This is a genomic window from Chromohalobacter sp. (assembly GCF_039830575.1).
GTDB lineage: Bacteria > Pseudomonadota > Gammaproteobacteria > Pseudomonadales > Halomonadaceae > Chromohalobacter > Chromohalobacter israelensis.
On record NZ_JBDOOX010000006.1, the window covers coordinates 1 to 55,219 of the forward strand.

Below are 55,219 nucleotides of genomic sequence, written 5' to 3' on the forward strand. Positions count from 1 at the left end.
CGAGCGGGTCCCACCTGACCCCATGCCGAACTCAGCAGTGAAACCGCTCAGCGCCGATGGTAGTGTGGGGCCTCCCCATGCGAGAGTAGGTCATCGTCAGGCATTTATCCCGGAAACCCCCGTTGGCTCAGGCCAGCGGGGGTTTTTTCGTGGGCGAATGGCGCGGGGTGTCGGCCAAGGAAGCGAAAACTTTAGCGCTTCGAACTCAAGAGAATGATGCTTGAGATGCGTCTTTCTTCTTCCTCGGCACATGAGTGATTTGCTAGGGTGAGGCACAGACATCAGCAGACGTATGCTTGCGATGACACGCACCTGACAAGGGAAGAGGTGGTATGGCTTCCATCGCGTCACTGGGTGTTGGTTCAGGACTTGATCTCAATGGCCTGCTGGACCAGCTCCAAGAAGCCGAGCAACAGAAGCTCGTGCCCATCCGACAGCAGCAGGCCGATCAAGATGCAAAGATCTCCGCCTATGGTCAGCTGCAGGGAGCGCTGTCGAAGGTCCAGTCTTCGGCCAGCAATCTCAACGATCCTGAACTCTTCAACAGTGTGACCAGCGATGTCGAGGGCGACAGCGTAAGTGCCGCCGCGACGCCCGATGCGCCGCCTGGGCGCTATGACGTGGACGTCACACAGTTGGCCACGGCATCGAGCATTGCCACCCAGGGCGTCGATGAAGAAGCGGTGCTCAATGCGGGCGCCGAGGCGAGCCTCGATGTCACGCTGAATGACGGGACGGCGCAGAACATTACGGTCGAGGCGGATAGCACACTAAGTGATGTGCGCGATGCCATCAACGCAAGCGATTCAGGGGTCTCGGCCTCGATCGTGTTCGATGGGTCGCAGAGCCGGCTGGCAATAGCTTCCGAGTCAACGGGGGCGGAAGCCGGTATCAATAGCGTCACCTTCAATGGTCTCGATGGCTTGGCGCTGGATACCGCGACGGAAATCCAGGGACAGGATGCCAAGCTGGACGTCAACGGCATCGCCATCACGAGTGACAGCAATCAGGTCGAAGAGGCCATCCAGGGCACCACGCTGAGCCTGTCGGAAACCGGGCAGTCCACGGTCACGGTGGAACGTGACGACGGTGCCATCCGCGATGCCATCACAGGGTTCGTCGACAGCTATAACAGCATGAAATCCACGGCGGATGACTTGACCAGCTTCGATGCCGAAAGCGGCGATGCCGGAGAGTTGCTGGGCGATGGGACGACCCGCATGGCGGAAACGCAGTTGCGGAGTACCTTGGCCTCGAGCGTCGAGGGCGACGGCCTGAACACCCTGAGCGACATCGGCATTTCGATGAATGTCGACGGTGAGCTGGAAGTCGACGACGAGAAACTCGACGATGTGATGGCGAACCAGCCTGGCGAGTTGCAGGCCTTGTTCACGGGAACCGGCGACACGGTGGGCATTGCAGGACGGGCCGAGGAAGAGCTGGACACCATGCTTGGTGACAACGGGATGGTAGAGAATGCCGTGACCGGTGCCGAGGAGCAGATGGCTCGTCTCGACGAGCGTTATTCCTCGATGCAAGACAGTATCTCGAGCACGGTGGATCGTTATCGTACCCAGTTCCAGGAGCTCGATAGCATGGTGGCCGAGATGAATCAGACCAGCAGTTACCTCACCCAGCAGTTGTCTGCCCTGGGCTAGACGCTAGCCTGATGTCAGCAATGTAACCGGCCCGGCGCCCGCCTCAGTGCGGGCGCCTTGGTTTGTGCGGGATGCTCCGCCCGATAGCTGCCAAGGCCTTGTCGGCTTAGCGGCACACCGCTTCCAGTGCCTCGATGAGGCTGTCCATCTCGTCTTCCGTTCCGATACTGATACGCAGGAAGTCGCTCAGCGCTTCCTTGTCGAAATGCCGCACCAGGATGCCGCGTTCGCGCAGTTCACCGAAGATTGCGCGGCCCTCGTAAGTCTCATGGCGTACGAACAGAAAATTGCTCTGCGACGGCATCACCTCGAAACCCAGCGACTCGAGACGTTGGCGAGTACGCTCCCGCGTGGTGATGACGCGCTCGCGACAGGCCTCGAAGTAGGCTCGATCATGCAGGGCGGCGATCCCGGCATCGATGGTGATGCGGTCGATGGGAAAAGAGTTGAAGGAGTCCTTGACCCTTTCCAGCCCCTCGATCAGCTCGCGCGAGCCGATGGCATAACCCAGACGCAATCCCGCCAGGCTGCGTGACTTGGAGAACGTGCCCGTGACCAGCAGGTTCGGGAAACGTTCGACCAGAGGGACCGCGCTTTCGCCGCCGAAATCCACATAGGCTTCGTCGACCAGCACGACACTCTCGGTGTTGCGTTCGAGCAGGGCCGCGATGGCATCCCGCGAGTGGCCGTGTCCGGTCGGTGCATTGGGGTTGGCGAAGACGATGCCGCCGTTGTCGGTGTCGAAGGCCGTCAATGGCACGCGCCACTGATCGTCGAGCGCAACGCTGCGGTACGCCACGTCATAGAGCTTGCAGTAGACCGGATAAAAGCTGTACGAGATGGCGGGCATCAGCAAGGGGCGCGACTGACGAAAGAAGGCCTGGAAGGCCAGTGCCAGCACCTCGTCGGATCCATTGCCGACGAACACCTGTTCGGTCGCGACGTCGTAGGTTTCCGCCAAGGCCTCGCGCAGCGCGGTCGCGCTCGGGTCGGGGTACAGGCGCAGGTGATCGGCGGGAAACTCGCGCAGCACCTGCTCCACGCCGGGCGCCGGTGGGTAAGGGTTCTCGTTGGTGTTCAACTTGATCAGACGTTCGCGCGGTTGCTCCCCCGGCACATAGGGAGTGAGCTCACGCACGGCAGGGCTCCAGAACTTGCTCATGAGGGCTCGCACAGGCAGTGAAGAGGTAGGTCACCATGGTGACGCGACGCCCGGGCAGGCGCAAGGTGCAGCGCGTCGCATGCCGCAGTGTCATCAGCGTGTCACGCTCGGCCCCTTGATTAGTGCTCTAACGACCTCATCTAGTGCACATCACAGGGTTTCAAGCGCTTACAAGGAGGCGACATGGCCTACGATCGGCTACTTTCCCCACTTACCATGGGCAAGCTGGAGCTGCCCAACCGCGTCCTGATGGCGCCACTGACACGGGCGCGAACCCCGGACATGGTGCCCAAGGCGCTGCAGGCGACGTATTACGCGCAGCGTGCCAATGCCGGCCTGATCATCAGCGAGGCGACGAACATCTCGCCGACCGCACGCGGCTATGTGTACACCCCGGGCATTTACACCGACGAGCAGGAAGCCGGCTGGCGCGGGGTCGTGGACAGCGTACACCGTGCCGGTGGACGGATTGCCCTGCAGCTCTGGCACGTGGGCCGCATCTCGCACCACAAGATTCAGCCGGGCGGACAACCGCCGGTCGCGCCGAGCGCCTTGCGCGCCGAAGGGGCCAATTGCTTTCTTGAGTTCGAGGACGGCAGCTCGGGGCAGCATCCCACCAGCACGCCTCGTGCGCTCGAGACCGATGAAATCCCGGCTCTGATCGATGATTATCGCCAGGCGGCCAAGCGTGCCAAGCGTGCAGGTTTCGACATGGTCGAAGTGCACGCCGCCAATGCGTACCTGTTGCAACAGTTCATGGCGACCGGGTCGAACAAGCGTACCGACCGTTATGGCGGCAACCTGGTCAATCGGGCGCGCCTGGTGCTGGAAGTCGTGGATGCCGTCTGCGAGGTGATGGGGGCCGACCGTGTCGGAATCCGTATCTCGCCGTTCATCGAGATTTTCGGCCTGAGCGACGATGAATCGGAGGCGATGGCCTTCTATCTGGCCGAGCAACTGACGCGCCGCGGCATCGCCTACCTGCATGTCAATGAGCCCGACTGGACCGGTGAAGGCCCGCAACTGACCGATACCTTCCGCCGCGAGCTGCGCCAGCGCTTTCCGGGCACCTTGATCTATTGCGGACACTACACCGCCGAGCGTGCCGAGGCGCTGATTCGCAATGGTCTGGGTGACGGTGCGGCCTTCGGGCGCCCGTACATCGCCAACCCGGACCTCGTCGAACGCTTCCGCCGGGATAGCGCTCTCAACGAGCCCGATCCGGCAACCTTCTACGGTGGCGGTGCCGAAGGGTACACGGACTACCCGACATTATCCTGAGATCCAGGTGCGCAAAGGGTGTCCGAGGCTGGCGCATGACGCTATGCTGTCACCCACGGGTCGCATGAACGGCCCAGGACCCATTGGTTAGGAGGACTATCATGCAGATCAGGACGTTGCTCGCCGGTTCCGCCATGCTCGCCGTGCTCGCGGGGTGCGCCACGGGCACTACCCAGCAGGAAACGCCCGATGCCTCGGCGCAGGCGGAACAGGCCACCGTCTACAACGGGACGTTGCCTTGCCGCAGCTGCGACGGCATCGACCTCGAAGTGCAGCTGATGGGTGATGAACAGGCGCCGGCCAGTGAGCGCACTTTCGATCTCCGTGCCGAGTATCGCAACCATCCGGAGAACCCGCCGGCGGAAGAGTACGAAGGTCAGTGGGAGGTCATCGATGGTGCTGCCGAGGATCCCAACGCCACCGTCTACGAGCTGACACCGGACGGCGAGGGGCAGATCTACTACTTCCAGAAGCTCGATGCCAATACTCTGGAATTGATCGACCCGCAGCTTCGGCGCTTCCAGAATGGCGAGACGCTGCGTCTGCAACGCCAGTCGTAACGCGTTCCTCGTCTCATCGAAAGGCGGCCTCCGGGCCGCCTTTTGCGTGTCTGGCCGGCGGTCGGGCGGAGGTGCCGTGTGGTCCCGGGCGGCAATGATAGAATGCCGGTAATCAGCGAGGAGCGACGACATGGCCAAGGCGAAGAGCGCCTTCGTGTGCACCGAGTGCGGTGCCGAATACAGCAAGTGGCAGGGGCAGTGTTCGAGCTGCCGGGAATGGAACACGCTCAGTGAAGTGCGTCTGGGCAGTGCCCGGCCGCATGCGCCGGCGCCGTCCACCACCGGGCGCAGCGGTTACGCGGGCCTGGTCTCGCGCGAGGTGGTCGATCTGGGGGAGGTCGACCTGACCGAGGTGCCGCGCTTTTCTTCCACCTTCGGAGAGTTCGACCGGGTGCTGGGTGGCGGTCTCGTGCCGGGCTCGGCGGTGTTGCTGGGGGGGAACCCCGGGGCCGGCAAGTCGACCCTGTTGCTGCAGACCGCCTGCAAGCTGGCGCAGTCTCACAAGGTGTTGTATGTCACCGGCGAGGAGTCGCTCTCGCAGGTCGCCATGCGTGCGCACCGACTTCAGTTGCCGGTCCAGGGCCTCAACATGCTGGCCGAGACCAGCATCGAAACGGTGCTTGCGGTCGCCGAGCGTGAAAAGCCCGCCGTCCTGATCATCGACTCGATACAGACCATGCACCTCGAGGACATCAGCTCGGCACCCGGCGGCGTGGCGCAAGTGCGCGAGTCGTCGGCAGCGTTGACGCGTTTCGCCAAGCAGAGCAACACCGTGCTGATGCTGGTGGGACACGTGACCAAGGATGGCACGCTGGCCGGCCCCAAGGTGCTGGAGCACATGATCGATGCCTCGTTGCTGCTCGAGGGCGGCGCGGACTCGCGTTTTCGCACCCTGCGGGGGCAGAAGAACCGCTTCGGCGCGGTCAACGAGCTGGGCGTTTTCGCCATGCTCGAGCACGGCCTCAAGGAAGTGAAGAACCCCAGCGCGATCTTTTTGTCACGCGCCGAAGAACAGGCGCCCGGCAGTCTGGTGATGGTGGTCTGGGAGGGGACGCGGCCGATTCTCGTCGAGGTTCAGGCATTGCTCGACGAATCGGCCCTGGGCAACCCGCGCCGTGTGGCCGTGGGCCTCGATCAGAACCGTCTGGCCATGCTGCTGGCCGTGTTGCACAAGCATGGCGGCCTGTTCACCGGCGACCAGGACGTCTTTCTCAATGTGGTCGGTGGCGTCAAGGTGCTCGAAACCAGCGCGGACCTGGCGGTGCTGCTGGCCGTCGTCTCCAGCCTGCAGAACCGCCATCTGCCACGTGAACTGGTGGCCTTCGGCGAGGTCGGGCTCTCCGGCGAGATACGCCCCGTGCCCAGTGGTCAGGAACGCATCGTCGAGGCGGCGAAACATGGTTTCAAGCGTGCCATCGTGCCGCGTGCCAACGCCCCCAAGCAAGCGCCCGAGGGTATGGAAGTGATCGCCGTCGACAAGCTTGCCGATGCCCTGGACGCCCTGTAAACGCCGGCGTGCCGGTCATGTAGAATGAGGGAAACCCTTGCCAAGGAGTGCTGCATGAGTGCCATCCGCCTGACGCAATACAGCCACGGCGCCGGTTGTGGCTGCAAGATCGCCCCCGACGTGCTCGACAGTATCCTCGCCAAGGCAGGTCCCGGAGCCAGCGACAAGCGCCTGATCGTCGGCAATCAGGGGCGCGAGGATGCTGCCGTCTATGACCTGGGGGACGGCCGGGGACTGATTTCGACGACCGATTTCTTCATGCCCATCGTCGACGACCCCTTCGACTTCGGGCGCATCGCCGCGATCAACGCGATCAGCGACGTTTACGCCATGGGCGGCACGCCGATCATGGCGCTGGGCATCCTGGGGTGGCCGATCGACACGCTGGCCGCCGAAATCGCCGGCGATGTCGTGGGCGGTGCGCAGTCGATCTGCCGCGAGCTCGGCCTGGCCCTGGCAGGTGGGCACTCCATCGATGCCCCCGAGCCGATCTTCGGCCTGTCGGTGAACGGGCTGGTGGATCTCGAGCATCTCAAGCTCAACAGCCATGCCAAGCCCGGGGATCTGCTGTATCTCACCAAGCCGCTGGGCGTGGGCCTGCTGACCACCGCCGAGAAGCGTGGCTGGCTGGCGCCCGGCCATCAGGAGCTGGCTCGCAAGACCATGCTCAAGGCCAACCGCATCGGGATCGAGCTGGCCAAGGTGCAGGGTGTGCATGCCATGACCGATGTCACCGGCTTCGGGTTGGCGGGGCATCTCAGCGAGGTGTGCCAGGCAAGCGGCCTCAAGGCACGGATCAATTTCGCCAAGCTGCCGCGCCTCGCCGAGGCCGAGGCCTATCGTCGGCGCGGTGCGGTGCCCGGTGGAACGCATCGCAATCGCCAGGCGCTGGGAACGGCCTTGCCGGACATGGATGCTGCGCACTGGCAGTGGCTCTGCGACCCGCAGACCTCGGGAGGGCTGCTGCTCAGCGTCGATCCGGCCTGGGCGGACGATGTCGAACGCATCGGGCGTCAGCATGGCCTCGCGCTGGAAGCTTTCGGCGAAATGCGGCCTGCTGACGGTGCCAGCCTGATCGAGGTGCGCGGGTGAGCCTGCCGCACCTCGCACCGGAGATGGCCCTGCTCGAACGTCCCCTGATCGATGTGCGTGCCCCGGTGGAGTTCGCCAGGGGCGCCTTGCCCGGGGCCGTCAACCTTCCCCTGATGGACGATGCCGAGCGGCACGCCGTGGGCATCCGCTACAAGGAAGCCGGCCAGGGAGCCGCCATCGCGCTGGGCGAGCGCCTGGTCGACGGTGACCTCAAGGCGCGTCGCGTGGCGGCTTGGCGGGCCTTTGCCGAGCGTCATCCCGATGCCGTGATCTACTGTTTCCGGGGTGGCTTGCGTTCACGCATCGCGCAGCAATGGCTACAGGAGGCAGGCATCACGCTGCCTCGCATCCAGGGCGGCTGGAAGGCCATGCGCCAGTGCGTGAACGCCGAGATCGAGGCGGCGGCCGCGCGCCCTGTGCTGGTCGTCGCCGGCCTGACCGGTTGCGCCAAGACCGAGCTGGTCCAGTCCCTCGACGTCGGTATCGACCTGGAAGGTCATGCCCGGCACAAAGGATCGGCGTTCGGTCGGCATCCCCTGCAAGGCCCCTCGCAGATCGATTTCGAACATGCGCTGGGCGCGGCGCTGTCGCATGCCACGCACGGCTGCGTGGTGGAAGACGAGTCGCGCATGATCGGGCAGTTGGATATCCCCCTGTCCTTCTGGCAGACCATGGAAACGGCCCCCCGCATTCGGGTGGAGATGCCGCTGGACTGGCGCCTCGAGCAGATTCGCAAGGACTATATCGATACCCTGTGGCAGACCTATCGCGATCATTACGGGGAATGGCTGGGCTGGTCGCTCATGCGCAAGCAGCTTTCCAGTGCCCTCAAGCGCGTGCGCAAGCGCTTGGGAAGCGCGCGCTTCCAGCGCCTGCAACGCCTGCAGGCGCTGGCCTTTCGTGAGCACCAGCGTGGCAACACCCAGGCGCATGAAGCCTGGCTCGCGCCCTTGATGCTCGAATACTACGATCCCATGTATCGCTACCAGCTCGAGCAGTCACCGTATGAGGCCTTGCATGTCGGTGACTGGGAGAGCTGTCTGGCGTTCGCGCGTGACTGGTCGGCTGCGCTGCCTCGCTAGTGCTTGCTGTCACGGCGTGCGTGCATGGCGCATCCAGTCGACCATCACGCGGTCGAGCAAGGGGGCCAGACGGTCGAAGCGACGCGGATTCTCGAGTACCGCCTCGCGCGATTGCAGGTAGGTGTCGCGCGCGGTCGAGCGCGGGTCGTCGAGGGTGTCGGCGTGTGCGTAGCGTGCCTCGACGGCGTCGGCGGTCGCTTCCAGGTGGCATTGCAGGGCCAGCACCCGGCCACCGTCCCAGGCGAAGCCCTGCAGCGGGCTCGCGGCGCTGGCGCCCAGGGGCAGGGCATCCTCCGGCAGCCCGAAGATATCGCGATGCCAGAGGAACGCCTCGAATTGCTCGGGAAGGTCGAAGGGGCTGTCGTCTGCCAGCGTGATGCGTTGCCAGCCGCGTTCGGCATAGGTGCCCGGCGAGACGATGGCTCCCAGGGCTTCGGCGATCAACTGGGCGCCGACGCCGACACCGAGCAGGGGCTTGCCGCTCTTGAGCACGCGTGCGATCAGCTTGCGCTCGCGCTTGAGCCAGTCGGGCGGGGCCTCGTGCAGCCCGAAGGGCGCATCCAGTACGATCAAGGCATCGAAATTGTCGAAACCGGGCGGTGCTTCGTCGGCGTACAGATGGCAGGTATTGTGGCTGTGCCCCATGCCCGTGAGCCAATCGGCGAAACGTGCCGGGCCGAGGAAGTCCGCGTGTTGCAGAAAGTAGATATGCATGATGCGCCCATGATGGTAAAGCTTTTCGCCCCCGGCAAGCGGGGGCTGGCTCAGGAGATGTAGCATGCCGCGTGCCGAGGTGCTTGAACAGATCTATACCATCGTGGCCCAGATCCCCGAGGGGCGGGTCACCACGTATGGCCGAGTGGCGGGGATGACCGACGCCGCCACGGCGCGCATGGTGGGAAGTGCCATGCGCCACTTGCCCAGCGGCCATGGACTGCCATGGCACCGGGTGATCAATGCCAGTCGGCGGGTCACCGAGCATACCGGCGCGGTGCGCCAGCACGAGAAACTGCGCGCCGAGGGGATCGTCTTCGATGCCCGTGGCCGCGTCCCCGAAGACTTGCTCTGGCCCTGACGTGGCCATGGAGGAATGCAGATATGACATCGTCCGCCGGCGGCTTCCATGCGCGCCTGGAAGCACTGCCCAGCCGTGGCCGACTGGCCTTCATGGCGGCCTTGATCGAGCGCATGTGGCCCAACTATGCGCTGTATGCCGAGATGAGCGGCGTTGGCGATCCGAAGGTGCTGCGCAACGTGCTCGACCTGGCGTGGGAAGCGCTGGCCGTGAAGGACGCGGCGATCGATTTCGACAAGCAGGCCGAGAAGCTCGCCGCGCAGGAGCCGCCGGAAAGCGATGGCAGCTTCGGCGCGAGGCGTGCGGTGGAGGTGGTCATGGCGATGGCGGCGTTGCTCGATGCGCTGCGCGGCGAGGCGCCCGAGGCTCCACGCGACGTTAGCCGCCTGTCGCGCGATGGCGTGCATGCCTACATCGAGATGACCGATGGCGCGGAAGACGACGACGCCGAGCGTTTGGCGGCCCGTGTCCGCGAGCATCCGCTGATGGACGACGAACACGGTTTCCAGGAGGCGGTGCTGGAGTGCGTCGAAGCCCCGCTGACGCGCGACGCGCTCAAGGCGTTGCGGCGTCTGGGGCGCAACGAAGGTGTCAGCAACCTGGGGCTCAGCGCCGACGCTTGACGAGCATCGGGGCATGGAGGCCCCGTACGGATTCGGCAGCCGCGCTACAGGCGCATCTCGATGCCATGTTCGGCCATGTAGCGCTTGGCGTCGGGGATGGTGTACTCGCCGAAGTGAAAGATGCTGGCGGCAAGGACGGCATCGGCGCCGCCTTCCTTCACGCCGGCGACCAGGTGATCCAGGTCCCCGACGCCGCCGGAAGCGATCACCGGCACGCTGACGGCGTCGGCAATGGCGCGTGTCACGCCGATGTCGAAGCCGGCCTTGGTGCCGTCGCGGTCCATGCTGGTCAGCAGCAGCTCGCCCGCACCGAGGTCGACCATCTTGCGCGCCCACTCCACTGCATCCAGTCCGGTCGGGGTACGGCCGCCATGAGTGAAGATCTCCCAGCGCGGCGTCTCGCCCTCGGCACTGACCCGCTTGGCATCGATGGCCACGACGATGCACTGGCTGCCAAAGCGCTCCGCCGCTTCATGCACGAACTCGGGATGGGTGACCGCCGCGGTGTTGATCGACACCTTGTCGGCACCCGCGTTGAGCATGGTGCGGATGTCGTCGCAGGTACGAATGCCGCCGCCCACCGTCAGCGGGATGAAGACTTCGCCGGCGATGCGCTCGACCATTTCCACCGTGGTGCCGCGGTCCTCGACGCTGGCGGTAATGTCGAGGAAGGTGATCTCGTCGGCGCCTTGCTGATTGTAGCGTTTGGCGACCTCGACGGGATCGCCGGCATCGCGGATGCCGACGAAGTTGACGCCCTTGACCACGCGACCGGCATCGACATCGAGACAGGGGATGATGCGTTTGGCGAGCGCCATGATCAGCTCCTCCGGGTTGCCAGTTGGGCGTCGCACAGGCGCTGGGCCTCGGCGACGTCGAGCTTGCCTTCATAGATGGCCCGGCCGGTGATGGCGCCGAGGATACCGGCATCCGCGACCTCGAGCAGGGCTTCGATATCGCCCAGGTGGGTGACGCCACCCGAGGCGATGACCGGCAGGCCGCCTTCGCGGGCCAGCTCGGCGGTCGCGGCGATGTTGACGCCCTGCATCATGCCGTCGCGGGCGATATCCGTGTACACGATCGACGAGACGCCGTCGTCGGCGAAACGCTTGGCCAGGTCCACGGCCTTGAGCGTCGAGACCTCCGCCCAGCCATCGGTGGCGACATAGCCGTCGCGGGCATCGAGCCCGACGATCACGTGGCCCGGAAAGCGCCGGCACATCTCGCCGACGAATGCCGGCTCCTTGACGGCCTGCGTGCCGATGATCACATAGGAAACCCCCGCTTCGAGATATGCCTCGATGGTCTCGGCGGTGCGAATGCCGCCCCCGATCTGGATCGGCAGGTCGGGGTACGCGCGGGCGATGGCGGTCACCGCCTCGGCGTTCACCGGCTTGCCTTCGAAGGCGCCGTTGAGGTCCACCAGATGCAGGCGGCGGGCACCGGTCTCGACCCAGCGCGCCGCCATGGCCACCGGGTCGTCGCCGTAGGTGGTCGAGTCGTCCATACGCCCCTGCTTGAGGCGGACGCACTGGCCGTCCTTGAGATCGATGGCGGGAATCACCAGCATGACGTGTCCTCTCGGTATGCGTGTAGCGCCGCCTGGGGCGGCGTGTCCGGCGCGGGCGCTCAGGGAGCCCAGTTGACGAAATTCTCGAGCAAGCGCAGCCCGTCGTGGGCGCTCTTCTCGGGGTGGAACTGCACGGCGAAGACGGGGCCGCGCCCGGTCGCGACATGGGGCGTCAGGCCGGCGTAGTCGGTAGTGCCGAAGACATCGCCGTCCTCTTGCGCCTCGACATAGTAGCTATGCACGAAATAGAAGCGGGCGCCATCGTCGATACCCGCCCAGAGCGGGTGCGCGTGGCGCTGCGTGACACGGTTCCAGCCCATGTGCGGGACCTTCAGGCGCTGGCCGTCGATGTCATGCAGGTCTCGCCCGAAATGCCGCACGCGGCCGGGCAGGTAGCCCAGACAGGGCACGCCGCCGTTTTCCTCGCTTTCCTCCATCAGCATCTGCTGCCCGACGCAGATGCCGAGCAGCGGCTTGCCCTGGGCACGCAGGATCTCCTGCACCAGGCCCTGCAGGTCGTTGCGCTGCAGTTCGCTCATGCAGTCGCGAATCGCCCCCTGGCCCGGCAGGACCAGACGGCTGGCGCCCCGGATGCTGCGCGAGTCGTCGGTGATGACCACGTTTTCATGCGTGACGTGCTCCAGCGCCTTGGCGACGGAGTGTAGATTGCCCATGCCGTAATCGATGACAGCGATCGTCATGCTCGCTCCTTAGCGTGATGAGAGCCTCACAGGCTGCCTTTGGTGGAGGGCATCCGCCCGGCCATGCGGGGGTCGGGCTCCACTGCCATGCGCAGTGCACGGCCGAAGGCCTTGAAGATGGTTTCCGCCTGATGATGGGCGTTGAAGCCCTTGAGGTTGTCGATATGCAGCGTCACCTGGGCGTGATTGACGAACCCCTGGAAGAACTCCCAGAACAATTGCGTGTCGAAGCGGCCGATGCTGGCACGCGTGAACTCGACGTCCATGCTCAACCCGGGGCGCCCGGAGAAGTCCACCACCACGCGGGACAGGGCTTCGTCGAGCGGCACGTAGGCGTGACCGTAACGGCGGATGCCACGCTTGTCGCCGATGGCCTGGGCGACGGCCTGGCCCAGGGTGATGCCCAGATCCTCGACGGTGTGGTGGTCATCGATGTGCAGGTCGCCCTTGGCGTGGATGTCGAGATCGATCAGGCCGTGCCGGGCGACCTGGTCGAGCATGTGATCGAGGAACGCCACGCCGGTCTCGCATTGGAAATGACCCTGACCGTCGAGGTTGACGTGCACCTGGATCTGGGTTTCGTGGGTGTCGCGGGACACGGTGGCGACGCGCTCGGCCATGGGGATCTCCAGCACTTCGAACGTGAACGGGGCGCGCGATGAAGACGGGTGCGCAAGGCTCGCGGCGCCATGGAACGGTCATTATAGAGAATCGCCCCGGCCATCCGCTACAATGCCGGGAGTTCAGGGGCGATTCCCGCGTCCCATCACCATCGCTCGAGGGTCCGTGACAGGGGCCAGGGAGATCGTCCAGGGAGAGCCAGCATGCCGGTGACCTTGCAGGAAATCGACCGCGCCCAGTGGGAAACGGATTCCCAGGTGGCGCAGGATCTCGCGCGCATCTACCGCGATGCTCCTGCCGAGCGCCTTCCCGCGCCCGTCGACCGTTTCATCGAGGCGCATTTCGCCCAGGGAGGAACCTTTTGCTGCGCATTGTTCAATGCGCGGCGTCTGGGCGCCGTCGCCGTGCAACGTGAAAAGGGCGTATGGTGGGTATCGCATTTCTGCGTACGTGCCGAAACCCGCCATCGCGGCGTGGGCTCGCGTCTCTTGATGCTCATTGCCGAGCGGGCGCGAGACGAAGCCTGCACACCGCGCGTGCCGAGCACGGTACTGATGATGGGTGACCAGTTGTTGTTGACTCGGCTCGGCTATCATCCCGCTGCCGACGGGGCGTATTACGAATTCCATTCATTAGCGTCAGAGGGAGGGCGCCGATGAGAGCGCTGCTGAGAGCATTATTGGCGGTGGTCGGGGTGTTGGCCCTGATCGTGGTCGGCGCCGTGGTTTACATCACCACCTTCTTTGATCCCAACGACCTCAAGCCGCGCCTCGTCGAGGCGGTGCGCGAACAGAGCGGCCTGGATCTCAACCTGGAAGGGCAGCTGGCGTGGTCGTTCTATCCGCGCCTGGGCTTCAGCGTCGAGCAGGCCGAGGCCTGGTTGCCCGAGCAGCCACATGAAGAGGCGCCCTTCGCGGCATTCGAGCGCGCCGAGGTCAGCGTGGCATTCGCGCCGCTGCTTTCCGGCGAGGTCGCCGTGGAGGGACTGACACTGGATGGCATGCGCCTCAACCTGGAACGCGACGCGCAGGGCCGGGGGAACTGGCAAGTCCTGCTCGACCGCCTGGAAAACGGCGGTGACCAGGCGGAGCGTGCCCTGGCGCCTGCCTCGGCAGGGCCCGGGCTCGATCAGAACGCCGACAGCCTGCCGGTGGCGCTGGATATCGCAAGTGTGCAGGTCCGTGACAGCCTCGTGCACTATCGCGATGCGCAGCGCGACCTCGATCTGACGCTGTCGGGCCTCAGCCTGGACGGCAGTAACGTCAGCCCCGATGCGGCGTTTCCCCTGCAGATGGCGTTCGAGCTCGAAAGCCAGGCGCCTGCGCTGACCAGCGACGTCAACTTCAAGAGTCGGGTGCGCCTCGGTCTGAGCGACGGTCGCTATGAGTTGAACAAGGTGACCCTGGAAACCAGCACGCAGTGGCCGGCGCTCTCCGAGCAGGCGCAGGGCCTCAACCTGCAGATCGGCCATCTGCTGGCCGAGACCCAGCGGCAGCATTACCGGATCGACGATGCCCGACTGAATACTCGCCTGCACCATCCTGCCGTGGACGGCAAGCCCCTGGGACTGAGCCTCGGGTTCGACGGCGAGGCCGACCTCGATGCGCAAACGGCACAGCTGCGCGACATTGCCCTGAGCGGCGATGATGACCTGGACCTCACGGGGACGCTGAGCTTTACCGACCTGCTCGGTGCGCCGGAGTATACCGGCCAGCTCAAATTGTCGCCCCTGTCGCTGCGTGACTGGCTCACGCGTTTCGAGGCCCTGCCGGAAACCGGCGACGACAAGGCGCTGAGCGAGGTGGCGTTCACCAGCCCGGTGCACGGCGACCTCGAGCGTATCAATTTCTCGAACCTGAGCCTGCTGCTCGACGGGGAAACCTTCACCGGCGAGCTGGGGGCCGGCTTCGATGGCCAGTGGCTGAGCTTCGACCTGCAAGGCGAGCGTCTCGACCTGGATGCCTACCTTCCGCCTGCCGCCGCGTCCCGTAACGAGGACGATGCAGCTGACGCCGAGGACACGGCGGCCTTGCTCGAGACGCTGGGCGTCGCCCCGGCGTATGCGGCCGCCGAGGGCGCGGAGCTGCTGCCCGTCGAGTGGCTGTCCGGCCTGACGCTCGATGGTCAACTGGCATTGGACACCATGATGCTCAAGGGCATGACGCTGACGGACGTCGCGCTGCGCGCTGCCGGCAGCGACGGCCGGCAGCGCCTGGAATCGCTGACCGCCAAGCTCTACGAAGGCACGCTCGATGCCCAGGGTAGCCTGGACCTGCGCCAGTCGCCCCTGCGCATGGCGTTCACGGAATCGCTCTCCAATGTACAGATCGCGCCGCTCTACGCGGATGCCACTGGCGAGACGTCACCGTTGCGGGGCCGTCTCAACCTGGAGAGCGACGTGACCTCGCGTACCAACCGGCTCGAATCGCTCAAGCGTCACCTGAATGGCACGGCGTCATTGCGCATCGACGACGGCGCCATGCTCGACGTCAATGTGTCGAAGCAATTGTGCACGGCAGCAGCGTTGCTCGATGGAGAGCGCTCGGATCGCGAGTGGAGCGAGGACACACCCTTCGATACGCTCTCGGCCACGCTCGATATCACCGATGGCGTGGCACGTAACGACGACCTCACGATTCGCATTCCGGGCATCGAGATGACCGGAGCGGGGACGTTCAACATTCCCACCGAGCGTTTCGACTATGACGTCAAGGCGCGCTTCATCGACACGGCGGACCAGCAGGCGTGCCGTGTCACCTCGCGCCTGCAGCAGGTCAGCCTGCCGGTGCATTGTGAAGGCCGCCTGGGCGAAGCGCCGGAGGAATGGTGCCGCTTCGACCGCGAGGCCTTCCAGGACACGCTGGAGGCACTGGCCGAGGACAAGGCCAAGCGAGAGGTCGGCGAGGAAGTCGACGAGGCGCTGGACAAGCATCTCGACAGCGAGACCGCACGCAAGATCGATGAAACGCTGGGTGAAGGTGCCTCCAAGGAACTCGGGGACAAGTTGCGTGGTCTATTCAAGTGAGCAAAGCCCAAAGCCAGTCCCTGCGCCGACACCCGTCGGCGCTTTTTTTGGTATCCGTCGTGCCTGACACCTTCACACCTGACATCCATGGCTTGACGGCGTCTTCGCCGTCTGGACGATAACGCACAATGCAGGACATTCCGCTTACCGCCGAGGCCTTTCGTCAGCGGCTCATCGCATGGTTCGACGAGCATGGGCGCAAGACGCTGCCCTGGCAGTTCGACAAGACGCCCTACCGTGTCTGGGTCTCGGAAATCATGCTGCAGCAGACCCAGGTCGCCACGGTAATCCCATATTACCAGCGCTTCATGGATCGCTTTCCCGATGTGTTTGCCCTGGCCGAGGCGCCGCAAGACGAGGTGCTGCACTTGTGGACGGGCCTGGGCTACTACGCACGTGCCCGCAACCTCCACAAGGCTGCTCGAGTCGTGGTAGAGGAACATGGCGGCGAGTTCCCCGTGGACAGCGTCGAGGCGCTGTCCACGCTTCCCGGCATCGGCCGCTCCACGGCCGGGGCCATCATCAGCATCAGTACCGGCCGGCGCGCGCCGATTCTCGACGGTAACGTCAAGCGTGTGCTGACTCGCCTGCACGGCGTGGAAGGCTGGCCCGGTCGGCCGGCGGTGGAGCGTGAGCTCTGGGCGCTGGCGGAGCGTTACACGCCCGAGGTGCGTCTGCCCGATTACACCCAGGCGATGATGGATGTGGGGGCGACGCTGTGCACCCGCGGCAAGCCCGCGTGTCTGTTATGCCCCTTCAACGATGTGTGCGTGGCGCATGCGCGTGGCGAGGAAACGCGCTTCCCCGAATCCAAGCCGCGCAAGACACTGCCCGAACGTACCACGCGGATGCTGGTACTGCGTGACCCGGAGGGCCGCGTGTTCCTTCAGCAGCGGCCCGCGAGCGGTCTGTGGGGCGGGCTATGGAGCTTGCCGCAATTCGATGATGAGGCGGCGTTGCGTGCCTGGCTCGACCAGCGCTTTCCACGGGCTCAACGCGAAGCGGATGGCGCCGCCTTCACGCACACGTTCAGCCACTTCCGGCTGGTGATCACGCCGTCTCCCGCGCGTCTGCACGAGCCATTCAGCAGCGTCGGCGAGACGGGCGAATTGTGGTACGACGTGCAGGCCCCGGCTAGTGTAGGATTGGCCGCACCGGTCAAGACGCTGCTCGATCAAGCCGTTACTTGAAACCGTGCCATGACGAACCGCAACTTTCAGGAGCCAGCGCCATGAGCGATACCGTCTTTTGCCGCAAGTACCAGAAGGAACTCGATGCCCTGCCGTTTCCGCCGCTTCCCGGCGCCAAGGGCCAGGAGATCCAGCAGACCGTTTCCAAGCAAGCGTGGGATGAGTGGCAGGCGCTGCAGACCCGCCTGATCAACGAAAAGCATCTCAGCCTGCTGGACCCCGATGCGCGCGCTTATCTCATGGAGCAGATGGAGCGCTTTCTGGACAACCGCGAGACCGATCAGGCCGAGGGCTACGTGCCTCCGAGCCAATAGGCCCGGTGGTCGGCATCTTTTTGAAATGAAAAGACTTGACCCACGCCGAGGAATCCGGTTTAATACGTCCCCGTTGGCAAGGGCCAGATAGCTCAGTCGGTAGAGCAGTGGATTGAAAATCCTCGTGTCGGCGGTTCGATTCCGTCTCTGGCCACCACATTGCTGGGGTATAGCCAAGTGGTAAGGCACCGGTTTTTGGTATCGGCATTCGCAGGTTCGAGTCCTGCTACCCCAGCCATCGCCAACGTTTCTATGCTATGCCGACATAGCTCAGTTGGTAGAGCAACTGACTTGTAATCAGTAGGTCCCGGGTTCGACTCCTGGTGTCGGCACCATAGCTTAGATATTGATTTAAAAGGCTTTTTTGGCCTTGAAAGAAACCGCCTCTCAGGGCGGTTTTTTGTATGTGTCAACCAAGTGTCCACAGCGCTAATTCAAGCATTACAAATTCTGCACCCTGAAATCCGCCGAGCGGTCGACCTCGTCGCCGGCAACCATGAAGCGGCCGTGACCGCGGTAGTGCAGTGTGCGGGCAAGGTCGAACGAGGTATCGACATGGGCTTTGACGATCTCCCAGATGAAAAGCTCGTGGCGGTCTATCTGGCTGTCATCGACCAGGCGGCATTCGAAGCTGGCATAGCATTCCTCCACGAGTGGCGCTGAGACGATCTTGCCCGGTGTCGGTGTCAGTCCGAAGGCATCGAACTTATCGAGCGCATCACCATCGCTATTGCCCACCCCGACCACGTCGTCGATCAGTTCCAGTGTCGGTATGTTGATCGTGCACTCGCGGCTTTCGCGCACGAGGCGGTGGCTGTGATTGGCGGCGGTGATCAGGCAACCGAAGTGTGCCGGCGTGAAGCCGAGCATCATGTGCCAGCCCATCACCATCAGGTTGCGCTCTGCCTGCCATTGCGAGCCCACCAGTACGATGGGGCCGGTTTCCAGATGACAGCGGCATTGATCGAGTGGGAGGTTGGTCTTGCGGGGTGTCATACCTTCTCCTGGCAACGATGGTACCCCGACTCAAATAGATCATCGTGGTAGAAGAAGGCGTTGACGAGGTCCAGACATAAATAAGCCCGGCCTAGGCCGGGCTGTGGACGTTGCATCCATTGCATTGTCCTGCCGAGCTCCCTGCGACGTGCCACACGTCCCTGTGCGCGATGCTTGGCATCCAGGTCGCTTCCCTGCTCGGCGGCGACCACAGTGACACAGCGAGAGGGGGACTAGATTGATCCAGGTTAAATACCCGACAATCGGACTCGGATACTATTCATCATCCGAGAAACCGCCCGGTGGATCGCAGGTATCGCAGGTGCTGACGCTTGATGTAGTCAGAAGCTTACTGAAAAAGTATCGGATGTCGGTAAACGATGCGTCGCTAATGTGTTATCTTTTGTAATTGTGAGCCATGGATGGCGAGGAACCTGCAAGGATGTCCGATTCCATCGCGTAGTGGCTCACACTGCGTACTACGTTTTGGCCCTCCCGTCGTGGAGGGCTTTTTTCGGTCCGTTGCATGCTGCCAGGGGGCCAACGCAACAGGCCCATGCTGGAGCATGGGCCTGCTGATCAGTGCCTGGCTGTGCGAACCGGCGCCGCTGGCTCGGGCAGTGCCATCAACGCTGCATGAGTGCGTCCAGAGCCGCGTTCAGCGTGGCGCTGGGGCGCATCGCCTTGCTGGCCAGCTCATGATCGGGATGGTAGTAGCCGTGGATGTCCACCGGCTTGCCCTGCACCTCGTTGAGTTCATTGACGATCTTGGCTTCGTCCGCTTCGAGCGACTTGGCCAGTTCGGTGAACTGCTCCTTCAGCTCGGCATCTTCATCCTGAGCGGCCAGCGCCTGGGACCAGTAGAGCGAGAGATAGAAGTGGCTGCCGCGGTTATCCAGCTCGCCGACCTTGCGCTTGGGTGACTTGTCCGCGTCGAGGAACTTGCCGGTCGCCTGATCGAGTGTCTTGCCGAGAACCTTGGCCTTGGTATTGCCGTAGGTCTTGCCGAGGTGCTCGAGCGAGGCGGCAAGTGCCAGGAATTCACCCAGCGAGTCCCAGCGCAGGTGGTTCTCTTCCAGCAATTGCTGCACGTGCTTGGGCGCGCTGCCGCCGGCACCGGTCTCGAACAGCCCGCCGCCTTCCATCAGCGGTACGATGGAGAGCATCTTGGCGCTGGTGCCGAGCTCCATGATCGGGAACAAGTCGGTCAGGTAGTCGCGCAGCACGTTCCCGGTGACCGAGATGGTGTCCTCGCCCTTGCGAATGCGTTCGAGAGAGAAGCGCATCGCGTCTTCCGGCGCCATGATGCGAATGTCGAGGCCACTGGTGTCATGGTCCTCGAGGTAGCTTTCGACCTTCTTGATCAACTGTGCGTCGTGAGCACGCTGAGGGTCCAGCCAGAAGACGGCAGGGCTGCCGCTGTCACGAGCCCGGGTGACGGCGAGCTTGACCCAGTCCTGGATCGGCGCGTCCTTGGTCTGGCACATGCGCCAGATGTCGCCGGCTTCCACGTCGTGGCTGAACAGCTGCTGCCCGTTTTCGTCGGTGACGACCACGGTGCCATCGGCCGGGATCTGGAAGGTCTTGTCGTGAGAGCCGTACTCTTCGGCCTTCTGTGCCATCAGGCCGACGTTGGGAACGCTGCCCATGGTGGTCGGGTCGAAGGCACCGTTCTGCTTGCAGTCATTGATCACGACCTGGTAGATGCCGGCGTAGCAACGGTCGGGAATCACTGCCTTGGCGTCGTGCAGGGCGTCGTCGGCTCCCCACATCTTGCCCGAGTCGCGAATCATTGCCGGCATGGAGGCGTCGATGATCACATCAGAGGGAACATGCAGGTTGGTGATGCCCTTGTGCGAGTTGACCATCGCCATCGGCGGGCGCTCTTTGTAGAGAGCGTCGATGTCGCTGGTGATCGCGTCCTGCTGTTCGCTGGGCAGCGACTGGATGGCACTGTAGAGATCGCCGATGCCGCTGTTGGGGCTGAAGCCGGCCAGCTTGAGGGCGTCGGCATGCTTCTCGAGCACGTCCTTGTAGAATTCCTCGACCACCATGCCGAACATGATCGGGTCCGAGACCTTCATCATGGTCGCCTTGAGATGCAGCGAGAACAGTACGCCGCGCTTCTTGGCGTCCTTGATCTCGCTGTCGATGAAGTTGCGCAGGCGGCGGCTGCTCATGCGAGCGGCATCCACGACCTCGCCTTCCTGAACCGCCAGGTTCTCCTTCAGCACCGTGCGGGTGCCGTCTTTCTGCTGGAGCTCGATCTTGAGCTTGCCGGCCTGAGCGATCACGGCGGATTGCTCGCTGCCGTAGAAGTCCCCCTCGCTCATGTGCGCGACATGAGACTGGGAATCGGCACTCCACTCGCCCATGCGATGCGGGTACTTGCGAGCGTAGTTCTTGACGGACTGCGGGGCGCGGCGATCGGAGTTGCCTTCGCGCAGCACCGGGTTGACCGCACTGCCCTTGGCCTTGTCGTAGGCGGCCTTGATCGCCTTTTCTTCGTCGCTGGAGGGCTCGTCCGGATAATCCGGCAGGGGGTAGCCCTGGCTCTGCAGTTCCTTGATGGCAGCCTTGAGCTGCGGGCCGGAGGCGCTGATGTTGGGCAGCTTGATGATGTTGGCTTCCGGCGTCTTGGCCAGCTCGCCGAGTTCGCTCAGATCGTCGCTGACGCGCTGCTCGTCGCTGAGCAGGTCCGGAAATTGCGCCAGGATACGGCCGGCCAGTGAAATATCGCGAGTCTCGACGCTGACGCCGGCGGTACTGGTGTAAGCGGCGATGATCGGTAGCAGGGAGTGGGTCGCCAGCGCAGGGGCTTCATCGGTAAGCGTGTAGATGATCTTCGGCGTGTTGGACATTTGGATATTGACCTCTCTTGTCACTGCTGTTGCACGAATCTTCAGCGGTGCGGGTTGGCTTGGGACGATACAAGTACTGACCGGCGATCATGGGCAGCCTTGCTCGCCCGGCGATGGTGCGGTGCCCGCGAAGGCGCTTGGACCATCATGCAGAAGATGAATTCGGTGGCCCGTCACGGTGCCGGCGACCCAGCGGTCGAGTCGGATTATACCAGTGCAGCGTTTGTTGCGCATATGCACTGTCGACAATCGTTCGCCGCTGCCGCGATGGGCTTGCCGGTCGCGGCAGCCGTTGCGAGACTTTCGGCTCGATTCCGTATTCCGAATATCGCCTGCGAGATGAGACACGAGATGACAGTTCTGATCGGTATTGGCATTCCCCTGGCAGTGCTGGTGGCGGTGTGGTGGTGTGCCCGGCTGGCGTTGAAGCATCTGACGGCCCGGGACAAGGCGACTCGCGAGCGCATGGCCTGGGCCATCGCCGCAGTGGTGGCGGCGCTGATTGCGGTGTATCTGTGGTTGCTGCTGACCATGCCAGTGATGCCGTCTTAGTCCGCTGCGAATCGTTGGTCGACGAATAATTGCTTTCTCGATTTGACACGCTGTCAAACCTTGTATAACTTTTCACTGTCGCTGGGGGTAACGGCCACAGGGAAGTGGCTCAGGGAATCAAAGTTGCTCTCAACCGGCTGGGAAGCTGGGTGACGGAATTCGCCGAGTCAGGAAGACAACGTGGATGTTCTGCGCACATGCGCTTAATGACAGGCATGGATGCCGACAAAGTTGCTCATAGGGAACTGAGCACGTTGTACGGATACACTTCTGTACAAGTTACAAGGGCAGGACCGCAAGGTCCTGCCCTTGTCGCGTTGTCGGCGTTCACCTCGCCGGCAGCGCGGTGTGTGGCCCCAAGGCCTTGTCGAGTGACGCTATCCTGACTACCATTTTGTGCCGCTGCCGGTGTAGCTCAGTCGGAAGAGCAACGCACTCGTAATGCGTAGGTCGGTGGTTCGAGTCCACTCACCGGCACCAACCAGCTATCTGCAGACCGCCGCCACGATGTTTACGGGCGGCGGTCTTGCGTTCCCGCCCCATGTGCTCGGCATTTCATGCCTGATCCTCTGGCATCATGCTCCGTTTCTCTGAAGTTAGCGCCCTAGCTTTGCGGCTATCCGACGAGTCTCCTAACGTTAAGGTTGGCCGAACCGCCTGACACGGTTTTCGGCCCGCAGACTATTTTACGTCGGTGGGCGTGCACCGATGCCCGGTAATCGCTCGCCGAAGACGGACCCCCAGCCCTGGCTGGCGAATGGTGAGGATACGACATGGATGACCGCGAACGTCTCGAGGCCGAGGTCTCGTATTACGATCCCACGCGACAACCGGCATCGCCGTCGCGGCGCCACTTCCTGAAGACTGCGGGTGCTTCCGGATTGGCGGTGGCCGCTGCGCCGGCGTTGTCATCGGTGAGTTACGCCGGCTCGCCGGACGATCCTGATACGCAGACCGACGCACCGCCCGCCGAGGGGGCACGGCGCATCACCCTGACCGTCAATGGACGTCGCCATCAGCTCGATGTCGCACCCAACGTGATCCTGCTCGATGCGTTGCGTCACGGCCTGCAATTGACCGGCACCAAGAAAGGCTGCGATCACGGTCAGTGCGGCGCCTGCACGATCCTGGTCAACGGCACGTCCATCAATTCCTGCTTGAGCCTCGCCGTGACTCACGACGGCGACGAGATCACGACCGTCGAAGGGCTCGAAAAGGACGGCCAGCAGCATCCGTTGCAGCAGGCGTTTCTCGAGCATGACGCCTATCAGTGCGGTTACTGCACGGCGGGTCAGATGATGAGCGCGCTGGCAGTCCTGCAGGATGACGACATCGGTACCAGCGATGCCGACGTGCGCGAGGCGATGAGCGGCAATATCTGCCGTTGCGGCGCCTACAAGAACATCGTCGCGGCTATCCAGTCAGCTCGAGGCGCCGTCCAGGGAGGCAAGGCATGAGACATTTCGATTACGCCCGCGCCGAAAGCCCGCAACAAGCTGTCGCGGCGCATGGCAGCGATCGCGATGCCGCCTTTCTGGCAGGCGGCACCACACTGCTGGACCTGGTCAAGCTCGATGTGATGCAGCCGCAGAAGGTGGTCGATATCAACGGCGTCGATCTCACGACCATCGAGCGCCTCGACGATGGGCGGCTGCGCATCGGCGCGATGGTGACCAATACCGCGCTGGCGCGGGACGAGCGTGTGGTCGAGGATTATGCCGTGCTGTCCCAGGCTCTGCTGGCAGGGGCCTCGACACAACTGCGCAACAAGGCCACCACCGGCGGCAACATCATGCAGCGGGTGCGCTGTCCCTATTTCCGCGATGGCGTCTCCGCCTGCAACAAGCGCGAGCCCGGCAGTGGCTGCGCGGCGATCGGCGGTGTCAATCGGACCGTCCATGCCGTGCTCGGCACCAGCGACGCCTGCATCGCCACGCATCCCTCGGATATGTGCGTGGCGATGGCGGCGATCGGCGCCACGGTCGAGGTGCAGGGGCCGGAAGGCTCGCGCGAGATCGACTTCGGCGACTTCCATCTGCTGCCCGGTGACACGCCGGCCCGCGAGCATGCGCTCGAGCCGGGCGAGTTGATCACCCATGTGGTTCTCGAGGCGCCGATCCACGGGAGCCGGTCCGCCTATCTCAAGTTGCGCGACCGTCAGTCCTATCAGTTCGCGCTCGCCTCCAGCGCGGTGATCGTGCGCATGGACGGCGACATCATCCGCGAGGCCCGAGTGGCCATGGGGGGTGTCGGCACCAAGCCCTGGCGGGCGCCGGAAGTGGAAGCAGCGCTCAAGGGCAGGACCGCCAGCGAAGCGCTCTTTACGGATGCCGCCAGGCTGGCCTTCGAGAAGGCCACGGCCTATTCCCAGAACGGCTACAAGATTCCGCTCGGCCAGCAGGCCATCGTGCGCAACTTGTCCGACCTGACCGCCGCCTGATCGCCCGCTAGGAGAACCGACCATGAGCGACAAACAGCACAGCATCATCGGCGCGGGCGTGCCGCGCATCGACGGCCCGGATAAGCTCGCCGGCCGCGCCAACTATGCCGCCGACAACCTGCCGGCCGACATGGCATACGGCTATGGCGTGTTCAGTACCATCGCCAAGGGCAAGGTGACACGAATCAAGGTCGATGAGGCGAAGCGGATGCCGGGCGTCATCGACATCTTCCATCATGGGCATTTCCCGTCGCTGTACCGGACGCCGTCGAGCTTCGTGCAGGGCAACAAGGTGGAAGAAACCCGGCTGCCGTTCGAAGACGAGCGTGTGTACTACGAGGGCCAGTTCGTGGCGCTCGTGGTCGCCGACAGCTTCGAGAACGCGCGTGCCGCCGCGCGCCATGTCGAGGTGGAATATGCTGCGGAGTCGGCCGTCGCCAATCTCGCCCAGGGACTCGACGACAATGGCACGCAGGCAGGTAGCGGCAATCACTCTCGGGGAGATGCGCCCGGGGCGTTCGAAGACGCGGCAGCGAGCATCGACGTCACCTATCACACCCCGGTGGAAACCCATAACCCGATGGAGATGCATGCCTCCGTGGCGTACTGGGACGCGCAGGGCAATCTGACCATCTATGATGCCTCGCAAGGGGTCGTGGTCGAGCGCAATGCACTGTCCAAGATCTTCGCCATCGCTCCTGAGCGCATCACGGTGCATGCGCCGTACATCGGCTCGGGATTCGGCAGCAAGCTGTGGACCTGGCCACACGCCGTCGCCACCGCCGCCGTGGCGCGTGAAGTGGGACGCCCGGTGCAGCTCGTCGTGCCGCGTCAGCAGATGTTCACCACTACCGGGCATCGCCCCGAAACGCGTCAGCGCATGCGCCTGGCCACCGATGCCAACGGCAGGCTGGTCTCGCTGCGTCACGAATCGATCAACACCACGTCGTTCACCGATCAGTACGTGGAAACCTGCGGCAGCGTGACCAAAAGCCTCTACAGCTGTCCCAACCTGACGGTGAGCCATGCCACGACCCAGGTGAATCGCGGCACCCCCACGTCGATGCGTGCGCCCGGCGCGGCGCCGGGGCTGTTCGCGCTGGAGTCGGCGATCGACGAGATGGCGCTGGCGGCGGGTGTCGATCCGGTGCAGTTCCGGCTCGACAATTATGCCGAGCGCGACGAAAGTCAGGATCTGGATTTCTCCAGCAACCACATCGTCGAAGCAACGAATCGGGCGGCGGAGACATTCGGCTGGGCCGACCGCAATCCACGGATCGGCAGCATGCGCGAGGGGCGCGAGATCATCGGCTATGGCATGGCAGCCTGCAATTGGGAAGCGCTGAAGCGCCCCTGCGATGCACGCGTGTCGCTTCGTGCCGATGGCACCGCCTTTGCCTCCTGCGCGACACAGGACATCGGCACCGGCACTTACACCATCGTGGCGCAGGCGGTGAGCGACGTGACCGGCATCCCGATCGACCGTATCACCGTCAAGCTGGGCGATTCCTCCTATCCGGACGGACCGATCTCCGGCGGCTCCTGGGCCACGGCGACGACCCTGCCGGCTATCGCCGGGGCGGCGCGCAATGCCCTCGACGAGATGAAGCGCTACGCCACCGGCGACAACGGTGTCTTCGCCGGGGCGTCCAGCGACGAGCTGGACGTCGTGGACGGCGGCCTGCGCAATGCCGGCGGCAAGCAGGCGAGCTTCGCCGAGGTCCTCGACGCCGCGCGTTACGGCAGCGCCGACGGCGAAGCGCATACCGAGGCCGCCGACTCGCAATACTCCTATCGCTCCTTCGGTGCTCATTTCGTCGAGGTGCGCTGGGATCCGGGCATTTCTCACCTGCGCGTGTCGCGCGTGGTCAGTGCCATCGACGTGGGCCGCGTGATCAACGAAACCACGGCGCGCAATCAGGTCGAGGGCGCGGTCGTCATGGGCATCGGCATGGGGCTGTTCGAAGCCACCGAGTACGACGAGCGCAACGGTCGTCCCGTGAACAACGACTATGCCGAGTACGTGGTGCCGGTACACGCCGATCAGCCGGAGATCGACGTCATCCTGCTCGATTACCCGGACCTGGCGTTCAACGAGTACGGTGCGCGCGGTATCGGCGAGATCGGCATCACCGGGCTTGCGGCTGCCATCGGCAATGCGGTGCACCATGCCACCGGCAAGCGCATTCGCGAACTGCCGATCACCCTCGACAAGCTGATGGACGACGTACCCCAGGCGCAAAGCGCCTGAGGCGCGTCGGCTGATCTCAGTGCCTCGCGCCGCCGCCAGCGGGCGTCGCGAGGTGTTGCAGGTCCGAAGGCGTATCGACGTCCAGCAGAATGCCGGGATCCTCGACATCGATCGTCCGGCAGCGTTCGGGGTGCTGGTGGATGAGTCGCCGCGCCCCGCTATCCCCGTCCAGGTGCGTGAGCGCCGGCCAGAAATCGCGTCCGAACAGTACCGGGTGGCCGGGGCGGCCGGCATGCCGGGGGCGAATTATGTGTGCGGTATCGGCCATGTGCTGCACGCGGCGCAGCGTGTCGGCGCGAATGGCGGGCATGTCGCCGAGCAGTATCGCGGCCGCCTGAACGTCGGCGAGTGACGGGTCCCCTGCAAGCGTCGCGAAGGCCTCGGCCAGGCTGGTACCCAGCCCGCGGTCGGCGTGTGCGACACCGATCACGGACGCGTGCTCGGCCAGGCCGAGATGCGCCGGCGTCTCGGTATCGCGCAGCACCACGCGACAGTGAGTGAAGGCCTCGACCGCACGCGCGAAGGAGGCGTTGAGCAGCGTCTCGCCCCCTGCCAGCAGGGCGCGGCGCTTGTCCTGCTCTCCGAAACGCCGCGAGCTTCCGGCGGCCATGATCACGGCGACCACGCGCTTACAGGGCATCGCGTGCCTTGCCGCGTCTCACGCGCACGATATCGGCCATGACCGCCAGCGCGATTTCGGCGGGTGTCCTGCTCCCGAGTGCCAGGCCGATGGGCATGTGCAGACGTGCGATCTCTTCCTCGCTGAGCCCGCCGGTGCGAGCCAGGCGCTCGGCACGGGCCGTCGAGGTGCGTTGCGAGCCCATGACCCCGATGTAGAACGCCGGCGTGCGCACGGCCTCGATCATGGTCAGGTCATCCAGGCGCGGGTCGTGGGTCAGGGCGACGATGGCCGTCGCCGCGTGGCTCGCGCCCGAAGCAATGAAGGCGCTGGGCAGCTCGCGTCGCGTGCGTACCCCGGGAAGCGTCACGTCTTCCCATGCCTCTTCGCGCGGGTCGCAGACGATGACCTCGAATCCCATCGCGCATGCGAATTCGGCGCAGGCGATTGCTACCGGCGACACACCTGCCACGATCAGGCGCGCCACGGGGCCGAGGCGCACCCGGGCGTGATGCGCATCGCACGTCACCCTGGGTCCATTGCCGTCGTCCTCGACGAGCGTCGCCGCGCCCGTGGCGAGGTCGATGTCGCGGACGGCCGGGTGCCGGCCGCCCAGCACGTCCTGCACGGCTTCGAGATGAGCCAGCGATGCCGGCGTCGCCGGCAGGCGCTCGATCAGGACGTCGAGAATGCCATCGCAGGGCAGCGTCACCGACGGCCCGTCGGCATGCCCGTCGCCGTAGCGCAGCGTGGTGATCGGCGCCTCGAAGTCCCCGCGCCTCAGGCGTTCGAGGAAATCCTCCTCGATGCATCCGCCGGACAGGGAGCCTGCATGGCGGCCGTCCCCACGCGCGACGAACAGCGAGCCCGGCTCGCGGGGCGACGAGCCGAACGTCGCCAGCACCGTGCACAGCCAGACCGTCTCACCGGCGCGTGTCCAGGCCAGGGCCTTTTCGATGACCTGTAAATCCAAGTGCTGCATGCGCGAGGCGTCCCATCGAACAATGAACGTCGAACATCGTGCGGCTCCGATGCGTTGGCCGCACGATGTTTCCTTGGCAGACGCTTGCCTGCGTGGCGCTCATTGTAACACCTCGGCGTACGCGCGCCGGCTAGCCGGGCAGCAGGCGCCGGCGCCTGGGAGCGGCGGGGCGAGCGCCTGGGAAGCGCTGCTCGATGAGACGCATCACGCTGGTGAGCACCAGGGTCAGGGCGAGATAGATACCGGCGATGAGCAAGAGCGGCTCGTACACCAGGAAGGTTTCGTCGCGCACCATGTTGGCGGCCTTGAGCAGATCCATCAGCGCGATGGTCGAGACCAGCGGCACCGACTTGAGCAGCAGGATCAGCTCGCCGGTCAGCGTGGGCAGGCACATCTGGATGGCGCGCGGCAGCCACAGCCGATAGAGAATCTGCCAACGCTTCAGGCCGAAGGCGCGTCCCGCGGCCAGCTCCCCCTCGGGCACGCTCAAGAGCGCGCCGCGAAGCACCTCGCCCGTGTAGGCGCCGACGCTCAGCGTGAAGGTCAGCGCGCCATAGAAGAACGGGTCCCGCAGCAACGGCCAGACCAGACTCTCGCGCACGCCGGGAATTTCCGGCAGCAGGCGCCCGACCCCGTCGTAGAAAAAGAACAGTTGCACGAGCAAGGGCGTGCCACGTACCACCGTGGTCACACCGGTGACCAGCATCGCCAGCGGACGGGGACCGCGCAGGCGGGTCACGGCGAACACCACCGCCAGCGCGAAACCGCAGACGGCCGACACGGCGACCAGCCACAAGGTGTTGACGAAGCCGGTCCACAGGGCCTTTTGATAGAACGGATCGGTCAGCCAGGAAAAGTCCATGGCAGGGATACTCCTCGATACGGGCTAGTCGGTGTCGACTAGGTGCTGGGCTGGCCGCGCCGGACGTAGCGCTCCGCGCGGGCGAACAAGGCGTTGGAGCCCAGCGTCATGACCAGATACAGCGCGCCGGCGAACGCGTAGAACAGGGCATAGTCGCGCGTGCTGGCGGCCGCCTGCTGGGCGGTGAAGAACAGCTCCTCGAAACCGATCACGCTGATCAACGCGGTGTCCTTGACCAGGATCAGCCACAGGTTGGACATCCCGGGCAGGGCGTTGGGCAGCATGGCGGGCAGCACGATGCGGTGAAAACGGGTCGGGCGCGAAAAGCCGTAGGCATCGGCGGCTTCCAGCTGCCCGCGCGGTATCGCCTGGATGGCGCCGCGGAAGACTTCGGTCATGTAGGCGCCCTGCACGAAGGCGAGCACGCCCACGGCAGTGACGAAACCGCTGATCTCGACGTGCATGTCGCCACCGAGTTCGGCGAGCAGGGCATTGAGCGCCTGGCTGCCGGCGTAGTACAGCAGGATGATCAACAGCAATTCGGGAATGGCGCGCACCAGGGTAGAGTACGCCGTCCCCAGGGCGCGCAGGGGGCGCCAGGGGCTGAGCCGGGCCGTGGCGCCGACGAGCCCCAGGCCGAGCCCGATGGCATAAGCCAGCAAGGCGATTTCCAGGGTTACCAGAGCGCCTTGCAGGATCGGGCCGAGCCATTCCAGCAGGCCATCGGTAGGATCGCTTGGCATGGTCGAATCTCGCAGTGTCGGAACGGGACCGGCCGGGCAGACCCGGCCGGAGGATCGCGAGGCGGATCAACCGCCGCAGATGTCGGTGCCGAAGTACTGCTGGGAGAGCTCGGCGCAGCGGCCGTTGTCGAGCACGCTGGCGATCGCGGCGTTGAGCTTGTCGCGCAGGGCGTCGTCTTCCTGGCGCAGACCGATGCCCACACCGTCGCCGAAGGCATCGTCACGCGGCGCGATGGCGCGGATCTCGAAGTCCTGCGCTGAGTCGCGCTCGACGAATTCCGTCATGGCGATCTCGTCGGCAAGGATGGCATCGACGCGTCCGGCGAGCAGGTCGCGGTTGGCTTGTTCCTGCTGATCGTAGACCTTGAGTTCGACCCCGGTATCGGCCAGCGAGCGGCGTGCGAAGGTGGCGTTGGTGGTCGAGCCCTGCACCCCCAGAATCTTGCCGTCCAGGTCCTCGGGAATTTGCATGTCGTTGGCCTTGGCGGTGACGTACGCCGAGGGCGTGAAGTAGTACGGATCGCTGAAGGCGATGACCCGCTTGCGCTTCTCGGTGATCGACAGCGAATTCATGATCATGTCGATCTTGCCGCTGTTGAGGGCAGGGAAGATCCCGCTCCAGCCCGTCGGGGTGATTTCACAGGCGGCGTCCATCTGCGCGCAGATCGCCTGGCCCAGCTCGACTTCGAAGCCGGTCCAGCTGCCGTCGGCATCCTTGTAGGTGAACGGCGGGTAGGGCTCCGCGGAGATCCCGATCTTGAGCGGTTCGTCCGCCATCGCCGAGGTGGCGCTCAGGGCCAGCAAGACAATGCCCGTGGCCTGCATCAGGGTCGCTTTCAGTTGCTTGATCATCATGGTTCCCCATCGTTGTTGTATCGGGCCGGTGCGGCCCGGGATGATATGGCGCCCTGGGTGGCGCCACGTGAAAGGCTCAGGCCACGCTCGAGACGAACTGGCGGCAGCGTTCGCTGGTCGCGTTCTCGAAGACATCATGCGGCGTGCCGATTTCCTCGACGCAGCCCTGATGCAGGAACGCCACCTGGTGCGAGACGTCGCGCGCGAAGCCCATCTCGTGCGTGACCAGCAGCATGGTGCGGCCTTCCTCGGCGAGGCTCTGGATGACCGCGAGCACGTCGCCGACCAGCTCCGGGTCGAGCGCCGAGGTAGGTTCGTCGAACAGCAGCACGCGCGGCTCCATGGCCAGGGCCCGGGCGATGGCCACGCGCTGCTGTTGTCCGCCGGAGAGGTAGGCGGGGTACTGATCGCGCTTGTCGGCCATGCCCACGCGCGCCAGGTAATGCTCGGCGAGGGATGTGGCGTCGCGCCTGCTCAGGCCGCGCACGCGCATGGGCGCCTCGATCACGTTGCCGAGCACGCTCAAGTGTGGCCATAGATTGAATTGCTGAAAGACCATGCTGACCTGCGTGCGCAGGCGTTGCAGCTGGCGCCGGTCGGGCCGGTGGTGGCGAGCGGGCGAGAAGGCCAGCGACTCGCCGGCAATGGTCAGATCGCCGCTGTCGGGGGTCTCGAGAAGGTTCATGCAGCGCAGCAAGGTGCTCTTGCCGGAACCGCTGGAGCCGATGATCGAGGCCACGTGGCCCTCGCGCACGTCGAGCGAGACGTCCTTGATGACTTCCAGCTCGGCGTAGCGCTTGACCAGGTGGCGGGCCTCGATGGCCAGGTTATTGTGATTAGCCATACCCCTCCTGCAGTGAGTGGAAAGATAGCGGCCCGGGTATCGTCACCGGGCCGCGCGTGCGGTCATGCCTCGGCCGTCGTGCGGCACTCGGCGGCGCAGCGTGCCAGGCGCCGGCAGGCCTCGCGCAGGCGATCGGCATCCACCGTCAAGCTCAAGCGCACGAAGCCGGACGCCGACGGGCCGAAGGCATCCCCCGCGAGTACCGAGACGCCCTGGGTATCGAGCAAGCGGTCGGCAAAGGCCTGTGCCGACAGCCCGGTGCGGCGAATGTCGACCATCATGAACATGCCGGCCGCGGGGCGCAGCGCCTCGACGGTCTCGTCGTCGGCGAGGGCCTCGAGCACGCTGTCGCGGCGCGTACGGTAGGTGCGACGCATCTCGTCGAGCGCTGCAGGCGGGTGGGCCAGGGCCTCGCAGGCGGCATCCTGGATGAAGTCGGGGCTGCCGTAGAGCATGCACAGCGCCAGGTGGGTCAGGTGCTGGACCAAGGACCCAGGCCCGATCACCCAGCCCAGGCGCCAGCCGGTCATGGCATGCGACTTGGACAGGCTGTTGACGATGGCGGTGCGCTCACGCATGCCCGCGAGGCTATCCGGCGAGAGATGCTCGCCATCGTGGATCAACTCGGCATAGACCTCGTCGGAGAGCAGCCACAGATCATGCTTGCGGCACAACGCGGCCAGTGCCTCCCAGTGGTCGCGGCTCAGCACCTGACCGGTGGGGTTGTGCGGACTGTTGAGCAGCAGCGCACGGGTGCGCGGCGTGACCGCGGCGGCGAACTCCGCGGGGTCGGGCTGAAAGTCGTTCGCCGCACGCAACGGCACGCGCACCAGGGTCGCCCCCGCGGCCTGCAGGGCCGCCTCGTAGGTCACGTACATCGGCTCGGGCACGATCACCTCGTCGCCGGGGTCGAGCACGCACTGCGCCACCGCATACAGGCCGCACTGCGCGCCGGCCATGACCGCGACATTGTCGGCCTGGGTATCCGGCGCGCCGCCGGTTTGGCGGTGCCGACGCGCGATCAACTCGCGCAGCCGGGCCTTGCCCTGTACGTCGGCATAGTGCGTGGCGCCGGCGCGCAGGCTGTCGACCGCGCTGTCGACGATCGGCGTCGGCGTGGCGAAATCCGGATCGCCCACCGAGAGGATGATGACATCGTCGCCCTCGGCCTGACGCGCCAGGGCCCGGTAGTGGATGTCCCAGGCGGCGGCACCTTCGCCGGCGATGCGCTGGGTCAGTCGAGAATACTGCATGCAAGCTCCTTGCTGGCGGTCGCCGTGCGTTACAGGCTGGCCTTGACGGCGGCCAGGCCGGGATCGCCGTCACGGGTGGTGACGCCTTCCAGGAAGTCGGCCAGTTCATCGGGGTGCGCTTGCAGCCATTCGCGGGCCACCGTCTCGAGCTCGCGCTCTTCCAGGCCGTATTCGCGAATGAAGTCGCTTTGTTGCTCGGCGGTCAGCACGAACTGGTCGAGCAGCCGCATGAGGTTGGGGTTGGCCTCGCTGAAGGACTTGGCGACGATGGTGCGCACGTCGCTGCGGCCCTGGTTCTCGCCATAGATGCCTTCAGGGTCGTCGAGGATATGCATGTCGAATTCCGGCACCATCCAGTGCGGCGTCCAGCCGTAGAAGGCGACCCAGCGCTTCTCGTCGTAGGCGCTGCGCACGGCGCTGAGCATCCCGGGGGTCGAGGACTCCAGCAGTTCCCAGTCGCCCAGGCCGTAGGTGTCGTTGCGTTTGGCGTCGTTGATGAAGTCGCTGACCGTCGAGCCCGACTCGATGGAATAGTAGCGGCCCTCGAAACGTTCGCGGTTCTCGGGATCGTCGAGCTGCTCGGCGCTGGTCACGCCGGCATCGAAGACATAGCCGGGGACCGCGAAGCCCATGCGCGCGCCGGTGACGTTGTTGCCCAGATCGACGATGGTGCCGTCGTCCATCGCGGCGTCGTAGCTGTCCTGCTGGGCGGGGAGCCAGCCGGCGAGGAAGACGTCGCTGTCGCCGGTTTGCAAGGTCTTGTAGCCCACCGTGCTGCTGAGCTCCTGGCGCTCGTTGGTATAGCCCAGCGGGGCCAGGATCTGCGCCATGATTTCGGTCTTGACCGTGACGCCGGGCCACGGCGGCGCGACGAAGGAGACCTGGGTGGCCTCGTCGGTGGCATGGGCGTGGGCTGCCAGGGGCAGCAGGGCAAGGGCGGCCATCAGCCGCGTGGTGGTGCGTCGCATGATGTCTCCTGGTGAATACGATGAATTCAAGCGGACCATCTGTCGGCCTCGACGTCGATCAGGGTCGGCCCCGGTGCCTGGCGCGACGCCTGAAGTGCCTGGTGCAGCGCGGTACGCGTCGAGACGCGCACGCCGTGGCAGTCCATCGACCGGGCCAGTGTCACGAAATCCGGCGCGGCAAGATCGACGCCGAGACGCGGCACATCCTGGGCGTCCATGTAGCGGCGGATCTCGCCATACCCCGCGTTGTTCCAGATCACGATCGCCAGGGGCACGCCGGCCTCGCGCGCGGTGGCGATTTCAGCGAGGGTGAACATGAGCCCGCCGTCTCCGACCAGCGCGATCACCGGCCGCTCGGGCACGCCCAGGGCCGCGCCCAGGGCGGCGGGCAGCCCGTAGCCGAGCGTGCCGTAGCCGGTGGCGGCGTTGAACCAGCGGCGTGGCGCGGGCATCTCGGCGATGAAGTTGCCGGCATATACCGGTCCGGTGGAGTCGCCGACGATGGTGGCGTCGGGCAATGCCTCGCGCAGGGTGTCGAGGAAGTCGGCATAGGGGGCGACATCGTCGGCGTCGCGCAGTGCCAGCGCCGCCCGGGTGTCGGCGACGCGGGCGGCGCCCTCGCGCGAGGCCTGATGGGGCAGGCGTTCGAGCAATCCCAGGACCACTTCTCCGACGTCGGCCAGCAGGGCGAGGTCGGTGGCGTGATTGCGCGCCAGCTGCTGGGCATCGATGTCCACGCGGATCAGCCGGCCATCGAGCCGGAAGCCGCCATCGAAGGTCAGGTCGTAGTCAGTCTCACCGAGTTCGGTGCCCAGTGCCAGCACCACATCGGCGTGGCGGGCGAGTTCGCGGCCGGCGGGCAGACTCGCGCAGGCGCCGAGGTCGAGCGGGTGATCGCATCCCAGCACGCCCTTGGCGTTGATGGTGGTCATGGCGGGAGCGTCGAGGCGTTCGACCAGGGTGCGTACCGCGTCGCCGGCAGCGACGCAGCCGCCCCCCAGCAGCACCAGCGGACGTTCGGCGTCGGCGAGCCAGTCGGCGGCCCAGGCCAGTGCGGCATCGGGAGCCGTCGGCGGAAAGACCTCGGCGATGCGCGGCCGGGTCTCGGGCGCGGGCAAGGCCATCACGTCGAGCGGGATTTCGATGTGCACGGGGCCGGGGCGGGCGCTCTTGAAGACGGCAAAGGCGCGTCCCAGCACCTCGGGCAGGGCCTCGGGCGTCTGCAGGGTATGGCTGAACACGCTGACCCCGGACAGGGTGTGTTGCTGATCGGGCAGTTCGTGCAGGCGGCCTTGGCCACGACCCAGGGTGTCGCGCCGATTGACGCTGGAAATTACCAGCATGGGGACCGAATCGGCGAGCGCCTGGCCCATGGCGGTGGCGATGTTGGTCATGCCCGGACCGCTGATGATGAAGCAGGCGGCCGGCTTGCCGGTCGCGCGGGCGTAACCGTCGGCCATGAAGCCGGCCCCTTGCTCGTGCCGCGGGGTCACGTGGCGCAGACCGCTGTCGGGCAGACCGCGATACAGCTCGACGGTATGCACGCCGGGGATGCCGAAGACGGTCTCGATGCCGTGAGCGACGAGCAGCTCGAGAAGGCGATGGGCGCACTGGGTCATGCCGGGTCCTCGACGCTGGTGGTTTCGCCGAATGGCGGGCGTGACATGACACGCTCGACCATGGGGATGAAGTCCTCGAGAGGCCGCGTGGGGTAGTCGGGATCGAAGGCGCACTGGTCCCACTCGTCGCAGAAGCGCACGGTGCGCGCGTAGGCAGGGTGATCGCGATAGGCCTCGCGCGCATGGGGATCCATGCCGTAGAAGGCGCGGTAGTGATACCCCTGGAACAGTTCGTGATGGCGAATCATCCACACATTGAGCGGATCGATGAAGGGTTCGAGGATCGCCGCGGCGATTTCCGCATGATTGGCGGGAGCCAGGTCGTCGCCGATGTCGTGGAGCAGGGCGCAGACCACGGTCTCCTCGTCGGCGCCCGCTTCCAGCGCGCGGGTGGCGGTTTGCAGGCAATGCTCGTAACGGTCGACGGGATAGCCGTGGGTATCGCCCTTGAGGCGCAGCAGGTGCTCGAGCACGCGTCGGCTGGCATCGTTCTGGTAGTGCTGGAAATGCGCGTCGATCAATGCCCAGTCGGCGCGGGTGCTTTCATCGAAACGGGTGAAGGTCGCCTGGTTCATGGGTTGACTCCTTGAGCGGTATGCGATGCGCCAGGCCGCGCGTTTCCAGCGAGCTGGGCGCCGAGCACGCGGCGCCGGCTGGCGGTACTGTCGCGATCCACATAGCCCTGGCGCAGGTGACGCACGCCCCCCTCGAGCTGGTACGCGGTGCGGCCGTGCAGCAGCCGATAGTTGTCCATGATCAGCATGTCGCCCGGCTCGAGCTTGAGGTGCACGGTCAATGCCTCGTCGGTGATCAGGCGATAGAACCGCTGACGCGCGGCGTAGTAACGCTCGAGCAGCGCCGCGTCGTGGGCCGCGATGCGCTCGGTGCGATTGGAGTAGCGCACGCGCGCCAGACGTCCTCGGCTGTCGAGTTCGATCAGCGGTCCCTCGCTTTCCAGGTCGGTGGTGGCGTCGGTGTAGCGGAAGCGTGGCGAGAGACGCGTCAGGCATGCGAAATCCTCGGGCGCCTCGGCCTTGAGACGCTGCGCCGCCATGAAGCCATCGGTCAGCGTGCTGTCGCCCCCGTCGGCGGCGTTGCTCAGGCAGTGCAGCCAGATATAGCCGGGGATCGGATCGCGATAGGGGTTGTCGGTATGCGGCTCGAGGCCTCGTTGCGTCATGGTGAGATCAAACGCGTTGGCCACCGACTTGACGTCGGCGATGCCGCCCCAGTTGGTGCGGCGCAACGGGCCGATACGGTCGATCAACGGCTGCATGCCGTCTTCCTCGCAGGGCACGCCGCTGACCTTGACGAAGCCGTAGCGGTGCAGGTCCTCGAGCATGGCCAGCAGGGCACCGTCGTCCTCGAGCGCCGAAGCGAAGGTCGCCTGGGGCAGCGAGTCGAGGCCGGCGTCCCACAGACGAAGGCCGGGCTCGACCTCGGCGTGATCGGCGTCGGTGTCGAGGAGCAGGTCGTTCAGGGCATAGGCCGTGGCGTGACCGTCGCTGAAGCGTACGTGCAGGGAGTCTGCCTCGCAGCTTGCGATCTCGGCGTGCAACGTCAGGGGCAGTTGTGCGGCCTCGATCAAGCGCTGTCCGGTGCGGGTGTCGAGCGTGGTGTCGTCCGGCGCCCGCTCGCGCAGCCAGAGGGCGGCGAATTCGCGACGCTGACCGGCGGCATGCAGGATCAGGCGGCGCCCCTCGTCCTTGAGTTCGACGTCGGCGGAAATGGACATGAACGGTGCTCTCCACTGCTGGCATGGATTCGTAATCGCTTGGCTCGCGGGCCAAGACATTTCCCTACCCTAGGCGGGTTGCAGGCAGGGTATTTGTACTAAATCGTCATTTAATAGATGATTTTCGCCATGAGTGAGCTCTCGACCACCGACTGGCCCTATCCACGTCCCGAGCAACCACCGGTCCCTCGGCCCGGAGAAGCGGCGCATACCGTGGATGTCTGGGTCGTGCCCAATTTCTCGATGCTGACATTGTTCTGCCTGCTCGAACCGCTGCGCGTGGCCAATCGGTTCGGGCGCACGCTCTTCGCATGGCGGCTATTGTCGGCGGACGGCGAGGCGGTGGTGGCCAGCAACGGGGTGCGCATCGAGGTGGACGGCCCCCTGGATGCGCATTGCCACGGCGAGCTGCTGATGGTGATCTCGTCCTATCAGCCGGAAGTCAGCGTGACCAGCGCCGAGCGCGCGGTGCTGCGCCACGTCGCGGCCCATGGCGGGCGTGTCGGCGGTCTTGATACGGCGCCTTTCATTCTGGCGCGGGCAGGGCTGCTCGATCACCATCGCGTGGCACTGCACTGGGAGAGCGTGCCGGCGTTCCGGGCGGAGTTTCCCCACATCGCCGTCAGCGAGGCGCGCTTCGAGTTCGCCGGACAGCGCCTGACCGGCTCGGGCGGGGCGGCAGGCATCGACATGATGCTGCAATGGATCGAACACGATTACGGGCCGGCGCTGGCCAATGCCGTGGGACGTCAGCTGGTGCACCAGCGCGTCTCCGAAGAAGAGGCCTGGAAGGCCGGCGCCGCGCGTACCCTGGAGGACTTGCCGCGTAGCGTGGTGCGGGCGCTGGCGGTGATGGAGGCTCACCTCGACCAGGTACTGCCGATGCCCGAGATCTGCCGCCTGGCGGGACAGTCGCAGCGTCAGCTGACGCGCCTCTTCGTGGCACATTTCGGAGAAACCCCCAAGCAGTGCTACCTGGGCATGCGCCTGGACTATGCGCGGCGCCTGCTCGCCGATAGCCGCTGCCGTGTCACCGAGGCCGCGCTGAGCAGCGGCTTCGTGCATCTGGCCCACTTCTCGCGCGCCTACCAGGCCCGCTTCGGCGAGCGCCCGAGCGTGACGGCCGAGCGCGGTACCGTGTGACCCTTGGCGGTGCCCCGAGCCGGGAAGGGCGCCGATCGATATAACCAGGAGTTTTCACGTAGCCCTTGTTTCTCCTCTTGCAAGTTATGTCGGGTTGGCTAGGATATTTCTCCGTCTCACCAACTCAGGAATGAAGACGACCGACAGACTGCCTTCTTTCGATGGGCGAGGACTGAACCTGATCACAAACCCAGGAGGTGATTGGATGTCAGTGCAAAGCGCATTTCGACATGAAGACGTGACATTCGGCAACGCGTTCGATGCGTACCCCACCCGCCTGAGCGATGCCACTGGTTCGCTTTGGCAAGACCGCAAGGATGCCGTGGTCAAGGGGCGCGCCGAGGATGGACCGCTGAGTCGCGACCAGCTGGCGCGTTTCGAGCGCGACGGCTTTTTGTTCGAACCCCATTTTCTGGCCGACGACGAGGTCGGTGAATTGCGCCGCGAGCTTGCCGCGCTGCTGGAGCGCGACGATTTCCGCGGCCGCGATTTCAGCATCACCGAGCCCGACAGCCAGGAGATCCGGTCGCTGTTTGCCGTGCACTTTCTCTCCGAGAGGTTCCGGCGCCTGGCCGAGGATCCGCGCCTGACCGGGCGGGCCCGCCAGATCGTGGGCGGTGACGTCTACGTGCACCAGTCGCGGATCAACTACAAGCCCGGTTTCCATGGCAAGGGGTTCAACTGGCACTCGGACTTCGAGACCTGGCACGCCGAAGACGGCATGCCGGAGATGCATGCGGTCAGTGCCTCCATCGTGTTGACCGACAATCATCACTACAACGGCCCGCTGATGCTGATCCCCGGGTCGCACAAGGTATTCGTGCATTGCCTCGGCGAGACGCCGGAGGATCATCACAAGCAGTCGCTGAAGAGCCAGGAGTTCGGCGTGCCCAGCCACGAGGCACTGCGACGCTTGATCGACGCCAACGGCATCGAGGCCCCGACGGGGGCGGCCGGCGGGCTACTGTTGTTCGACTGCAATACACTGCATGGCTCCAATGCCAACATGTCGCCCGATCCGCGCAGCAATGCCTTCTTCGTCTACAACCGGCGCGACAACGCCTGTCACGCGCCGTACGGGGCCAAGCGGCCGCGGCCGTCCTTCCTGGCGCACGCGCCGGATGAGGTCTGGACACCGGACACGCATTGACGCCATGCCATGACAGGCGATCAAGAGGCCTCCCCGGAGGTCGCAGTGTGAAGCGCCGGCGGTCGCGTTAGACTCGAGTCTTCGCGCCACGGCGCTTTTTGATTGCCAAGGAGTCTGCATGTCCATCCCGGCCCAACCGTTCGTGACTCGCCTGGCCGATGGCGGTGTCTTTCCCCATATGCTGGGCAAGATCGTCTGCGTGGGGCGCAACTACGCCGAGCACGCCCGCGAACTCGACAACCCGGTGCCCAGCGCGCCGCTGCTATTCATCAAGCCTGCCACCAGCGCGGTGCCCATGGCACATGACATCGCTGAGCCATTCACGCGTGGCGAGGTGCATTTCGAGACGGAGCTGGCGCTGCTGATCGGCAAGCGTCTGAGCGGGGCGAGTGCCGAAGCCGCGCAGCAAGCGGTCGCGGGCCTCGGGCTGGCGCTGGACCTGACGCTGCGCGACGTGCAGTCGCAATTGAAGGAACAGGGGCACCCCTGGGAAATCGCCAAGGCCTTCGACGGGGCCTGTCCGCTGTCACCGTTCGTGGCGTTGCACGAGGTGCCCGACTGGGCGGCATTGCGCTTCACGCTGGATATCGACGGCGAGCGCCGTCAGACCGGCGAGACGCGTGACATGCTGTTCGCGATCCCCGAGTTGCTGGCCGAGATGTCGCGCCACTTCACGTTGCAGCCCGGCGATGTCGTGCTCACCGGGACGCCGGCCGGTGTGGGCCCCTTGCCGCGCAACGCGCGCTTGTCGCTGCAGGCCTCGTTCGGGCTGGAGGTCTCCACCCGAACGCGGTGACCGGCGAGTCACTCCAGGTAGGTATAACCTTCCAGGCCGGCGGCCAGATCGTGCATGAACTCGTCGCGCTGGGTGTCGCTCAAGGCGCTGTCCTGAAGCTGTCGGGAGAGACGCTGGCGCAGCTCATCGGCATCGAAGTTCACGTAGCCCAGTACATCGGCGACGGTGTCGCCATGCTGGCGGTGACTGAGCCGCCAGTGGCCGTCGGCGTCCAGCGTGGCGTCCACGGCGTCGGTATCGCCGAACAGGTTGTGCAGGTCGCCGAGGATTTCCTGGTAGGCGCCGACCAGGAACAGCCCCAGCAGCTTGTCCTCGTCGTCCTGCCACTCGGGGAGCGGCAATGTCGCTTCCAGCCCCTGGCCGTCGACGTAGCAATCGATGCGGCCGTCGCTGTCGCAGGTGATGTCCTGAATCACGCCACGCCGTGTGGGCGGACGGTCGAGGCCGGTGAGCGGCAGTACCGGAAATACCTGGTCGATGCCCCAGACGTCGGGTACCGACTGGAACAGCGAGAAGTTGACGAAGAGCTTGTCGGCGAGCTTCTCGGCCAGTTCGTCGGCGATCTCGCGGTGCGCGCGGTTGCGCGGGTCGAGCCGGCCGCGCAGCCGTTGGCAGGCAGCGACATACACGGCTTCACCTTCGGCGCGCGCCTCGAGGCTCGCCAGCCCCAGCACGAAACGGTCCTGCAGTTCGCCGATGGCCTGCACCACGTCATGATAGGCCTCGGCGAGGCCGCGCGGCTCCTGCGCGGTATCCAGCTTGGCATAGACGCGCCATAACTCGTCGAGCTCGGCGTCGCCTTCCAGACGGCGCTCGGGGGGCGTGTCGCTGAGACGCTCCTCGCCGATGACGTTGGTGATCAGCACTGCGTGGTGCGCGGTCAATGCACGTCCCGATTCGGAGATCAGGTGCGGGTGCGGGAGGTTCTCGGCATCGCAGATCTGGCGGAAGGCCCAGACCACGTTGCTGGCATATTCGTGCATCGAGTAGTTGATCGAGCAGAAGCTGCGCGACCGGGTGCCTTCGTAGTCGACGCCCAGTCCGCCACCGACATCGACGGTGTCCACCGGGGCGCCCAGGGCGCGCAGGCTCTGGTAGAACCGGGCGCATTCGCGCAGGCCGCGCTGGATATCGCGGATGTTGGCGATCTGCGAACCGAGATGGAAGTGCACCAGCTGCAGGCTGGCAAGCGCGCCGGCGTCGTCCAGCCGCTCGACCACGTCGAGGATCTGGCTGGCGGTGAGTCCGAACTTGGATTTCTCGCCGCCGGTGTTCTGCCACTTGCCCTTGCCCACCGAGGACAGGCGGGCGCGCAGTCCGATGCGCGGCGTCACGTCGAGCCGCCGGGCCTCCTCGAGGATCAGGGTGAGCTCGGAGTGTTTTTCGACCACCAGGTAGACGCGGTGGCCGAGCTTCTCGCCCATCAGCGCCAGGCGCACGTATTCGCGATCCTTGTAGCCGTTGCAGACGATCAGCGAGGGGCCGTCGCCGGAAAGCGCGAGTACCGCGAGCAGTTCCGGCTTGCTGCCGGCCTCGAGCCCGACGCGGCCATGGCCGCGTGCCTGGGTGGCGAGGATTTCCTCGACCACGCGACGCTGCTGGTTGACCTTGATGGGATACACGGCGGTGTAGCCGCCATGATAAGCCTCGTCGTGCATGGCGCTGTCGAAGGCGCCGCACAGCCGTTCGACCCGGTCATGCAGGATGTCGGTGAAACGCACCAGCACCGGCAGGCGCAGGCCGGCGCGACGCAATTCCTCGACCAGGGCATTGAGCGGCAGGGCGGGGCCGCCGCGCTCGTCGCCGCGAGGGCACACGACGGCATGGCCGGCATCGTCGACATCGAAGTAGCCGCTGCCCCACTGATCGATGTTGTAGGTGCGGCGGGCCTGAACGGCGGGCGAGGTCATGGCGCACTCCTGGGCGGGCCGGCGCGGCCCGGTGAACGAACGGGCTGGCATTATGCCGCCCGCGTGCGGGGCTGCAAAGAGGCGCCGGCGTGCTCAGTGAAGGAGAAACAGCACCACCAGAGTGGCGGCGCTGGCCATGCCGAGGGTTGCCAGCGTCTCGCCGTTCAAGGCGTCGGCCCATGGCCTTCCGCCGCAGGATTCGGAAGCCGGGAGCGTCTCGCCGTCGCCGGGACGGCAGGCACGCCCCAGCAAGCCCGTGCCCAGGGCAAAGATGACGAGCAGGGCGATCACGGGACCCTGCGACATCAAGGCCAGGCTGGCGAACGCCAGGGCCAGCGAGGCACCCGCCCGGCGCATGCCGTGCAGAAGGCTCGACATGCCGTTGCGGGCGGGCGAGACAGCGGTGAGGCGGCGGATGAAGGTCGACATAAGGAGGCTCCCTCGGTGGGCGTGGCGGCGTGCCCCGCCTTCGATGACGCCTCTACCTTATGCCGGGTTTCTTAAAGAATGCTTACGCTGGCGTCATGTCGACGACACCGGCGCCGGCAGAGGCGGTGCGCCATGCGCGAGCCGGGTCAGCAGGAGACGACGATACTCGCCGGGATCCTTGGGCGTCAGGTCGTGCGCGGGCGGATCGACATAGACCACCAGCAGTCGCGACAGCCAGTATCGCAGTGCCGTCATGCGCAGCATCATCGGCCACAGCTCGCGCTCGGTCGCGGTCAGCGGGCGGCGAGCCTGGTAGGCCGCGAGCAGGGCCGTGTAGCGTTCCCGGTCGAGGTGACCGTCCGCGTCGCTGGCCCAGTCGTTGACGACGATGGCGAGGTCGAAGAGCAGATCGCCCGTGCAGCCGTTGTAGAAATCGATGATGCCGCCCAGCCGGTCGCCGTCGAAAAGGGTGTTGTCGCGAAACAGGTCGCCATGGATCGCGCCCTGGGGGAGCGGCGAGGCATCGCCGAACGCGACCTGGTAGGCGTCGATCTCGTCGCCCATCAGGCGCTGGTCGTCCGCGGCGAGATAGCTCATGACCTTGTGCTGCGCGCTGGCCAGCCAGTGCAGGTCCCGGGGATTGGGACGCTGGCCCTCGAAACGCTGGGACACCTTGTGCATGCGCCCCAGAGCGTCGCCGAGGGCATGACACTGGGCGAGCGTGGGCGCTTCGGGGTGTCGCCCGGGCAGGCGTGGAAACAGCAGGGCCGGGCGTTCGGCGAGTTGCTGCAGGGCAACGCCGTCACGGTCGTGAACGGGCCCCGGTACGGGCAGGCGGTGCTCGGCGAGATAGTCGAGCAGCGCCACGAAGAAGGGCAGCTCGTCGCTTTCCCCTTGTTCGAAGAGCGTGAGCACGAAGCGGTCGCGGTCGGTGGTGACGAAGAAGGTGGAGTTCTCCGTGCCGCTGGGAACGCCTTCCAGCGCGCGTAACGCGCCCACGTCGAAGCGCTCGAGAAAGCTCGCGACCTGCGTCTCGGTCAAAGGAGTGAATACGGCCATGTGTCTCTCGCCCGGGTTGCCAAGCGCGCTATTGTAGCGGCTTGGCGCAGGCAGTCCTACCGCCGGGTTTCGGGGCCATCGTGTGGCGCGGCCGGGCGCTCAGTCCCCCGTGACCCAATCGGGGACCTCGAGGTCGGCGCTGTCGCTGTGCTCGAAGTTGCCGTCGCCGTCGTCGTCCACCAGGTAGTAGGCACTACCGTCGCGAGGCATGATCTCGATGGCATAGAGTTTGCCGTTGACGCGGTATTCCTTGATGGTGCGCGCGTCGTCCTGGCGCACGGTGATCTCGGGTTGCTGCGCGACGACCGGGGGCGCGATGACCCCGAGGCAAAGGCCCAATATCAGCGGGGGCAGTATTCGTGAGCGCTGCATGTCGATCTCCTCGGCGGGTGGGGGAGCGCGTGGTGCGCCCCGATTGGCCCATGAGGTCGGGATGAGGGAATTATCCCACAATCCGTCGGGTGCGCCCATGTGAAAGCGGGTTTCGCCTGACGCTGCGCAACGCCTTGCGTATCATGGTGGCATCGCGAATTTCCAATGGATGCTGATGTCATGGCCAATACGCCCCCCATCGTTCTCGTCGACGGCTCGTCGTATCTGTATCGGGCTTTTCATGCCTTGCCGCCGCTGACCACGTCCAAGGGGAACCCCACCGGGGCGGTGAAGGGCGTGCTCAACATGCTCAAGAGCCTGATCAAGCAGTATCCACAAAGTCCCATGGCGGTGGTCTTCGATGCCAAGGGCAAGACCTTCCGCGACGACATCTACGCCGAGTACAAGGCGCACCGTCCGCCGATGCCCGACGATCTGCGCCCGCAGGTCGAGCCCCTGCACGACTGCATTCGCGCGCTGGGCCTGCCGCTGTTGTGCATCGAGGGCGTCGAGGCCGACGACGTGATCGGCACCCTGGCACGCCAGGCCACCGAGGCGGGGCGCGACGCGGTGATTTCCACCGGTGACAAGGACATGGCGCAGCTCGTCAATGCCCACATCACGCTGGTCAACACCATGAAGGGCGAGACGCTCGACGTGGCCGGCGTCGAGGAAAAATTCGGCATTCCGCCGTCGCTGGTCATCGACTTCCTGGCCCTGATGGGCGACAAGGTCGACAACATCCCCGGCGTGCCCGGCGTCGGCGAGAAGACGGCGCTCGGCCTGCTGCAAGGCATGCAGGGCGGGCTGGACACCATCTACGCCGATCTCGAGCGTGTCACCACGCTGTCGTTTCGCGGCGCCAAGACGATGCCCAAGAAGCTCGAGGCCAACCGTGAGCAGGCCTTCCTGTCGTATCAACTGGCCACCATCAAGACCGATTGCGAGCTGCCGGTGGGGCTCGATGACCTGGATATCGCGCACCCCGACCGCGAGGCGCTCAAGACGCTGTACACCGAGCTGGAATTCAAGAACTGGCTGAACGAGCTGCTCGAGGGGCGCGACGAGGGCGTCGACGATGTCGGTTCGGGCGATGCGGTGGATGCCGCGCAGGGGCCCGTGGCGAGTACTGCCGAGGCGACGTCGCGCACGGATCACGTCATCGTCACCCGCGAGGCCTTCGATGCTTGGCTTGCGCGCCTGGGCGAGGCGGACATCTTCTGCTTCGACCTGGAAACCACCAGCCTCAATTACATGGAGGCCGATATCGTGGGAATCGGCCTGTCGCTGGACGCCGGCGAAGCGGCCTACATCCCGGTGGCGCACCGCTATCTCGACGCTCCCGAGCAGCTCGACCGCGCGTCGGTGCTCGCCGCGCTCAAGCCGCTCTGGGAAGACCCCGCCAAGGCCAAGATCGGCCAGAACCTCAAGTACGACATTTCCGTCCTGGCACGCTACGACATCGAGGTCGCGGGACGGCTCGAGGACACCATGCTGGCATCCTACGTGCTCAATGCCACGGCGACGCGGCACGACATGGACTCGCTGGCGCTCAAGTACCTCGGCGAGAAGACCATTTCCTTCGAGGAGATCGCCGGCAAGGGGGCCAAGCAGTTGACCTTCGACCAGATTGCACTGGAGCAGGCTGCCCCCTACGCCTGCGAGGACGTCGACATCACCTTGCGGCTGCACCGGGAACTGCGCCCGCGCGTGGATGGCGAGGGCCGGCTGGCGGCGGTGCTGGACGACATCGAACTGCCCCTGGTGCCGGTGCTCTCGCGCATGGAGCGCAACGGCGTGGCACTGGATGCCGAGCGCCTGCACGCGCAGAGCCGCGAGCTGGAGAAGCGCCTGCGGGAACTGGAAACCCGCGCCTATGAGCTGGCCGGACGCGAGTTCAATCTCGGCTCGCCCAAGCAGCTCGGCGAGATTCTCTTCGATGAGCTCAAGATCCCGGTGATCAAGAAGACGCCCAAGGGCGCGCCCAGCACCGCCGAGGCGGTGCTCGAGGAACTGGCGCTGGATTACCCCTTGCCCAAGGTGATCATCGAGCATCGCGGCTTCGCCAAGCTGAAGTCGACCTACACCGACAAGCTGCCGCAACTGGTCAATGCCACCACGCGGCGGCTGCATACCAGCTATCACCAGGCCGTGACGGCCACCGGGCGCCTGTCGTCGTCCGACCCCAACCTGCAGAACATTCCCATCCGTACCGAAGAAGGCCGCAAGATCCGCCAGGCCTTCGTCGCGCGCCCCGGCTACCGCATCGTCGCTGCCGACTATTCGCAGATCGAGCTGCGCATCATGGCGCATCTTTCCGGCGACAAGGGACTGCTCGATGCCTTCGCCGAAGGACGCGACATCCATACCGCCACCGCGGCGGAAGTGTTCGGCGTGGCGCTCGACGCCGTCAGCGGCGAGCAACGGCGCAGCGCCAAGGCCATCAACTTCGGTCTGATCTACGGCATGAGCGCCTGGGGACTGGGGCGCCAGCTGCACATCGAGCGCAATCAGGCGCAGACCTACATCGATCGCTACTTCGATCGTTACCCCGGCGTGGCGCGCTTCATGGAACGCATTCGTGCCCAGGCCGCCGACGACGGTTACGTCGAGACGGTCTTCGGACGTCGCCTCTATCTGCCCGAGATCAATGCCCAGAACCGGACCCGGCGTCAGGCTGCCGAGCGCACCGCCATCAATGCGCCGATGCAGGGGACCGCCGCCGATATCATCAAGCTGGCGATGATCGATGTCGACCGCTGGTTACGCGAAGGCGACTTCGACGCCTGGATGGTGATGCAGGTTCACGACGAACTGGTCTTCGAGGTCAAGGAGGCGCAGGTCGATGCCTTCACCGACGCCGTTCGCCAGCGCATGGAAGGCGCCGCCAAGCTCGACGTGCCGCTGACCGTCGAAGCCAACGCCGGTGACAACTGGGACGAAGCGCATTGAGAGCGGGCCCACGGCGATGCCGGGGCCCGGTGGTGGCAGGTCGCGGCGCGGGGCTCAACGCCAGCCGACGCGATCGAAGATGCGGATGGCCTCGGGGTTGTGTTCGCCCAGGGCGTTGATGTTGAGGGCGTCTCGCTTGAAGTCGCCCCATGTCGCGAGAGTGCCGTCGACCTCGACGCCGTCGACGACGGGGAACTCGTGATTGCCGGCGGCGAACAGGCGCTGGGCCTCGTCGGAAGCGAGGAACTCCAGGAAGCGGATGGCGTTGTCCCGATTGGGAGCATCCGCCACCACGCCGGCGCCGCCGACGTTGACGTGGGCGCCGCGTCCGTCCTGGTTGGGCAGCAGGATCTCGACGCTTTCGGCGGCCTCACGGTCACTGGCGTCATCGGACTCGAGCAAGCGCACGTAATAGTAGTGATTGGCGACGGCGATATCGCACTCGCCGCTGGCCACGCCGCGAATCTGATCGGTATCGCCGCCCTCGGGATCGCGCGCCATGTTGTCGACGACGCCCTGGGCCCAGGCCTCGGCGTCGTCCATGCCGTGGTGGGCGATCATCGAGGCGAGCAGGGACTGGTTGTAGATGTTGTTCGACGAGCGAATGCAGATATCGCCCTCGAAACGCGGGTCGGCGAGATCTTCGTAGCGTTTGAGGTTCGCCGGATCGACATCGTCGGGATCGTAGAAGATCGCTCGCACGCGCTGGCTGAAGCCGAACCACTTGCCTTCCGGATGACGCATGGCGTTGGGCAGTCGCTCGTTCAGCACATCGGACTCGATGCCCTGGAAAACGCCTGCCTGCTCGGCGCGCCACAGGCGGCCGGCGTCGACGGTCAGCATGATGTCCGCGGGGCTGGCGGCGCCTTCGCGACGGATCCGCTCGATTAGCTGGTCCGAATCCCCTTCGAGTATGTTGACGTCGATGCCGGTTTTCTCGGTAAAGGCGTCGTAGAGAGCCTGGTCGGAATCGTAATGGCGCGCGGAGTAGATGTTGACCTCTTCGGCCAGGGCGTCCCCGGCGAAGATGGCGCCGGCGAGCAGTGCGGTGGCCGGTAAGGCGAGTGGGCGTTGCGGCATGCGATATCCCCTTGTGGTATGATTAGTAATGATAATAAGTCGTATTAGCGAGTGTATTGAAGCCCAATCGGATGGCGGCGTCAATTCACAGTGTTTAATCATCGTTTAACGACAGGCGGTGACCGGTTGCGTCAGGCCCATGTGGCTGCCGATCGCCTCATCGCTTGACGTCCTTGGGCCCTTGACCATGAATCAACCGTTCAATGCCTCCCGCACATGCACTGCCGCGTCGGTTTCTCCTCGTCTGGACGTGCGCCGGCTGCACCATCGTTATGCCGAGCATGTCGCCGTGGAAGAGGTCAGTCTCGAGGTGATGCCGGGTGAAGTGGTGTGCCTGCTGGGGCCGTCGGGCTGCGGCAAGACAACGGTGCTGCGCCTCGTGGCCGGTCTCGAACGTTTGCAGCATGGCGAACTCTACCTGGGAGGCGAGGCGCTCAGCACGGTCGGTGGCCGTCATGTGCCTCCCGAGAAGCGCAGCGTCGGCCTGGCGTTTCAGGAAGCGGCGCTGTTTCCTCACCTCAGTGTGCTGGACAACGTCGCCTTCGGCCTGGATGGCCTGCCGGCGTCACAGCGGCGCGCCCGCGCCCGCCACTGGCTCGATCAGCTGGGCATGGCGGCCCGCGCCGAAAGCTATCCGCACCAGTTGTCGGGCGGACAGCAGCAGCGCGTGGCCCTGGCCCGCGCCCTGGCGCCGTCGCCGCAGCTGATGCTGCTGGACGAGCCATTCTCCAGTCTCGATGCGCGCCTGCGCGAACAGATTCGCGACGATACCCTGCATGCGCTCAAGCAGGGAGAAGCCGGGACGCTGCTGGTGACGCACGACCCCGAGGAGGCGATGTTCATGGCGGATCGCATCGCCCTGATGCGCGAGGGGCGCGTGGTGCAGTGGGGGACGCCCTATCAGTTGTACTGCCAGCCGCAGGACCCTTTCGTGGTGACGTTTTTCGGTGCCGTCAACGAGTGGTCAGGCGACGTCCGCAACGGTGCCGTGGCGACACCGGCGGGTGCGGTGGCGGCGCCGACGCTTGCCGAGGGCGCGCGGGCACGCGTGATGATTCGCCCGGAGGCGATCCGTGTGACGCCGTTCGCTCACGCCGCCAGCGCGGTGGAGACGTCTGCGCCCCGGCAGGCCCGCGTGGTCATGGCCAAGCTCCTGGGACGCAGCAGCCTGCTGCACCTGGCCGCAGCCGATGGCGGGGGTGGCGAGGTGCATCTGCACGCCCAGGTGCCTGGCGTTTTCCTGCCGGATGTCGGCACGTCGCTGGCCTTGGAGCTGGATGCTTCACAGTGCTTCGCGTTTCCCGCCTGAGGCCCCGGGGCGCGCGTGGCGAATTGCTCGACTGAGCAGGATGACGGGAATGACGCCGACCAGGACGATGGCCAACGATGACGAGGCGGCCTCCGCCAGGCGCTCGTCGGCGGCCAGGTTGTGCGCGCGTACCGCCAGGGTGTCGAAATCGAAGGGGCGCAGGATCACCGTCGCGGGCAATTCCTTCATGACATCGACGAAGACCAGCAGCAGGGCCGCCCACAGGCTGCCTCTCATGAGCGGGGTATGAACGCGCCGGAGGGTGCCGCCGGCGGTCTGGCCCAGCGTGCGGGACGCCGCATCCATGCCGGGGGTGACCTTGGCCAGGCTCGCTTCCACGGTATTGAACGATACCGCCAGAAAGCGCACGACATAGGCATATATCAAGACGAAGGCCGTCCCGCTCAGTATCAGACCGGTCTCAATGCCGAGCTGCCCGTTCAACCAGGCATAGAGGTGGCGGTCGACCCAGGTGAGAGGGATCAGAATCCCCACCGCGACGACCGAGCCGGGCACGGCATAGCCCATGGCGGCGATGCGCGTGGCCGTCCGGGTGGTGCGGCCGGGATGCAGGCGCACGCCATAGCTGAGCACGAGCGCGAGGCCCACGGCGACCAGTGCCGCGAGGGCCGCGAGCATGAGGCTGTTGCCGGCGTAGTCCAGGAACCGAGCGCCGAGAACGTCATCGCCCGTCTCCAGGGCGAGGTCGGCGAGAATGACGCCGGGCAGCACGAAGCCGATGCCGATGGGCAAGGCACAGGCGAGGCAGGCGCCCCAGGCATGCCAGCCGCGGAGGGTGAACTCCGGCAATTGGCGATAGCGGCCGGTAGTGTGGAAGTATCGACGGCGGCCGCGCGAGAGGCGTTCCAGGGCGACCACGATGATCACGAAGGCCAGCAGGCAGGCGGCCAGTTGCGCGGCGGCGACGGGTTCGCCCATGCCGAACCAGGTGCGATAGATCCCCGTGGTGAAGGTGTCCACGCCGAAGTACTGCACCGCGCCGAACTCGTTGAGCGTTTCCATCAATACCAGGGAGACGCCGCCGATGATCGCCGGTCGCGCCAGTGGCACGGCGACCGTCGTGAACAGTCGCCAGGGGCCACGCCCCAGCGTGCGTCCCACATCCAGCACGCAGGCCGACTGTTCGAGGAATGCCGCGCGGGTGAGCAGGTAGACGTAGGGATAGAGCACCAGGGTGATCAGCAGCGTGGCGCCGCCCAGCGAGCGGATATTGGGAAAGACGTAGTCCCCGTGGCCCCAGCCGAAGAGCGCGCGCAGTTCGCCTTGCAGGGGGCCGGCGTACTGCAGGAAGTCGGTATAGGCGTAGGCGATGACGTAAGTGGGCACGGCCAGGGGCAACAGCAGCGCCCACTCGAAGACGCGGCGGCCTGGAAAGCGGCACATGGCGATCAGCCAGGCGGTACCGGTCCCGATGACGGTCGTGCCGATGCCGACGCCCAGCGCCAGCCAGAGGGTGTTGGTGAGGTACCCGGTGAGCACGGTATCCGCGAGATGCGCCCAGATCGCCCGCGAGGGAATCAGCACGTGCACCAGGACCGTGATGACCGGCAGGGCCACGCTCAGCGCAACGCCGAGCGTCACCAGGGTCCAGGGGTCGACATGCCGACGGTGTCGGGAACGGAAGAAGAAGGCCGGTCGGCTACCGAAGAGTGGCATGTCACGTTCCTTTGGCGGGCGGCGATGAGATGCGGGTGAGACTCGCTGACAACCGCGAATGCTATCATCTTCTCTGCATGGCGACATCGCCCAGCGGGTGCGGAGGTGTCGTTTCGTCGGCGTGTCCTCAAGCGTCGTCGGGGCAAATTAGTGTATCCTACTCGCCCCTGTAGTCCGCCCGGTGAACGCGAGTTATGAAAATCAAGAAGCGACTTTATACGGCGCTGGCACTGGTCGTGTTGGTGGTGCTGGCATTGGTGTGGGGCGTGCACTGGTGGCAGACGGGCCGTTTCTTCGAAGAGACCGACAACGCCTACGTGCACGCCGACAGCGTGGCGGTGCGCGCCGAAGTCACGGGGCGCGTGGCCGAGGTGGCGGTCGCCGACAACCAGCGGGTCGCAGCCGGCGATATCCTGGTGAAGCTCGATCCCAGCGATGCCAAGTCACAGCTGGCCCAGGCGCAGGCGTCACTGGCCGTGGCCCAGGCCAATGCCGTGAGTGCCGCGCGTCAGGTCGAGCAGCAGCAGGCGGCGATCGAGGAGGCCCAGGCCCGGGTGACGTCGGCACAGGCCGATGTCGAGCAGGCACGTCTTCATCTCGAGCGCTCGCAACGCTTGGCGGAAAAGAACTACGCCTCACAGCAGGAATATCAGGACGACCAGGCGGCGTTGCAGGTCGCGGAGGCGACGCTGGCGGCGCGACGCGCCACGCTGGCATCGTCGCGCAAGCAGCTCGATGTGCTGAACGCCGAGCGCGACAGTGCCGAGGCCAACATCGAAGCCGCCCGTGCGGACCTGGACAACGCGCGCCACCAGCTCGACAAGACGCGTCTGAGGGCACCGGTGGCGGGCGTGATCGGCAACAAGACGGTCGAGGTGGGAACACTGGCGCAGCCGTCGCTGACGTTGATGCACCTGGTTCCCATCCGCTCGGCGTATGTCGTCGCCAACTACAAGGAAACCCAGACGGCGCGGATGCGGCCGGGACAGCCGGTCTCGCTGCATGTCGATGCATATCCCGATATCGCCTTCGAGGGCGTCGTCGACAGCCTGGCGCCGGCCACGGGCTCGCGTTTCAGTCTGCTGCCGAATGACAACGCCACCGGCAACTTCAACAAGATCGTGCAGCGGGTGCCGGTGCGCATCCGTGTGACGGGGCCGGAAGAAGCCCTGGGACGCCTGCGCGACGGCCTCTCGGTGGTGCCAACGGTGGATACGCGCGACCTCGACCCCGAGGACGACGCCTGACATGGCGGAGGCGGTGACCGATACGGCGTCAGGGCCCCGGGAGGCACCTTCGCGGCGCACGCAACTGGGCTTCGTGGCCGCCGTGTTCGGCATGTTCATGGCGATTCTGGACATCCAGATCGTCGCCAGTTCCCTCAACGAGATCCAGGCCGGGGTCTCGGCCAGCGCCGACGAGATCTCCTGGGTCCAGACATCGTATCTGATCGCCGAGATCATCATGATCCCGCTGTCGGGGATGCTGACACGGATCCTTTCCACCCGGGTGGCGTTCGTGGTCTCGTGCCTGGGCTTTACCCTGGCAAGCCTGGGCTGTGCCATGGCCAACTCCATCGAGTCGCTGATCGTGCTGCGCGCGATTCAGGGCTTCATGGGCGGAGCGATGATCCCCATTGCCTATGCCATCAGCTTCAGTGTCTTCCCGCGGCGCATGATGGGCTCGGTGCAGGCCGTGATGGGGCTGGTGGCGACCCTGGCACCGTCGGTGGGCCCGACCGTGGGCGGTTACATCACCGAGTTCGCGAGCTGGCACTGGCTGTTCCTGGCCAACGCGGTGCCCGGCGTTCTGGTGTCGCTGGCGGTATGGCGGTTGCTGGACATCGATCGTCCCGATCGGCGTGCCCTGCGGCATCTGGACCTCATCGGGCTGGCCCTGCTGGCGCTCTTCCTGGGCACGCTTGAGTTTTCGCTCGAAGAAGGCCCCGGTGACGACTGGTTCGCCAGTCGCACGATCCTCATCGCTGCCTTCGTCTGCGCGCTCGCGTCGCTGGGGTTCTTCTGGCGGACCCTGCGCCACCGCCATCCGATCGTCGATTTGCGCGCCTTCGCCAACCTCAACTTCGCCGTGGGGGCGTGGCTGGGGTTCGTGGTAGGCATCGGGCTCTATGGCCTGGTCTATCTGCTGCCGTTGTTCCTGGGCAATGTGCGAGGCTATTCGGCGCTGCAGATCGGTGAGGTCATGATCGTGACCGGGGTGGCGATGTTCCTGACCGCTCCCCTGGTGGGGCGCGCTTCCGACAAGGTCGACCTGCGGGTGCTGCTGTTGCTGGGCATGACGCTGACCGGCATCGGCACCATCATGAATGCCAACCTGACCGCCGAGGCCGGGTTCGACGCGTTCTTCTGGCCGCAGGTGGTGCGCGGCGTGGGCCTGGTGATGTGCCTGATTCCCACCTCGCGTATCGCCTTCGGCACCTTGCCGCCGAGCGAGGTCGGCAACGCCAGCGGCCTGTTCAACGTGATGCGCAACCTGGGCGGCGCGGTGGGGCTGGCGCTGCTGGACACGATCCGCGACTGGCGCGAGGACTACCACTGGAACCAGTTGATTCCCGCCATCGACAGCGGTCGCGAGGTGGTCAATGCCACCCAGGCGCAATATCAGCAGCTGCTGGCCGCCACCGGCGACCCGCAGACCGCCTCCCTCGGCATGCTGTCGCGGACCCTGCTCGAGCAGGCCATGGTCATGGCCTACAACGATATTTTCCTGTGGCTGGGCATGCTGTATCTACTGGTGGCGCCGTTGATCCTGCTGTTGAAACGTCCCGCTCACGCCTGACGGCGCGGCATGCCGCGGTGACCGGCGGCTAGTAATGGGGCGGGATCTCGTCGTGTGGGGCCGGTGCGCTGTCGTCGCCCAGCGTCTCGACGTTCTGGCGCAGGTCGCGCAGACGTTCGCGGAGCAGGGCGTTGGTGCGCTCGAGGTGCGCCACCCGCCGGTCCTGCGCGGTCAATGCCCGGTCCAGCGTATCCAGCCAATCTTCCTGATAGGCCAGACGTGTCTCGAGGGCATCGAGGCGGTCGCGCGTGGCCTCGTCGGTCATGCTAGAATCTTTCGACGGTGTGTCACCGTTCATTTATGACACCTTATGCAATGTGTTCGAAAACGACGTTGTGTTCGAAAATATCGTGTTCAATGGCGTGGCGCATTCGCTACGCACTCCATGTCGGCTCCACGAGCGCCCCGGCGCTCAGGAGCGTTTCCGTCGGACAACAAGAGATATCGAGGTCCATGAATCGTAAGATATTCCTACGTTGCAGTCTCATCAGTGTCCTGTTGGCCATTCCATCCCCACTGTTGATCGCCCTTTTCGTGACGCTGACCGGTAGCGTGCTGGAGTTTTCCCTGCTGCTCGAAGCCGATGGTCTCGCCATCGCCTACAGCGCCACGGCGCTGGCCGTCTTCGCGCTGCTGCTGCTGGGGACCCTGTGCACGCAGATGCTCGCGCCGCAATCGACGCAGTTGGCGCACCTGGCGGAGCTGGAAAACGACGATCGCGAGATCGGCGAGGTGAAATGGTTCAACGTCAACAAGGGCTACGGTTTCATCACGCGTGATAGCGGCGAAGATGTGTTCGTGCATTTTCGTGCCATTCGCGGCAAGGGGCATCGCACCCTAGCGGAAGGCCAGAAGGTTCGCTATCACGTCGTCGAGAACGAACGCGGCCTGCAGGCCGATGACGTGACCGTGATTTCCTGAGCGGACACTTTTCTTACCTGCCCTGACGACGCCCCGCCTTGCCCAGGCGGGGCGTCTTGCGTTGCGGCGCCTTATTGGCCCTGATCCGGCCAGTGGATGGCGCCTTCCTCGCCATCCGCGCGTACCTGCCAGAAGCGGTCCGGCTCATCGCCGGGCTGCCAGCCGCCCAGCGAACAGCGTACCTCGCAGCCCAGTGTCCGAGCGGCGGCACGGGCGCAATCCACGTCGCGCGGCCAGGGCGTATGCGGGCTGTCGAACCACAGGCTGGCAAAGCCATCGGCGGCGTTTTCCACCAGCAGGATGGGGATCTCGCTGGCCGCATGACGGGCACGGGCCCGCCACTGATGCTTGCCGCGCTTGACCAGCGGGGACGGTGCCTCGAGGTGCTCGTCGAGCCACTGCTGAATGGCCTCGATGTCGGTCTTGGCCAGATAGATCTCGATATCGGGATAGCGCTCCACGGCGGACCTCAGGTGAACAAGCGTTGCATGATGGTCGCATAGAGACGGCTCAGCGTCTCCAGGTCGGCGGCGCGTATTCGTTCATCGACCTTGTGGATCGTGGCGTTGACCGGGCCGAGC

The 55,219-nt window shown here is 65.4% G+C and carries 52 protein-coding genes, 4 tRNA genes and 1 rRNA gene (1 of these 57 cut by a window edge); 29 read left to right on the plus strand and 28 right to left on the minus strand.

Annotation, left to right across the window (positions count from 1 at the left end; genetic code table 11):
* Together rrf and fliD are read left to right on the plus strand one after the other, a co-directional pair.
* Positions 1–102: ribosomal RNA gene (gene rrf / locus ABGX75_RS03965) — 5S ribosomal RNA — on the plus strand; the annotation flags it as partial.
* Between the two features lie 230 nt (positions 103–332).
* Positions 333–1,658 carry a flagellar filament capping protein FliD gene (fliD, locus tag ABGX75_RS03970; RefSeq protein ID WP_011505814.1) on the plus strand — a complete coding sequence of 442 codons (1,326 nt, stop codon included), beginning with the start codon at positions 333–335 and terminating at the stop codon, positions 1,656–1,658.
* A 106-nt stretch (positions 1,659–1,764) separates the two neighbouring features.
* Here fliD and hisC read toward each other — a convergent pair whose 3' ends face one another.
* Positions 1,765–2,820, minus strand: a complete 1,056-nt coding sequence (gene hisC / locus ABGX75_RS03975; RefSeq protein ID WP_110061553.1) for a histidinol-phosphate transaminase — start codon at positions 2,818–2,820, stop codon at positions 1,765–1,767.
* Positions 2,821–3,003: 183 nt separating this feature from the next.
* On the opposite strand from hisC, the gene ABGX75_RS03980 reads away from it, so the two are divergent.
* The 5 genes from ABGX75_RS03980 to mnmH all read left to right on the plus strand — a co-directional run bounded on the left by ABGX75_RS03980 (position 3,004) and on the right by mnmH (position 8,342).
* Positions 3,004–4,101 (plus strand): alkene reductase, encoded by a 1,098-nt coding sequence (locus ABGX75_RS03980; protein WP_224113778.1) that lies wholly within the window; start codon positions 3,004–3,006, stop codon positions 4,099–4,101.
* Between the two features lie 101 nt (positions 4,102–4,202).
* The gene (locus tag ABGX75_RS03985) at positions 4,203–4,661 is read left to right on the plus strand and encodes a copper resistance protein NlpE N-terminal domain-containing protein (protein ID WP_011505817.1); all 459 of its coding nucleotides are present in this window, start codon (positions 4,203–4,205) and stop codon (positions 4,659–4,661) included.
* Between the two features lie 130 nt (positions 4,662–4,791).
* On the plus strand, positions 4,792–6,168 hold the full coding sequence (radA, locus tag ABGX75_RS03990; protein ID WP_347410595.1) for a DNA repair protein RadA: 1,377 nt from the start codon (positions 4,792–4,794) through the stop codon (positions 6,166–6,168).
* 54 nt (positions 6,169–6,222) lie between these two features.
* Positions 6,223–7,260, plus strand: coding sequence for a selenide, water dikinase SelD (gene selD, locus ABGX75_RS03995; protein ID WP_011505819.1), 1,038 nt, complete (start codon positions 6,223–6,225; stop codon positions 7,258–7,260).
* Positions 7,257–8,342 (plus strand): tRNA 2-selenouridine(34) synthase MnmH, encoded by a 1,086-nt coding sequence (gene mnmH, locus ABGX75_RS04000; RefSeq protein ID WP_181396285.1) that lies wholly within the window; start codon positions 7,257–7,259, stop codon positions 8,340–8,342. Before selD ends, mnmH begins: the two co-directional genes overlap by 4 nt.
* A 9-nt stretch (positions 8,343–8,351) precedes the next feature.
* Here mnmH and ABGX75_RS04005 read toward each other — a convergent pair whose 3' ends face one another.
* Positions 8,352–9,122, minus strand: coding sequence for a type 1 glutamine amidotransferase (locus tag ABGX75_RS04005; RefSeq protein WP_322786291.1), 771 nt, complete (start codon positions 9,120–9,122; stop codon positions 8,352–8,354).
* Here ABGX75_RS04005 and ABGX75_RS04010 point away from each other — a divergent pair.
* Entirely contained in the window at positions 9,121–9,417 is a 297-nt protein-coding gene (locus ABGX75_RS04010) for an MGMT family protein (RefSeq protein ID WP_011505822.1), read from the plus strand. The genes ABGX75_RS04005 and ABGX75_RS04010 overlap by 2 nt on opposite strands.
* Before the next feature lie 23 nt (positions 9,418–9,440).
* Positions 9,441–10,040: a YjaG family protein gene (locus ABGX75_RS04015; protein ID WP_011505823.1), complete on the plus strand. Its 600-nt coding sequence runs from the start codon at positions 9,441–9,443 to the stop codon at positions 10,038–10,040.
* A 44-nt stretch (positions 10,041–10,084) separates the two neighbouring features.
* Here ABGX75_RS04015 and hisF read toward each other — a convergent pair whose 3' ends face one another.
* The 4 genes from hisF to hisB are packed head-to-tail and all read right to left on the minus strand — an operon-like array spanning position 10,085 to position 12,931.
* Positions 10,085–10,858 (minus strand): imidazole glycerol phosphate synthase subunit HisF, encoded by a 774-nt coding sequence (hisF, locus tag ABGX75_RS04020; protein WP_011505824.1) that lies wholly within the window; start codon positions 10,856–10,858, stop codon positions 10,085–10,087.
* Between the two features lie 2 nt (positions 10,859–10,860).
* On the minus strand, positions 10,861–11,610 hold the full coding sequence (hisA, locus tag ABGX75_RS04025) for a 1-(5-phosphoribosyl)-5-[(5-phosphoribosylamino)methylideneamino]imidazole-4-carboxamide isomerase (protein WP_011505825.1): 750 nt from the start codon (positions 11,608–11,610) through the stop codon (positions 10,861–10,863).
* Between the two features lie 59 nt (positions 11,611–11,669).
* A complete protein-coding gene (hisH, locus tag ABGX75_RS04030; protein WP_011505826.1) occupies positions 11,670–12,311 on the minus strand; it encodes an imidazole glycerol phosphate synthase subunit HisH in 642 nt (213 codons plus the stop codon).
* Positions 12,312–12,337: 26 nt separating this feature from the next.
* Positions 12,338–12,931 carry an imidazoleglycerol-phosphate dehydratase HisB gene (gene hisB / locus ABGX75_RS04035; RefSeq protein WP_011505827.1) on the minus strand — a complete coding sequence of 198 codons (594 nt, stop codon included), beginning with the start codon at positions 12,929–12,931 and terminating at the stop codon, positions 12,338–12,340.
* A gap of 204 nt (positions 12,932–13,135) precedes the next feature.
* Between hisB and ABGX75_RS04040 the strand changes: the two genes are divergently transcribed.
* From ABGX75_RS04040 to ABGX75_RS04070, 7 genes are all read left to right on the plus strand, one after another.
* The gene (locus ABGX75_RS04040) at positions 13,136–13,591 is read left to right on the plus strand and encodes an acetyl-CoA sensor PanZ family protein (RefSeq protein ID WP_011505828.1); all 456 of its coding nucleotides are present in this window, start codon (positions 13,136–13,138) and stop codon (positions 13,589–13,591) included.
* The gene (locus tag ABGX75_RS04045) at positions 13,588–15,957 is read left to right on the plus strand and encodes an AsmA family protein (protein WP_179153367.1); all 2,370 of its coding nucleotides are present in this window, start codon (positions 13,588–13,590) and stop codon (positions 15,955–15,957) included. Before ABGX75_RS04040 ends, ABGX75_RS04045 begins: the two co-directional genes overlap by 4 nt.
* A gap of 128 nt (positions 15,958–16,085) precedes the next feature.
* A complete protein-coding gene (gene mutY / locus ABGX75_RS04050) occupies positions 16,086–17,147 on the plus strand; it encodes an A/G-specific adenine glycosylase (protein ID WP_035415557.1) in 1,062 nt (353 codons plus the stop codon).
* 41 nt (positions 17,148–17,188) lie between these two features.
* Positions 17,189–17,461 carry an oxidative damage protection protein gene (locus ABGX75_RS04055; protein WP_011505831.1) on the plus strand — a complete coding sequence of 91 codons (273 nt, stop codon included), beginning with the start codon at positions 17,189–17,191 and terminating at the stop codon, positions 17,459–17,461.
* A gap of 81 nt (positions 17,462–17,542) precedes the next feature.
* Positions 17,543–17,618: transfer RNA gene (locus ABGX75_RS04060), tRNA-Phe, on the plus strand.
* Between the two features lie 6 nt (positions 17,619–17,624).
* A tRNA-Gln gene (locus ABGX75_RS04065) sits at positions 17,625–17,699 on the plus strand.
* Between the two features lie 21 nt (positions 17,700–17,720).
* Positions 17,721–17,796: transfer RNA gene (locus tag ABGX75_RS04070), tRNA-Thr, on the plus strand.
* Between the two features lie 106 nt (positions 17,797–17,902).
* Here ABGX75_RS04070 and ABGX75_RS04075 read toward each other — a convergent pair.
* Positions 17,903–18,457, minus strand: a complete 555-nt coding sequence (locus ABGX75_RS04075) for a flavin reductase family protein (RefSeq protein ID WP_110061548.1) — start codon at positions 18,455–18,457, stop codon at positions 17,903–17,905.
* Positions 18,458–19,083: 626 nt separating this feature from the next.
* The gene (locus tag ABGX75_RS04080; RefSeq protein ID WP_179153347.1) at positions 19,084–21,318 is read right to left on the minus strand and encodes an NADP-dependent isocitrate dehydrogenase; all 2,235 of its coding nucleotides are present in this window, start codon (positions 21,316–21,318) and stop codon (positions 19,084–19,086) included.
* A 351-nt stretch (positions 21,319–21,669) separates the two neighbouring features.
* Between ABGX75_RS04080 and ABGX75_RS04085 the strand changes: the two genes are divergently transcribed.
* From ABGX75_RS04085 to ABGX75_RS04105, 5 genes are all read left to right on the plus strand, one after another.
* Complete coding sequence (locus ABGX75_RS04085) at positions 21,670–21,870, plus strand: hypothetical protein (protein ID WP_146206906.1); 201 nt, start codon at positions 21,670–21,672, stop codon at positions 21,868–21,870.
* Positions 21,871–22,274: 404 nt separating this feature from the next.
* Positions 22,275–22,350, plus strand: a tRNA-Thr gene (locus tag ABGX75_RS04090).
* 293 nt (positions 22,351–22,643) lie between these two features.
* Positions 22,644–23,327: a 2Fe-2S iron-sulfur cluster-binding protein gene (locus ABGX75_RS04095; protein ID WP_035414480.1), complete on the plus strand. Its 684-nt coding sequence runs from the start codon at positions 22,644–22,646 to the stop codon at positions 23,325–23,327.
* Complete coding sequence (locus ABGX75_RS04100) at positions 23,324–24,310, plus strand: xanthine dehydrogenase family protein subunit M (RefSeq protein ID WP_347410596.1); 987 nt, start codon at positions 23,324–23,326, stop codon at positions 24,308–24,310. Before ABGX75_RS04095 ends, ABGX75_RS04100 begins: the two co-directional genes overlap by 4 nt.
* Positions 24,311–24,332: 22 nt before the next feature.
* Positions 24,333–26,561: a xanthine dehydrogenase family protein molybdopterin-binding subunit gene (locus ABGX75_RS04105; protein WP_347410597.1), complete on the plus strand. Its 2,229-nt coding sequence runs from the start codon at positions 24,333–24,335 to the stop codon at positions 26,559–26,561.
* Between the two features lie 16 nt (positions 26,562–26,577).
* On the opposite strand, the gene ABGX75_RS04110 is transcribed toward ABGX75_RS04105, so the two are convergent.
* The 11 genes from ABGX75_RS04110 to ABGX75_RS04160 form a co-directional block, all read right to left on the minus strand.
* Positions 26,578–27,201 carry a nucleotidyltransferase family protein gene (locus ABGX75_RS04110; RefSeq protein ID WP_011505838.1) on the minus strand — a complete coding sequence of 208 codons (624 nt, stop codon included), beginning with the start codon at positions 27,199–27,201 and terminating at the stop codon, positions 26,578–26,580.
* A complete protein-coding gene (locus ABGX75_RS04115) occupies positions 27,191–28,162 on the minus strand; it encodes an XdhC family protein (RefSeq protein WP_287124920.1) in 972 nt (323 codons plus the stop codon). The genes ABGX75_RS04110 and ABGX75_RS04115 overlap by 11 nt, the downstream gene beginning before the upstream one ends.
* A gap of 130 nt (positions 28,163–28,292) precedes the next feature.
* Positions 28,293–29,024 carry an ABC transporter permease subunit gene (locus ABGX75_RS04120; RefSeq protein WP_110061541.1) on the minus strand — a complete coding sequence of 244 codons (732 nt, stop codon included), beginning with the start codon at positions 29,022–29,024 and terminating at the stop codon, positions 28,293–28,295.
* Between the two features lie 38 nt (positions 29,025–29,062).
* On the minus strand, positions 29,063–29,767 hold the full coding sequence (locus tag ABGX75_RS04125; protein WP_110061540.1) for an ABC transporter permease subunit: 705 nt from the start codon (positions 29,765–29,767) through the stop codon (positions 29,063–29,065).
* 66 nt (positions 29,768–29,833) lie between these two features.
* Positions 29,834–30,622: a transporter substrate-binding domain-containing protein gene (locus tag ABGX75_RS04130; protein WP_258305794.1), complete on the minus strand. Its 789-nt coding sequence runs from the start codon at positions 30,620–30,622 to the stop codon at positions 29,834–29,836.
* A 76-nt stretch (positions 30,623–30,698) separates the two neighbouring features.
* Positions 30,699–31,466: an amino acid ABC transporter ATP-binding protein gene (locus ABGX75_RS04135; RefSeq protein ID WP_011505843.1), complete on the minus strand. Its 768-nt coding sequence runs from the start codon at positions 31,464–31,466 to the stop codon at positions 30,699–30,701.
* Between the two features lie 62 nt (positions 31,467–31,528).
* Positions 31,529–32,719, minus strand: a complete 1,191-nt coding sequence (locus tag ABGX75_RS04140) for a pyridoxal phosphate-dependent aminotransferase (protein ID WP_110061539.1) — start codon at positions 32,717–32,719, stop codon at positions 31,529–31,531.
* Between the two features lie 29 nt (positions 32,720–32,748).
* Entirely contained in the window at positions 32,749–33,687 is a 939-nt protein-coding gene (locus tag ABGX75_RS04145; protein ID WP_110061538.1) for an ABC transporter substrate-binding protein, read from the minus strand.
* A gap of 26 nt (positions 33,688–33,713) precedes the next feature.
* Positions 33,714–35,306: a 5-guanidino-2-oxopentanoate decarboxylase gene (locus tag ABGX75_RS04150; RefSeq protein WP_110061537.1), complete on the minus strand. Its 1,593-nt coding sequence runs from the start codon at positions 35,304–35,306 to the stop codon at positions 33,714–33,716.
* On the minus strand, positions 35,303–35,881 hold the full coding sequence (locus ABGX75_RS04155; protein ID WP_035414488.1) for an HD domain-containing protein: 579 nt from the start codon (positions 35,879–35,881) through the stop codon (positions 35,303–35,305). Before ABGX75_RS04155 ends, ABGX75_RS04150 begins: the two co-directional genes overlap by 4 nt.
* Positions 35,878–37,041: a TauD/TfdA family dioxygenase gene (locus ABGX75_RS04160; protein ID WP_181396284.1), complete on the minus strand. Its 1,164-nt coding sequence runs from the start codon at positions 37,039–37,041 to the stop codon at positions 35,878–35,880. Before ABGX75_RS04160 ends, ABGX75_RS04155 begins: the two co-directional genes overlap by 4 nt.
* 129 nt (positions 37,042–37,170) lie before the next feature.
* Here ABGX75_RS04160 and ABGX75_RS04165 point away from each other — a divergent pair, with 129 nt between their 5' ends.
* From ABGX75_RS04165 to ABGX75_RS04175, 3 genes are all read left to right on the plus strand, one after another.
* Positions 37,171–38,184, plus strand: a complete 1,014-nt coding sequence (locus tag ABGX75_RS04165; protein WP_035414490.1) for a GlxA family transcriptional regulator — start codon at positions 37,171–37,173, stop codon at positions 38,182–38,184.
* A gap of 205 nt (positions 38,185–38,389) precedes the next feature.
* A complete protein-coding gene (gene thpD, locus ABGX75_RS04170; RefSeq protein ID WP_035414491.1) occupies positions 38,390–39,334 on the plus strand; it encodes an ectoine hydroxylase in 945 nt (314 codons plus the stop codon).
* A gap of 118 nt (positions 39,335–39,452) precedes the next feature.
* Positions 39,453–40,130, plus strand: coding sequence for a fumarylacetoacetate hydrolase family protein (locus ABGX75_RS04175; RefSeq protein WP_110061534.1), 678 nt, complete (start codon positions 39,453–39,455; stop codon positions 40,128–40,130).
* 8 nt (positions 40,131–40,138) lie between these two features.
* Here the strand turns inward: ABGX75_RS04175 and speA are convergent, their stop codons facing one another.
* The 4 genes from speA to ABGX75_RS04195 all read right to left on the minus strand — a co-directional run bounded on the left by speA (position 40,139) and on the right by ABGX75_RS04195 (position 43,900).
* Positions 40,139–42,040: a biosynthetic arginine decarboxylase gene (gene speA, locus ABGX75_RS04180; RefSeq protein ID WP_035414492.1), complete on the minus strand. Its 1,902-nt coding sequence runs from the start codon at positions 42,038–42,040 to the stop codon at positions 40,139–40,141.
* Positions 42,041–42,133: 93 nt separating this feature from the next.
* A complete protein-coding gene (locus tag ABGX75_RS04185) occupies positions 42,134–42,469 on the minus strand; it encodes a hypothetical protein (protein ID WP_011505853.1) in 336 nt (111 codons plus the stop codon).
* A gap of 93 nt (positions 42,470–42,562) precedes the next feature.
* Entirely contained in the window at positions 42,563–43,528 is a 966-nt protein-coding gene (locus tag ABGX75_RS04190; RefSeq protein ID WP_011505854.1) for a homoserine kinase, read from the minus strand.
* Between the two features lie 99 nt (positions 43,529–43,627).
* The gene (locus tag ABGX75_RS04195) at positions 43,628–43,900 is read right to left on the minus strand and encodes a DUF2782 domain-containing protein (protein ID WP_035414493.1); all 273 of its coding nucleotides are present in this window, start codon (positions 43,898–43,900) and stop codon (positions 43,628–43,630) included.
* A gap of 180 nt (positions 43,901–44,080) precedes the next feature.
* Here ABGX75_RS04195 and polA point away from each other — a divergent pair, with 180 nt between their 5' ends.
* On the plus strand, positions 44,081–46,852 hold the full coding sequence (polA, locus tag ABGX75_RS04200; RefSeq protein WP_043558922.1) for a DNA polymerase I: 2,772 nt from the start codon (positions 44,081–44,083) through the stop codon (positions 46,850–46,852).
* Positions 46,853–46,906: 54 nt separating this feature from the next.
* On the opposite strand, the gene ABGX75_RS04205 is transcribed toward polA, so the two are convergent.
* Positions 46,907–47,932 (minus strand): Fe(3+) ABC transporter substrate-binding protein, encoded by a 1,026-nt coding sequence (locus ABGX75_RS04205; protein ID WP_347410598.1) that lies wholly within the window; start codon positions 47,930–47,932, stop codon positions 46,907–46,909.
* 187 nt (positions 47,933–48,119) lie between these two features.
* On the opposite strand from ABGX75_RS04205, the gene ABGX75_RS04210 reads away from it, so the two are divergent.
* On the plus strand, positions 48,120–49,241 hold the full coding sequence (locus tag ABGX75_RS04210; protein WP_347410599.1) for an ABC transporter ATP-binding protein: 1,122 nt from the start codon (positions 48,120–48,122) through the stop codon (positions 49,239–49,241).
* Here the strand turns inward: ABGX75_RS04210 and ABGX75_RS04215 are convergent.
* Complete coding sequence (locus ABGX75_RS04215; RefSeq protein WP_011505859.1) at positions 49,215–50,918, minus strand: iron ABC transporter permease; 1,704 nt, start codon at positions 50,916–50,918, stop codon at positions 49,215–49,217. The genes ABGX75_RS04210 and ABGX75_RS04215 overlap by 27 nt on opposite strands.
* A gap of 194 nt (positions 50,919–51,112) precedes the next feature.
* Here ABGX75_RS04215 and ABGX75_RS04220 point away from each other — a divergent pair, with 194 nt between their 5' ends.
* Positions 51,113–52,165 (plus strand): HlyD family secretion protein, encoded by a 1,053-nt coding sequence (locus ABGX75_RS04220; RefSeq protein WP_035414495.1) that lies wholly within the window; start codon positions 51,113–51,115, stop codon positions 52,163–52,165.
* A 1-nt stretch (position 52,166) separates the two neighbouring features.
* Complete coding sequence (locus ABGX75_RS04225) at positions 52,167–53,717, plus strand: DHA2 family efflux MFS transporter permease subunit (RefSeq protein WP_052046759.1); 1,551 nt, start codon at positions 52,167–52,169, stop codon at positions 53,715–53,717.
* Positions 53,718–53,745: 28 nt separating this feature from the next.
* Here ABGX75_RS04225 and ABGX75_RS04230 read toward each other — a convergent pair whose 3' ends face one another.
* Positions 53,746–53,982, minus strand: coding sequence for a SlyX family protein (locus ABGX75_RS04230; protein ID WP_011505862.1), 237 nt, complete (start codon positions 53,980–53,982; stop codon positions 53,746–53,748).
* 188 nt (positions 53,983–54,170) lie between these two features.
* On the opposite strand from ABGX75_RS04230, the gene ABGX75_RS04235 reads away from it, so the two are divergent.
* Positions 54,171–54,638: a cold shock domain-containing protein gene (locus ABGX75_RS04235; protein WP_011505863.1), complete on the plus strand. Its 468-nt coding sequence runs from the start codon at positions 54,171–54,173 to the stop codon at positions 54,636–54,638.
* Between the two features lie 71 nt (positions 54,639–54,709).
* On the opposite strand, the gene ABGX75_RS04240 is transcribed toward ABGX75_RS04235, so the two are convergent.
* Positions 54,710–55,099, minus strand: a complete 390-nt coding sequence (locus tag ABGX75_RS04240) for a hypothetical protein (protein WP_011505864.1) — start codon at positions 55,097–55,099, stop codon at positions 54,710–54,712.
* Positions 55,100–55,107: 8 nt separating this feature from the next.
* Positions 55,108–55,219, minus strand: partial view of a succinyl-diaminopimelate desuccinylase gene (gene dapE / locus ABGX75_RS04245; protein ID WP_347410600.1) — the 3' end only. The gene runs 1,049 nt beyond the window's last position; the window shows 112 of its 1,161 coding nt (coding positions 1,050–1,161); the start codon falls outside the window, past its right edge; the stop codon is at positions 55,108–55,110.

Bases quoted from the DNA above. Each gene is read 5' to 3' on its own strand.
- fliD (WP_011505814.1), top strand. From the start codon at position 333: ATGGCTTCCATCGCGTCACTGGGTGTTGGTTCAGGACTTGATCTCAAT.
- hisC (WP_110061553.1), bottom strand. From the start codon at position 2,820: ATGAGCAAGTTCTGGAGCCCTGCCGTGCGTGAGCTCACTCCCTATGTG.
- ABGX75_RS03980 (WP_224113778.1), top strand. From the start codon at position 3,004: ATGGCCTACGATCGGCTACTTTCCCCACTTACCATGGGCAAGCTGGAG.
- ABGX75_RS03985 (WP_011505817.1), top strand. From the start codon at position 4,203: ATGCAGATCAGGACGTTGCTCGCCGGTTCCGCCATGCTCGCCGTGCTC.
- radA (WP_347410595.1), top strand. From the start codon at position 4,792: ATGGCCAAGGCGAAGAGCGCCTTCGTGTGCACCGAGTGCGGTGCCGAA.
- selD (WP_011505819.1), top strand. From the start codon at position 6,223: ATGAGTGCCATCCGCCTGACGCAATACAGCCACGGCGCCGGTTGTGGC.
- ABGX75_RS04010 (WP_011505822.1), top strand. From the start codon at position 9,121: ATGCCGCGTGCCGAGGTGCTTGAACAGATCTATACCATCGTGGCCCAG.
- ABGX75_RS04005 (WP_322786291.1), bottom strand. From the start codon at position 9,122: ATGCTACATCTCCTGAGCCAGCCCCCGCTTGCCGGGGGCGAAAAGCTT.
- ABGX75_RS04015 (WP_011505823.1), top strand. From the start codon at position 9,441: ATGACATCGTCCGCCGGCGGCTTCCATGCGCGCCTGGAAGCACTGCCC.
- hisF (WP_011505824.1), bottom strand. From the start codon at position 10,858: ATGGCGCTCGCCAAACGCATCATCCCCTGTCTCGATGTCGATGCCGGT.
- hisA (WP_011505825.1), bottom strand. From the start codon at position 11,610: ATGCTGGTGATTCCCGCCATCGATCTCAAGGACGGCCAGTGCGTCCGC.
- hisH (WP_011505826.1), bottom strand. From the start codon at position 12,311: ATGACGATCGCTGTCATCGATTACGGCATGGGCAATCTACACTCCGTC.
- hisB (WP_011505827.1), bottom strand. From the start codon at position 12,931: ATGGCCGAGCGCGTCGCCACCGTGTCCCGCGACACCCACGAAACCCAG.
- ABGX75_RS04040 (WP_011505828.1), top strand. From the start codon at position 13,136: ATGCCGGTGACCTTGCAGGAAATCGACCGCGCCCAGTGGGAAACGGAT.
- ABGX75_RS04045 (WP_179153367.1), top strand. From the start codon at position 13,588: ATGAGAGCGCTGCTGAGAGCATTATTGGCGGTGGTCGGGGTGTTGGCC.
- mutY (WP_035415557.1), top strand. From the start codon at position 16,086: ATGCAGGACATTCCGCTTACCGCCGAGGCCTTTCGTCAGCGGCTCATC.
- ABGX75_RS04055 (WP_011505831.1), top strand. From the start codon at position 17,189: ATGAGCGATACCGTCTTTTGCCGCAAGTACCAGAAGGAACTCGATGCC.
- ABGX75_RS04075 (WP_110061548.1), bottom strand. From the start codon at position 18,457: ATGACACCCCGCAAGACCAACCTCCCACTCGATCAATGCCGCTGTCAT.
- ABGX75_RS04080 (WP_179153347.1), bottom strand. From the start codon at position 21,318: ATGTCCAACACGCCGAAGATCATCTACACGCTTACCGATGAAGCCCCT.
- ABGX75_RS04085 (WP_146206906.1), top strand. From the start codon at position 21,670: ATGACAGTTCTGATCGGTATTGGCATTCCCCTGGCAGTGCTGGTGGCG.
- ABGX75_RS04095 (WP_035414480.1), top strand. From the start codon at position 22,644: ATGGATGACCGCGAACGTCTCGAGGCCGAGGTCTCGTATTACGATCCC.
- ABGX75_RS04100 (WP_347410596.1), top strand. From the start codon at position 23,324: ATGAGACATTTCGATTACGCCCGCGCCGAAAGCCCGCAACAAGCTGTC.
- ABGX75_RS04105 (WP_347410597.1), top strand. From the start codon at position 24,333: ATGAGCGACAAACAGCACAGCATCATCGGCGCGGGCGTGCCGCGCATC.
- ABGX75_RS04110 (WP_011505838.1), bottom strand. From the start codon at position 27,201: ATGCCCTGTAAGCGCGTGGTCGCCGTGATCATGGCCGCCGGAAGCTCG.
- ABGX75_RS04115 (WP_287124920.1), bottom strand. From the start codon at position 28,162: ATGCAGCACTTGGATTTACAGGTCATCGAAAAGGCCCTGGCCTGGACA.
- ABGX75_RS04120 (WP_110061541.1), bottom strand. From the start codon at position 29,024: ATGGACTTTTCCTGGCTGACCGATCCGTTCTATCAAAAGGCCCTGTGG.
- ABGX75_RS04125 (WP_110061540.1), bottom strand. From the start codon at position 29,767: ATGCCAAGCGATCCTACCGATGGCCTGCTGGAATGGCTCGGCCCGATC.
- ABGX75_RS04130 (WP_258305794.1), bottom strand. From the start codon at position 30,622: ATGATGATCAAGCAACTGAAAGCGACCCTGATGCAGGCCACGGGCATT.
- ABGX75_RS04135 (WP_011505843.1), bottom strand. From the start codon at position 31,466: ATGGCTAATCACAATAACCTGGCCATCGAGGCCCGCCACCTGGTCAAG.
- ABGX75_RS04140 (WP_110061539.1), bottom strand. From the start codon at position 32,719: ATGCAGTATTCTCGACTGACCCAGCGCATCGCCGGCGAAGGTGCCGCC.
- ABGX75_RS04145 (WP_110061538.1), bottom strand. From the start codon at position 33,687: ATGCGACGCACCACCACGCGGCTGATGGCCGCCCTTGCCCTGCTGCCC.
- ABGX75_RS04150 (WP_110061537.1), bottom strand. From the start codon at position 35,306: ATGACCCAGTGCGCCCATCGCCTTCTCGAGCTGCTCGTCGCTCACGGC.
- ABGX75_RS04155 (WP_035414488.1), bottom strand. From the start codon at position 35,881: ATGAACCAGGCGACCTTCACCCGTTTCGATGAAAGCACCCGCGCCGAC.
- ABGX75_RS04160 (WP_181396284.1), bottom strand. From the start codon at position 37,041: ATGTCCATTTCCGCCGACGTCGAACTCAAGGACGAGGGGCGCCGCCTG.
- ABGX75_RS04165 (WP_035414490.1), top strand. From the start codon at position 37,171: ATGAGTGAGCTCTCGACCACCGACTGGCCCTATCCACGTCCCGAGCAA.
- thpD (WP_035414491.1), top strand. From the start codon at position 38,390: ATGTCAGTGCAAAGCGCATTTCGACATGAAGACGTGACATTCGGCAAC.
- ABGX75_RS04175 (WP_110061534.1), top strand. From the start codon at position 39,453: ATGTCCATCCCGGCCCAACCGTTCGTGACTCGCCTGGCCGATGGCGGT.
- speA (WP_035414492.1), bottom strand. From the start codon at position 42,040: ATGACCTCGCCCGCCGTTCAGGCCCGCCGCACCTACAACATCGATCAG.
- ABGX75_RS04185 (WP_011505853.1), bottom strand. From the start codon at position 42,469: ATGTCGACCTTCATCCGCCGCCTCACCGCTGTCTCGCCCGCCCGCAAC.
- ABGX75_RS04190 (WP_011505854.1), bottom strand. From the start codon at position 43,528: ATGGCCGTATTCACTCCTTTGACCGAGACGCAGGTCGCGAGCTTTCTC.
- ABGX75_RS04195 (WP_035414493.1), bottom strand. From the start codon at position 43,900: ATGCAGCGCTCACGAATACTGCCCCCGCTGATATTGGGCCTTTGCCTC.
- polA (WP_043558922.1), top strand. From the start codon at position 44,081: ATGGCCAATACGCCCCCCATCGTTCTCGTCGACGGCTCGTCGTATCTG.
- ABGX75_RS04205 (WP_347410598.1), bottom strand. From the start codon at position 47,932: ATGCCGCAACGCCCACTCGCCTTACCGGCCACCGCACTGCTCGCCGGC.
- ABGX75_RS04210 (WP_347410599.1), top strand. From the start codon at position 48,120: ATGAATCAACCGTTCAATGCCTCCCGCACATGCACTGCCGCGTCGGTT.
- ABGX75_RS04215 (WP_011505859.1), bottom strand. From the start codon at position 50,918: ATGCCACTCTTCGGTAGCCGACCGGCCTTCTTCTTCCGTTCCCGACAC.
- ABGX75_RS04220 (WP_035414495.1), top strand. From the start codon at position 51,113: ATGAAAATCAAGAAGCGACTTTATACGGCGCTGGCACTGGTCGTGTTG.
- ABGX75_RS04225 (WP_052046759.1), top strand. From the start codon at position 52,167: ATGGCGGAGGCGGTGACCGATACGGCGTCAGGGCCCCGGGAGGCACCT.
- ABGX75_RS04230 (WP_011505862.1), bottom strand. From the start codon at position 53,982: ATGACCGACGAGGCCACGCGCGACCGCCTCGATGCCCTCGAGACACGT.
- ABGX75_RS04235 (WP_011505863.1), top strand. From the start codon at position 54,171: ATGAATCGTAAGATATTCCTACGTTGCAGTCTCATCAGTGTCCTGTTG.